This window comes from Parvibaculum indicum (assembly GCF_011762095.1).
Lineage (GTDB): Bacteria > Pseudomonadota > Alphaproteobacteria > Parvibaculales > Parvibaculaceae > Parvibaculum > Parvibaculum indicum.
Genome location: NZ_JAASQO010000007.1, coordinates 1 through 57,173 on the forward strand (window position 1 = coordinate 1; position 57,173 = coordinate 57,173).

At 65.0% G+C, this 57,173-nt stretch carries 48 protein-coding genes; 25 read left to right on the plus strand and 23 right to left on the minus strand.

All coding sequences use genetic code 11. From position 1 onward, the window contains the following. Positions 1 to 48 precede the first annotated feature (48 nt). Positions 49 to 261, plus strand: coding sequence for a hypothetical protein (locus FHS78_RS09830; protein ID WP_343041962.1), 213 nt, complete (start codon positions 49 to 51; stop codon positions 259 to 261). A gap of 59 nt (positions 262 to 320) precedes the next feature. Here the strand turns inward: FHS78_RS09830 and FHS78_RS09835 are convergent, their stop codons facing one another. Next, entirely contained in the window at positions 321 to 1,661 is a 1,341-nt protein-coding gene (locus FHS78_RS09835) for a dihydroorotase (protein WP_167093705.1), read from the minus strand. A gap of 39 nt (positions 1,662 to 1,700) precedes the next feature. After that, positions 1,701 to 2,663 (minus strand): glycosyltransferase family 9 protein, encoded by a 963-nt coding sequence (locus FHS78_RS09840; protein ID WP_167093707.1) that lies wholly within the window; start codon positions 2,661 to 2,663, stop codon positions 1,701 to 1,703. A 180-nt stretch (positions 2,664 to 2,843) separates the two neighbouring features. On the opposite strand from FHS78_RS09840, the gene ygfZ reads away from it, so the two are divergent. The 3 genes from ygfZ to FHS78_RS09855 all read left to right on the plus strand — a co-directional run bounded on the left by ygfZ (position 2,844) and on the right by FHS78_RS09855 (position 5,151). After that, the gene (ygfZ, locus tag FHS78_RS09845) at positions 2,844 to 3,749 is read left to right on the plus strand and encodes a CAF17-like 4Fe-4S cluster assembly/insertion protein YgfZ (protein WP_167093709.1); all 906 of its coding nucleotides are present in this window, start codon (positions 2,844 to 2,846) and stop codon (positions 3,747 to 3,749) included. After that, entirely contained in the window at positions 3,736 to 4,329 is a 594-nt protein-coding gene (locus tag FHS78_RS09850) for a DNA-3-methyladenine glycosylase I (protein WP_167093711.1), read from the plus strand. Before ygfZ ends, FHS78_RS09850 begins: the two co-directional genes overlap by 14 nt. A gap of 240 nt (positions 4,330 to 4,569) precedes the next feature. Further along, positions 4,570 to 5,151 (plus strand): bactofilin family protein, encoded by a 582-nt coding sequence (locus tag FHS78_RS09855; protein WP_167093713.1) that lies wholly within the window; start codon positions 4,570 to 4,572, stop codon positions 5,149 to 5,151. A 12-nt stretch (positions 5,152 to 5,163) separates the two neighbouring features. On the opposite strand, the gene FHS78_RS09860 is transcribed toward FHS78_RS09855, so the two are convergent. Next, positions 5,164 to 5,856, minus strand: coding sequence for a pyridoxamine 5'-phosphate oxidase family protein (locus FHS78_RS09860; protein ID WP_167093715.1), 693 nt, complete (start codon positions 5,854 to 5,856; stop codon positions 5,164 to 5,166). Between the two features lie 201 nt (positions 5,857 to 6,057). Between FHS78_RS09860 and FHS78_RS09865 the strand changes: the two genes are divergently transcribed. After that, positions 6,058 to 7,182 carry a beta-ketoacyl-ACP synthase III gene (locus FHS78_RS09865; RefSeq protein WP_167093717.1) on the plus strand — a complete coding sequence of 375 codons (1,125 nt, stop codon included), beginning with the start codon at positions 6,058 to 6,060 and terminating at the stop codon, positions 7,180 to 7,182. Between the two features lie 76 nt (positions 7,183 to 7,258). After that, on the plus strand, positions 7,259 to 8,290 hold the full coding sequence (locus tag FHS78_RS09870; protein WP_246220437.1) for a sodium:calcium antiporter: 1,032 nt from the start codon (positions 7,259 to 7,261) through the stop codon (positions 8,288 to 8,290). Between the two features lie 8 nt (positions 8,291 to 8,298). Here FHS78_RS09870 and FHS78_RS09875 read toward each other — a convergent pair whose 3' ends face one another. From FHS78_RS09875 to FHS78_RS09890, 4 genes are all read right to left on the minus strand, one after another. Continuing rightward, on the minus strand, positions 8,299 to 8,673 hold the full coding sequence (locus FHS78_RS09875; protein ID WP_167093721.1) for a hypothetical protein: 375 nt from the start codon (positions 8,671 to 8,673) through the stop codon (positions 8,299 to 8,301). A gap of 83 nt (positions 8,674 to 8,756) precedes the next feature. After that, positions 8,757 to 9,617 carry a universal stress protein gene (locus FHS78_RS09880; RefSeq protein ID WP_167093723.1) on the minus strand — a complete coding sequence of 287 codons (861 nt, stop codon included), beginning with the start codon at positions 9,615 to 9,617 and terminating at the stop codon, positions 8,757 to 8,759. 10 nt (positions 9,618 to 9,627) lie between these two features. Further along, a complete protein-coding gene (locus tag FHS78_RS09885; protein ID WP_167093725.1) occupies positions 9,628 to 10,497 on the minus strand; it encodes a universal stress protein in 870 nt (289 codons plus the stop codon). A 44-nt stretch (positions 10,498 to 10,541) separates the two neighbouring features. Then, positions 10,542 to 13,067, minus strand: a complete 2,526-nt coding sequence (locus FHS78_RS09890) for a Lon protease family protein (protein WP_167093727.1) — start codon at positions 13,065 to 13,067, stop codon at positions 10,542 to 10,544. Between the two features lie 271 nt (positions 13,068 to 13,338). Between FHS78_RS09890 and FHS78_RS09895 the strand changes: the two genes are divergently transcribed. From FHS78_RS09895 to FHS78_RS09930, 8 genes are all read left to right on the plus strand, one after another. Then, complete coding sequence (locus FHS78_RS09895) at positions 13,339 to 13,890, plus strand: HD domain-containing protein (protein ID WP_167094100.1); 552 nt, start codon at positions 13,339 to 13,341, stop codon at positions 13,888 to 13,890. A 137-nt stretch (positions 13,891 to 14,027) separates the two neighbouring features. After that, on the plus strand, positions 14,028 to 14,564 hold the full coding sequence (locus FHS78_RS09900; RefSeq protein WP_425500298.1) for a tyrosine phosphatase family protein: 537 nt from the start codon (positions 14,028 to 14,030) through the stop codon (positions 14,562 to 14,564). A 5-nt stretch (positions 14,565 to 14,569) separates the two neighbouring features. Beyond that, positions 14,570 to 15,661, plus strand: a complete 1,092-nt coding sequence (locus FHS78_RS09905) for an NUDIX hydrolase (protein WP_205305271.1) — start codon at positions 14,570 to 14,572, stop codon at positions 15,659 to 15,661. A 73-nt stretch (positions 15,662 to 15,734) separates the two neighbouring features. Continuing rightward, positions 15,735 to 18,404 (plus strand): DUF2339 domain-containing protein, encoded by a 2,670-nt coding sequence (locus tag FHS78_RS09910; protein WP_167093731.1) that lies wholly within the window; start codon positions 15,735 to 15,737, stop codon positions 18,402 to 18,404. 228 nt (positions 18,405 to 18,632) lie between these two features. Further along, entirely contained in the window at positions 18,633 to 19,718 is a 1,086-nt protein-coding gene (gene nadA / locus FHS78_RS09915; protein ID WP_167093733.1) for a quinolinate synthase NadA, read from the plus strand. A gap of 101 nt (positions 19,719 to 19,819) precedes the next feature. Further along, a complete protein-coding gene (locus tag FHS78_RS09920; protein WP_167093735.1) occupies positions 19,820 to 21,448 on the plus strand; it encodes an L-aspartate oxidase in 1,629 nt (542 codons plus the stop codon). Next, complete coding sequence (gene nadC, locus FHS78_RS09925) at positions 21,445 to 22,326, plus strand: carboxylating nicotinate-nucleotide diphosphorylase (RefSeq protein WP_167093737.1); 882 nt, start codon at positions 21,445 to 21,447, stop codon at positions 22,324 to 22,326. The genes FHS78_RS09920 and nadC overlap by 4 nt, the downstream gene beginning before the upstream one ends. Before the next feature lie 83 nt (positions 22,327 to 22,409). Further along, positions 22,410 to 23,222, plus strand: a complete 813-nt coding sequence (locus FHS78_RS09930) for an SDR family oxidoreductase (protein ID WP_167093738.1) — start codon at positions 22,410 to 22,412, stop codon at positions 23,220 to 23,222. 58 nt (positions 23,223 to 23,280) lie between these two features. Here the strand turns inward: FHS78_RS09930 and FHS78_RS09935 are convergent, their stop codons facing one another. The 4 genes from FHS78_RS09935 to glyS form a co-directional block, all read right to left on the minus strand. Further along, positions 23,281 to 24,045 (minus strand): cell wall hydrolase, encoded by a 765-nt coding sequence (locus tag FHS78_RS09935; protein WP_167093739.1) that lies wholly within the window; start codon positions 24,043 to 24,045, stop codon positions 23,281 to 23,283. A gap of 417 nt (positions 24,046 to 24,462) precedes the next feature. Next, the gene (meaB, locus tag FHS78_RS09940; RefSeq protein ID WP_167093740.1) at positions 24,463 to 25,422 is read right to left on the minus strand and encodes a methylmalonyl Co-A mutase-associated GTPase MeaB; all 960 of its coding nucleotides are present in this window, start codon (positions 25,420 to 25,422) and stop codon (positions 24,463 to 24,465) included. A 6-nt stretch (positions 25,423 to 25,428) separates the two neighbouring features. Beyond that, complete coding sequence (gene ppdK / locus FHS78_RS09945; protein ID WP_167093741.1) at positions 25,429 to 28,101, minus strand: pyruvate, phosphate dikinase; 2,673 nt, start codon at positions 28,099 to 28,101, stop codon at positions 25,429 to 25,431. A 157-nt stretch (positions 28,102 to 28,258) separates the two neighbouring features. After that, positions 28,259 to 30,547, minus strand: a complete 2,289-nt coding sequence (gene glyS, locus FHS78_RS09950; protein ID WP_167093742.1) for a glycine--tRNA ligase subunit beta — start codon at positions 30,545 to 30,547, stop codon at positions 28,259 to 28,261. Between the two features lie 266 nt (positions 30,548 to 30,813). On the opposite strand from glyS, the gene FHS78_RS09955 reads away from it, so the two are divergent. Beyond that, complete coding sequence (locus tag FHS78_RS09955; protein WP_167093743.1) at positions 30,814 to 31,446, plus strand: outer membrane protein; 633 nt, start codon at positions 30,814 to 30,816, stop codon at positions 31,444 to 31,446. 77 nt (positions 31,447 to 31,523) lie between these two features. Here FHS78_RS09955 and FHS78_RS09960 read toward each other — a convergent pair whose 3' ends face one another. The 5 genes from FHS78_RS09960 to FHS78_RS09980 form a co-directional block, all read right to left on the minus strand. Beyond that, positions 31,524 to 32,426: a glycine--tRNA ligase subunit alpha gene (locus FHS78_RS09960; RefSeq protein ID WP_167093744.1), complete on the minus strand. Its 903-nt coding sequence runs from the start codon at positions 32,424 to 32,426 to the stop codon at positions 31,524 to 31,526. Between the two features lie 213 nt (positions 32,427 to 32,639). Further along, complete coding sequence (locus FHS78_RS09965) at positions 32,640 to 32,831, minus strand: hypothetical protein (protein ID WP_167093745.1); 192 nt, start codon at positions 32,829 to 32,831, stop codon at positions 32,640 to 32,642. Between the two features lie 55 nt (positions 32,832 to 32,886). After that, entirely contained in the window at positions 32,887 to 33,750 is an 864-nt protein-coding gene (locus FHS78_RS09970; protein WP_246220438.1) for a S49 family peptidase, read from the minus strand. A gap of 88 nt (positions 33,751 to 33,838) precedes the next feature. Beyond that, a complete protein-coding gene (locus tag FHS78_RS09975) occupies positions 33,839 to 34,639 on the minus strand; it encodes a tRNA1(Val) (adenine(37)-N6)-methyltransferase (protein ID WP_167093747.1) in 801 nt (266 codons plus the stop codon). Then, a complete protein-coding gene (locus FHS78_RS09980; RefSeq protein WP_167093748.1) occupies positions 34,636 to 34,908 on the minus strand; it encodes a putative signal transducing protein in 273 nt (90 codons plus the stop codon). The genes FHS78_RS09975 and FHS78_RS09980 overlap by 4 nt, the downstream gene beginning before the upstream one ends. A 248-nt stretch (positions 34,909 to 35,156) precedes the next feature. Between FHS78_RS09980 and FHS78_RS09985 the strand changes: the two genes are divergently transcribed. Then, positions 35,157 to 36,176, plus strand: coding sequence for a polyprenyl synthetase family protein (locus tag FHS78_RS09985; RefSeq protein ID WP_167093749.1), 1,020 nt, complete (start codon positions 35,157 to 35,159; stop codon positions 36,174 to 36,176). Between the two features lie 240 nt (positions 36,177 to 36,416). On the opposite strand, the gene FHS78_RS09990 is transcribed toward FHS78_RS09985, so the two are convergent. The 3 genes from FHS78_RS09990 to FHS78_RS10000 all read right to left on the minus strand — a co-directional run bounded on the left by FHS78_RS09990 (position 36,417) and on the right by FHS78_RS10000 (position 40,969). Continuing rightward, entirely contained in the window at positions 36,417 to 37,295 is an 879-nt protein-coding gene (locus tag FHS78_RS09990) for a 4-(cytidine 5'-diphospho)-2-C-methyl-D-erythritol kinase (RefSeq protein ID WP_167093751.1), read from the minus strand. A gap of 17 nt (positions 37,296 to 37,312) precedes the next feature. Then, positions 37,313 to 39,148, minus strand: a complete 1,836-nt coding sequence (locus FHS78_RS09995) for a tetratricopeptide repeat protein (protein ID WP_167093753.1) — start codon at positions 39,146 to 39,148, stop codon at positions 37,313 to 37,315. Between the two features lie 141 nt (positions 39,149 to 39,289). Next, complete coding sequence (locus FHS78_RS10000; RefSeq protein WP_167093755.1) at positions 39,290 to 40,969, minus strand: electron transfer flavoprotein-ubiquinone oxidoreductase; 1,680 nt, start codon at positions 40,967 to 40,969, stop codon at positions 39,290 to 39,292. 305 nt (positions 40,970 to 41,274) lie between these two features. Between FHS78_RS10000 and FHS78_RS10005 the strand changes: the two genes are divergently transcribed. The 3 genes from FHS78_RS10005 (at position 41,275) to moaB (ending at position 44,728) form a co-directional block, all read left to right on the plus strand. Further along, positions 41,275 to 42,129 carry a uracil-DNA glycosylase gene (locus tag FHS78_RS10005; RefSeq protein WP_167093758.1) on the plus strand — a complete coding sequence of 285 codons (855 nt, stop codon included), beginning with the start codon at positions 41,275 to 41,277 and terminating at the stop codon, positions 42,127 to 42,129. Positions 42,130 to 42,171: 42 nt separating this feature from the next. After that, on the plus strand, positions 42,172 to 44,031 hold the full coding sequence (locus tag FHS78_RS10010; protein WP_167093761.1) for a lytic transglycosylase domain-containing protein: 1,860 nt from the start codon (positions 42,172 to 42,174) through the stop codon (positions 44,029 to 44,031). A 154-nt stretch (positions 44,032 to 44,185) separates the two neighbouring features. Beyond that, positions 44,186 to 44,728: a molybdenum cofactor biosynthesis protein B gene (gene moaB / locus FHS78_RS10015; RefSeq protein ID WP_167093763.1), complete on the plus strand. Its 543-nt coding sequence runs from the start codon at positions 44,186 to 44,188 to the stop codon at positions 44,726 to 44,728. A gap of 129 nt (positions 44,729 to 44,857) precedes the next feature. On the opposite strand, the gene FHS78_RS10020 is transcribed toward moaB, so the two are convergent. From FHS78_RS10020 to FHS78_RS10030, 3 genes are read right to left on the minus strand one after another with little or no spacing between them, the layout of a single operon-like run. Beyond that, a complete protein-coding gene (locus FHS78_RS10020) occupies positions 44,858 to 45,619 on the minus strand; it encodes a class I SAM-dependent methyltransferase (RefSeq protein ID WP_167093766.1) in 762 nt (253 codons plus the stop codon). Beyond that, a complete protein-coding gene (locus tag FHS78_RS10025; RefSeq protein WP_167093768.1) occupies positions 45,616 to 46,227 on the minus strand; it encodes a TIGR04282 family arsenosugar biosynthesis glycosyltransferase in 612 nt (203 codons plus the stop codon). The genes FHS78_RS10020 and FHS78_RS10025 overlap by 4 nt, the downstream gene beginning before the upstream one ends. 12 nt (positions 46,228 to 46,239) lie before the next feature. Beyond that, entirely contained in the window at positions 46,240 to 46,935 is a 696-nt protein-coding gene (locus FHS78_RS10030) for a TIGR04283 family arsenosugar biosynthesis glycosyltransferase (protein ID WP_167093769.1), read from the minus strand. A gap of 106 nt (positions 46,936 to 47,041) precedes the next feature. Here FHS78_RS10030 and FHS78_RS10035 point away from each other — a divergent pair, with 106 nt between their 5' ends. From FHS78_RS10035 to FHS78_RS10045, 3 genes are all read left to right on the plus strand, one after another. Continuing rightward, positions 47,042 to 48,241 carry a PA0069 family radical SAM protein gene (locus FHS78_RS10035; RefSeq protein WP_167094104.1) on the plus strand — a complete coding sequence of 400 codons (1,200 nt, stop codon included), beginning with the start codon at positions 47,042 to 47,044 and terminating at the stop codon, positions 48,239 to 48,241. 476 nt (positions 48,242 to 48,717) lie between these two features. After that, positions 48,718 to 49,464 carry a ribonuclease HII gene (locus FHS78_RS10040; protein ID WP_246220440.1) on the plus strand — a complete coding sequence of 249 codons (747 nt, stop codon included), beginning with the start codon at positions 48,718 to 48,720 and terminating at the stop codon, positions 49,462 to 49,464. Positions 49,465 to 49,532: 68 nt separating this feature from the next. Then, positions 49,533 to 50,636 carry a site-specific DNA-methyltransferase gene (locus FHS78_RS10045; protein ID WP_343041957.1) on the plus strand — a complete coding sequence of 368 codons (1,104 nt, stop codon included), beginning with the start codon at positions 49,533 to 49,535 and terminating at the stop codon, positions 50,634 to 50,636. 327 nt (positions 50,637 to 50,963) lie between these two features. Here FHS78_RS10045 and mutY read toward each other — a convergent pair whose 3' ends face one another. Then, on the minus strand, positions 50,964 to 52,097 hold the full coding sequence (gene mutY / locus FHS78_RS10050; protein ID WP_167093771.1) for an A/G-specific adenine glycosylase: 1,134 nt from the start codon (positions 52,095 to 52,097) through the stop codon (positions 50,964 to 50,966). A 105-nt stretch (positions 52,098 to 52,202) separates the two neighbouring features. On the opposite strand from mutY, the gene FHS78_RS10055 reads away from it, so the two are divergent. The 3 genes from FHS78_RS10055 to FHS78_RS10065 all read left to right on the plus strand — a co-directional run bounded on the left by FHS78_RS10055 (position 52,203) and on the right by FHS78_RS10065 (position 57,112). Then, entirely contained in the window at positions 52,203 to 52,730 is a 528-nt protein-coding gene (locus FHS78_RS10055) for a DUF721 domain-containing protein (protein WP_167093773.1), read from the plus strand. A gap of 100 nt (positions 52,731 to 52,830) precedes the next feature. Continuing rightward, a complete protein-coding gene (locus FHS78_RS10060; RefSeq protein WP_167093775.1) occupies positions 52,831 to 53,580 on the plus strand; it encodes a thioredoxin domain-containing protein in 750 nt (249 codons plus the stop codon). A gap of 70 nt (positions 53,581 to 53,650) precedes the next feature. Beyond that, positions 53,651 to 57,112: an AAA family ATPase gene (locus FHS78_RS10065; RefSeq protein ID WP_167093777.1), complete on the plus strand. Its 3,462-nt coding sequence runs from the start codon at positions 53,651 to 53,653 to the stop codon at positions 57,110 to 57,112. Positions 57,113 to 57,173 lie beyond the last annotated feature (61 nt).

Here is a 57,173-nt window from a genome sequence, read left to right on the forward strand (position 1 = left end):
CCATCGCATCCGCAATCCAAGCCTTCACCCCCACCGAGTGTAAAAACTATTTCGCTGCCGCAGGATATGATCAGGAATAATTTGAATCCGCTCTATGTCTGGCAGCATTACGATCTGGAGCCGAAATATCCCGAGCTTCAGCGGTTTCTCGATTTCTGGGACCGGGAACTCGAAGGCCCCATCCATTCGGTAAAGGTCGCCACGAGGCGGCTCATCTCCCCCTCGGAGATGCGCCGCGCGGATTTCTACGCGATGCATTGAGGCCGGCAAAGATCGGACGTCATTGCGAGGAGGCGTCAGCCGACGAAGCAATCCAGCCCTCACACGTGGTGCGGCAGCGCCTCCACGAACTGCACGGGCTCGCCGCGCGCCTCGCCCAGGAGTTCGTCCTCCCACATCACGCGGTGGCCGCGAATGACGGTGCCGATGGGCCAGCCCTTCACCTTCATGCCGTTATAGGGCGTCCAGCCGCATTTGGAGACGATCCAGTCGTCGGTGATTTCGCGCTCCGCGCCGAGATCGACGATGGTGAGGTCGGCGTCATAGCCCACCGCGATGCGGCCCTTGCGCGAGATGCCGAAGACGCGCTGCGGCCCGGCGCTCGTCAGGTCCACGAAGCGTTCCAGCGTCAGCCGGCCTTCATGCACATGGTTGAGCATGACCGGGATCATCGTCTGCACGCCCGGCATGCCGGAGGGCGATTTGGGATAGGTCTGTTCCTTTTCCTCGCGCGTATGCGGCGCGTGGTCGGTGCCGATCACATCGACGATCCCTGCGCGCAAGCCCTGCCACAGCCCGTCGCGATGCTCATGGCCGCGAATGGGCGGGTTCATCTGCGCGAAAGTGCCCAGCGCGTCGTAGCATTCGGGCGCGGCGAGCGTCAGATGCTGCGGCGTCACTTCCACGGTTGCCACATCCTTGTGAAGCGCCAGCAGCGGGATTTCGCCCGCCGTGGAAATGTGAAGCACATGGATGCGCTTGCCCGCCTCGCGCGCCAGCCTGAGCAGGCGCTGCGTGCAGATATAGGCCGCTTCCGCGTCGCGCCAGACGGGATGGGTGTCGACATGGCCGAGCAGCGCCAGTTCGCGGCGCTCGCGCAGGCGGAACTCGTCTTCGGAATGGAAGGCGGCGCGGCGGTTGATCGCCTTCAGCACGCGCAGCACGTCCTCGTCCTTTTCCACCAGCAACGTACCGGTGGACGAGCCCATGAAGACCTTGATGCCGCAACAGCCGGGCTGGCGCTCCAGTTCGGGCAGAATGTCCACATTCTCCGTCGTCGCGCCGCCGTAAAAGGCGAAATCGCACTGCATGCGATGGCGCGCGCGCTTCACCTTGTCGGCCAGCGCGTCCGGGTCGGTCGTGGGCGGCTTGGTATTGGGCATCTCGAACACGGTCGTCACGCCGCCCATCACGGCCGCGTGGCCGCCCGTTTCAAGGTCTTCCTTGTGCTCGTTGCCGGGTTCGCGCAGATGGACCTGGGTGTCGATCACGCCGGGCAGGATATGGAGCCCCTTCACGTCGATCGTGTCGGCGGCGTCGGCCTGCGACAGGTCGCCGATCGCGGCGATGCGCCCGTCCTTCGTGCCGATATCGGCCCGGTGCCGTCCGTCCTGATTGACGATGGTGCCGCCGCGAAAGATCAGGTCATAGGTGATGCTCACTTGCCTCTCCTCAAACTCGTCCGGTTTCAGATCCGCTTCTCAGGCCACTTCCGGGAAACGGGCCAGCATCTCGCGCGCGGCCTCTTCGACCATGTCCACGCTCACATCGGTCACGGCGCTCTCGCCGAAATAGGCGTCGCCTTCCTCGGCAATGATTTGATCGCGCGAGCGCTCGCCGCGCAAGGCGCGCGCCCTGCCGTCGCTTTCGCTGCTCCAGGGACCGTATTGCGCATCCGATGTCGGCCCGAAAAGGCCGAGCGTCGGCGTGCCCGCCGCCGCGGCGAGGTGCATCAGGCCCGAATCATTGCCGACATAAAGCGCGCAGCGCGCAAAGCAGGCGCCCGTAAGCCCCAGTTCCGCGCCGACGAGGTCGATCCGGCGCTCCTTTGGCACCGCCTCGAAAACCGGCTTGCAGATCTCCCCCTCCCCGGGCCCGCCCGAAACGAGCAGATAAGCCCCTTCCATCGGACCGCCGGGCGCGGTGAGACGTGCGACCAGCGCCGCATAGCGCTCCACCGGCCACATTTTGCGCGGCCAGGCGGCGGTGGGGCCGACGGCCAACACCTTGCGGCCTTGCGGGATCAGTCTTTCGGCTTCGGCGAGATCCGCCGCGCCGTGCCAGAGGCGGGGATTGGGCGGCGGATCGAAATCGGCGACCCGCGCATTATGGACCACGCGATGCAACGTGTGATCGGGCTTCAGGATGTAGCGCTTCTTCGTCCAGAGCAGCCAGGCGGTGGCCGAGCCGCGCAGATCCACCACCACATCCCAGCGGCGCGGCAGGATGGCGGCCAGGAGCTTGCGCCAATGGCCGGCGCGCTTTTCCTTTTTCATCGGAATGATGCGCTCGACACGGGGCGCATTCTCGAAGAGCTGAACCGCCAGCGGACCGCAGGCGACCCAGAAGGTCGCGTCCGGATAGCGTTCCATCAGCCCGCCGAGCAGGCCGGTTGACAGCACGGCGTCGCCGATCCGGTTGGAAGTAATAAAGAGAATGCGCAATCCGGCCTCTTTTCGCGTCGGCGATGCCCCTATCGAAAGGGTTGGGCCGTTATAGGTTGCGCTCCCGGCCCTGCCAAGCCTGCCCCGCCGGAGCGGCGGCGCGGCCGCCGCCTCCTTGCGGGGCGCGCCGCCGAGGCCTAAATCTTGTGGACCCTCATCACTTCACTGTGCTGGAGCCCCATGTCCGCCTCCGAAAAATCCAGCCTCAAAGCGGCGATCCTGCCCGAACGCGGCGTCCTGCGCCTTTCCGGCCCGGATATGCGCGAGTTCCTGCAGGGGCTCGTCACCAATAACGTCGAGACCGTCGAGCCCGGCAAAGCCGTCTATTCGGCGCTGCTGATGCCCCAGGGCAAATTCCTCTTCGACTTCTTCATCGCGGAGGACGCGGAAGGCCGCTTCCTTCTCGATTGCGAGGCCGAGCGCGCGCCTGCGCTTTTGAAACGGCTCACCATGTACAAGCTCCGCGCCAAGGTGGAGGTCGAGAACCTGACCGAAAGCCATTGCGTGACCGTGCTCTGGGATGGTGAGGCGGCGGCCACGGCGCCGGAGGAAGGCGCCCTCTTCCCCGATCCGCGCCTTGCCGCCCTCGGTACGCGGGCGATCCTGCCGCGCGACAAGGCGGAAGATTTCATCGTGATGGCCCGCGCCGCCCACAAATCCCCGCTCAACTGGCACCGGCACCGCATCCTGCTGGGTGTGGGCGATGCCACTTATGACTACGAGCCTGAAAAGAGCTTCCCGCTGGAACTCAATTTCGACGAGCTGCATGCGATCGACTTCAAGAAAGGCTGTTATGTCGGACAGGAAGTGACGTCGCGCACGAAAAGGCGCGGCAGCGTGCGCAAGCGGCTCCTGCCTTGCGTGGTCAAAGGCGCGATGCCCGCGCCCGGCGTCGCGGTGAAGGCGGGCACGCGCGAGGTCGGAACGGTGTTTTCCGGCGACATAGAGGCCGGGCGCGTCCTGGCGCTTCTGCGCCTCGACCTCGTCTCCGGCGCGACGCTCGACGCGGACGATGCGACGCTCGTGCCGGAAGTGCCCCTATGGGCGGGTTTTTCGCTGGAGGACGGCGCCGATGCCGACAAGTGACGCCTCGGGGCGCTGCCCCTGGCCGGGCGACGACCCGTTCTACATCGCCTATCACGACGAGGAATGGGGCGTTCCGGAATATGACGACCGGGCGCTGTTCGAGAAACTCGTTCTCGACGGCTTTCAGGCGGGGCTTTCCTGGATCACCATTCTTCGCAAGCGCGAAGCGTTCCGCGAGGCGTTCGACGGCTTCCAGCCGGAGAAAATCGCGCGTTACACGCCCAAACGCGTCGAGAAACTTCTCGGCAATGCCGGCATCATTCGGCACCGCGGAAAAATCGAGGCGACGATCTCCAATGCGCAGGCCTGGCTGGAGATTATGGAGCGTGATGGCGGTTTCTCGGAGTTTCTCTGGTCGTTCGTGGACGGCACGCCCCGGATCAATCGCTTCAAACGCATCTCGGACGTTCCGGCGCAAACGGAAATGAGCGTCGCCATGTCGAAAGCGCTGAAACGGGAAGGCTTCCGTTTCTGCGGCCCGACCATCGTCTATGCGTTCTCGCAGGCGGTCGGCATCGTGAACGATCATCTCGTCACCTGTCCGCGGCACGAAGCGTGTGCGCGGCTTGCACAGAAATAGTCCCTGTGCCGCAGCGACTTCTCCACACTTCTTTTTGACGCGATCACTCTTCCGCCACAATCTCGGCACATACGGGACAAACTACGTTTGTAACGATTGTGCCTTCACCGATTTGCGGAGGGCTCCCAAATGTTCAAACGCCCGAAGAGCGATTCAGGCGATCGCTCTCACGCCGAGCGAACGTCCCATAAAAATACGTCCACAGAAGATCCGTCTTCATCAGCGCAGAGGGCATCGTCCATGCGACCCATCAACGAGCAGAAGGCTGAGGGGGACGACCCCGCTTCCAGCCGCGTCACCCCCTCTTACGAAGCAAGGAAACCGACCGTGCGAACTCTCCAGACATCACCGAGCACCAGCAATGGCACCGGGGGCACCGGATCGAGCGCGGATGCGACGCCGCCCGCCGCCAATCTTCATGTCGGCCGCGGCCTGAAACTCGAAGGCAAGATCCAGTCCTGCGACTCGCTCGTGATCGAGGGCGATGTGCAGGCCACCATCGAAAGCGGTTCGCTGACGGTGAGCGAAACCGGCGACGTGCGCGGCGAAGCGACCGTGGACGAGGCGGAAATCACCGGCAAATTCGACGGTACGCTGCTGGTTCGCAAATGCCTGACCATCACCTCGACGGGCCGCGTCACGGGCGAGGTCCGTTATGGCGAGTTGAAGGTCGAACAGGGCGGCCAGATGAGCGGCGACATTCAGGCCGAAGGTCTGGAAGCAAAGCCCTCCGCCTCGAAGAGCGACAAGAAGGCCGACGACAAGACGGAGAAGTCCGGGAAGGACGACAAATCGTCGGACGCCTCCGCCGCCATGCTCTGAGGGGCGGCGTCGTCAGGAAACCAGCCAGACCGCGCCGTCCGGCGCGGCCAAATTGGATGTCGCGCCGTCGGGCGTGGATGCGGGGGATGTCGTCCATCGAAAGAGTGCGCGCCGATGCGTGGCGCGTCCCAGCACCAGCATGTCCAGCCTGTCATAGGTGAAAGCCAGCACGGCGAAATTGGTTTTCGCCGCGGCCCGGCGCGCCTCGTCCCCCTCCCCGGCCGCCATTGCGGTATCCGGGGACGGGCCCGAGGCGCCCGAGTCGGGAGTGCCCGGCACGGCGCGGGCCATATAATCCGCCATATTGCGCGGGCCGAGCGTGCGCCAGGCGCGCTCGGCATATTCATCGTCGGTGTGCAGCGCCGCGCGGCCCGAGAGGCGGAGCTGTATTTCGCGGCGCGGATCGTAAAAGGTGAAGGCCGCCACGGGACGGACGCCGAGTTCGCCGGCCTTGGCCGAGCGCGCATCGGTGTAAATCTCGATGCGGCGGTCTTCCGGGTCGAAACGGCGGAGAATCACGGTCCGCGCCCGCGGCGCCCCGTCCGCATCCACCGTGGAGAGCACCGGCTTTCTGAGCGGCGAGCCGGGTGTTTCCGCGCCCTCCGCCAGCAACAGGCGGGCGCCCTGCCAGAACCCGTCCAGCGTCAGCCGGGCGAGCGCGTCGTCCCCCGGCGGCTCCGCCGCGTCCCATGGTGAAATACCCATAAGGTTAATCCGCCTATTCACGCTATCGCCAATGTATCCCGCCTTGCATATGGCATAAGCGCGGCCGCTGGCATATGTTTGGCCTTCGGTTTCGGGAGGAGCCGACATGCCGGTGTCCTTGGGGGGCAATGCGAGCGGCATGGTCCGACAGACGTCCGGGACAAGGGCGCCGGGACGTGAACATGATAATCAGGTGGCCCAGTGACAAAAGTCGTCATAAGCGGGACGGGGGTCTTCACCCCGCCCAATTCGATTTCCAACGAAGAACTCGTCGACAGCTTCAACAAATTCGTGCGCAAGCACAACGAAGAGAACGCGGACGCCATCGAGCGCGGCGAGGTGGAAGCCCTCGCGGAATCCAGCGTGGAGTTCATCGTCAAGGCGTCCGGCATCGAAGCGCGCTACGTCATGAACAAATCGGGCATCGTGGACCCGGAGATCATGGCGCCGCGCCTGCCGCAGCGCTCCAATGACGAGCCGTCGATCCTGGCGGAAATGGCGGTCGATGCCGCCAACAAGGCCATGAAGCGGGCGCAGAAGAAGCCCGAAGACATCGACGCCGTCATCGTCGCCTGCTCCAATCTCGAGCGCCCCTATCCGGCCATCGCCGTGGAAGTGCAGGATCTGCTCGGCATCGAGGGCTTCGGCTTCGACATGAACGTCGCCTGCTCGTCCGCCACCTTCGGCATCCAGCAAGCCTACGACATGCTGCGCTCGGGCAGCGTCGATTGCGTGCTGGTGGTGGACCCGGAAATCTGTTCGGGCCATCTCAATTTCCGCGACCGCGACAGCCATTTCATTTTCGGCGACGTGTGCACCGCCATCGTGCTGGAGCGCGAGGAGACCTGCACCGCGCCGGGTGCATGGGAAATCGTCGGCACGCGCCTCATCACCAAATTCTCCAACAATATCCGCAACAATTTCGGCTTCCTCAATCGCGCGACGCCGGAAGGCATCGGCGCGAAGGACAAGCTCTTCGTGCAGGAAGGCCGCAAGGTCTTCAAGGAAGTGGTGCCGATGGTGGCCGAGCTCATCCTCGAACACATGAAGGATGAGGGCCTCGACCCGAAAGACCTGAAGCGCATGTGGCTGCACCAGGCCAACAAGAACATGAACGACTTCATCGGCCGCAAGGTGCTGGGCCGCGACCCGGAACCGGGCGAGCAGCCGAACATCCTTCAGGAATACGCCAATACGAGTTCGGCGGGCTCCATCATCGCCTTCAGCCAGAACAACGAAGACCTGAAGGAAGGCGATCTCGGCCTGATCTGCTCCTTCGGCGCGGGTTATTCGGCGGGCAATATCCTGGTGCGCAAGCGCGCTTGATCGCACATTTGCGATCGCCCACACTCGGGCTCCGATGTTCTGGCCGCGCCCGCGCGGCGCGACGGTGGACGATCGCTTGTTTATCGACCTGGGGCCGCTCCCGAACGCCTTGATCTTCGCCGCCGCCGCGCTTGTCGTCGGCGTGGCGGGGATCGCGCTGACGAAACGCGCCGATGTGCTGGCCGACCGCACGGGCCTTGGCGAGGCCATTGTCGGCGCCGTCCTGCTCGGCATCGCCACCTCCCTTTCGGGCACGGTCACCTCCGTCGTCTCCGCCCTTGAGGGCGCGGTGTCTCTGAGTACGTCCAATGCGCTGGGGGGCATCGCGGTGCAGACGGCCTTTCTGGCCGTCGCCGACATCTTCTATCGCCGCGCCAATCTCGAACATGCGGCGGCCGACGCCACCAATCTGGTTCAGGTCGCCCTTCTGATCCTGATGCTCTCCGTCCCGCTCGTCGCCTGGTCGACGCCGAATGTGACCGTCTGGGCGATCCACCCGGCGTCCATTCTGCTCTTTGCGATCTATCTGGGCGGACTCAGGCTCAGCGAAACGGTGCGCCACCGGCCCATGTGGAAACCGGAACAGACGCCGGAGACGCGCCACGACATGCCGGAGGCGGAAAGCGAAAACGCCCCTTCGACGACCCTGCTCGCATTCGAGCTATTTCTGTTAATCGCGGCGGTCGGCGTGGCGGGCTGGCTGATCGCGGAGACGGCGCGCGCCCTTTCCACACAGACCGGCATGTCGCAGGCGATGATGGGTACGCTTTTCACCTCGGTCGCGACATCGCTGCCGGAACTCGTCACCACCGTCGCCGCGGTCCGGCGCGGCGCCTTGCAGCTCGCCGTGGGCGGCATTGTCGGCGGCAACACCTATGACGTGCTTTTTCTGGCGTTTTCGGACACCGCCTATCGCGACGGCTCCCTCTATCATGCGATGGACGAGCGCCAGATCTTTCTCGTCGCGACGGGCCTCGTCGTCAGCGCGCTTCTGCTGCTCGGACTGCTCAGGCGGGAAAGGCGCGGCATCGGCAATATCGGTTTTGAGGGCATTCTCATCCTCACCGTCTATGCCGGTGCCGTCGCCATGCAGATCGTACAGGGGTGAGCGAAGGCTCAGCTCTTGAGCCAGGGCTCCACCGAAACGATGCGATAGGTGCGCGTCTCGCCGTCATCTTCCTTCACCGACAGATATTCGCCGGTCTGAATCTGGTGGCGGTCCAGCTTGAAGAAGGGCTCGTCGCCTTCGGGCGTGGCGGCATCGTAATCGATCACCCAGCCGCGTCCGATATGGCGCAGCAGGCCGCGCTGGTCGTCTTCGCCTTCGCTGAAATGACGCACGACGCAATCCTTGGAATGGGACTTCCAGGCCTCGGGATCGAGCTTCATGTCGCCGTCGAGCGGCACGACGAAATCATAGCCATGCGCGGCGGAGCCTTCGGGAAATTCATCGGTGCGCGCGAGCGACATGTGAACGCGATAAAGGGTCATGTCTTCCTGGATCCTGTTTCTTGGTTTACCGCAGCCGGGCCGCTAGCGGGGCCGGCTGTTTGTCGATGATCGGTTGCGTATCGTCAGTGGGCCATCAGCACGGGCAGCGTCGCATGGGCGCGAATGTGCTGCGTGGCGCCGCCCATGAAGAACTCGCGAAGACGGCTATGGCCATACCCGCCCATGACGAGCAGATCGACCTTGGCGGCTTCGGCTTCGGCCAGCAGGATTTCGCCCACGGCGCGTTCCTTCCGCTCGACCTTTTTGATTTCGACGTCGACGCCGTGAAGTTTCAGATAATCGGAAAGGAATTCGCCGCTCACCGGCTCATGGTCGCCTTCGGCCACGCAGATGACGGTGACGCTCTTTGCCTTGGCAAGGAAGGGCAGCGCGCCCGTCACCGCGTGCGCGGCTTCGACGCTGCGGTCCCATCCGACCGCCACCGAGCCGCCGACCGGCTCCCATGATTTGCGCGGCGCGATCAGCACGGGCCGTCCGCCGCTCATCATGGCCGCTTCGAGAGCGGTGCCGCCGGCGCCGCCGAATTCGTCGGTATCCCCGAAAATGATGAGATCGGCGAGGCGGCTGTGCCGCGCCACAACCTCGTCGCGGCGGCCCGTCACATCGAGAAAGCGCACCGAGGGAAGCGTGAAGTCGCCCTTCTCCACCACCGGCAGGCCGGCCTTCTCCGCGGCTTCCTTCAGCCCCGCCAGCGCCTGGGCGGCGGCCTGGTCCGCGCCCTGTTTGGCCGCGGTCAGAAGATCTTCGATGACCTGGCCCGACACGCCGTCGCCGAGATAGGGCAGCGCGTCGGCCGGGTCGGGCCGCGAGAACAGGCCGACAAGCTGCGCGCCGAAATCGCGTGTCACGGCCAGTGCCGTTGCCAGCACTTCCCCGTCGGACGACGTTCCGGAAAGCGGAACCAGAATCTTGCGCACAGACATTTCTTTCTCCTTATTCGTCCGTCTTGAGGTCGGGGACATTCGTCCGCTCGGACCCGAGAAGCAGAACCGGGCAGCCCGCCGCCATGGAGAGCCGTGCCGCGTCCTCATCATTACCCAGCCAGCCGGCATTTGCCACCAGCAGTCCCACGCCGGCGCGATGCGCCGCTTCGGCAATATCGGCCGCCGAGGCCCCACGCGCGCGAACGCGCTGAAAACTCGACCCGAGGCGCCGCGCCAGCGCTTCGGCGAAGGCGGTGCAGCTTTCGCCCAGGCTGGAGCCCTCGTCAATGGCGACGACGGGTCGGCCCGGCTTGACCGCCTGGACCGCGCTTTGAGGCGGCACCGCGCCCTTGAGCCCGGCGCGCTTTGCGACCAGCAGCACGTCGGCGCGCGCTTCCCTGGTCGCGGAAAACACCGCCCGGCCGACCTCGCGGGGCGAGACGCCCGGCGCGCGGATGACCAGCGTGTCCTCATGCCGCGCGGCGGCGGCAAGCGAGCGCAAGGGGCGTCCGCGCCGCACATCGAAACTCCACTCCACATGCGCTTCGTCGGCAATGCGCGAAAGGACGCGGCGGGCGCTTTCGGCCTGGGCGCGCATGGCGCGCAGCATACGCTCGGTATCGACGGGGCTCACCTGCCCGGAAAAGGAAACCTCGCGCGCGAAAGGAAGCCCGGCGAGATTGAGCAGGTCTTCGTCTTCCACGAAGACGCCGCTCAGCCGCGCATCGACCGAGGCCGCCAGCCGGGCGGCGAGCGAGAGCGTTTCGCGCGCCACGATCGACGTATCGAGGCCGATCACGATACGCGGCTTCTCCGCTCCGCCCTCGCCGGTCGCGGCGGGGCTTGCGCCTTTCAGCTTCTCCTCGCCATTGTCATTCATGGCTTTCGGCTCCGCTCGCCTGCGGCGTTCTCCACGGCCATAGCTCAGCGCTTCCTGTCGCCATTGCCGTCGATGCCTTCGCTGGCAAAGCGGCGCTGGTTTTCGGCAAAGGCGGCAAGGCGCTCCTCGGTGCGGGCGAAGATCGAGCCTTTCGGAAAATGGCCGTCCTCGCCGCGTTCGCCCGCGGGCGCGCCCATCAGAAGTTCTACGCCCTCTTCGATATGCTCGACAGGATAAATCGCAAACATGCCGCGCTCGACCGCGTCCACAACGTCCTGGCGCAGCATGAGATGCTTCACATTGGCGGCGGGGATGAGCACCCCCTGGTCGCCGGTAAGGCCGCGCCGCATGCAGATGTCGAAAAAGCCTTCGATCTTGTCGTTAACGCCGCCAATGGCCTGCACTTCGCCGAGCTGGTTGACCGAGCCCGTCACCGCGAAGCCTTGCGAGATGGGCGCTTCGGCCAGCGCGGAGATCAGCGCATAGAGTTCGGCGGAAGAGGCGCTGTCGCCGTCCACGCCGCCATAGGATTGCTCGAAGACGATGCTGGCGCTCATGGAAAGCGGCACGGCGGGCAGGAACTGGCCGGAAATATAGCCCGACAGGATAAGCACGCCCTTGGAATGGATCGGCCCGCCGAGATGGACCTCGCGCTCGATATCCACCACGCGCGAGGCGCCGAGCCCCATGCGCACGCGCGCGGTAATGCGGCTCGGGCGGCCGAAGGTGACGCTGCCCATGGAGAGGATCGACAGGCCGTTCACCTGGCCGATCGCCTCGCCCTCCGTCTCGATCATCACGATCTCGCGGGTGATCATTTCAAGCGAGCGCTCGCGCATCCGGTCGGCCCGGCCGATCTGCGCTTCCACCGCGGCGTCTATATGGCTTGCCGACAGCGCCGTCGCCCCTTCCTCGCGCGCCAGATAGTCGGCCTCGCGCATCAGGTCGGCAATCGGGCGCATCACCGTGCTCAGCTTTTCGGCATCCTCCACGATCCGCGATGAGCGTTCGATCATTCGTCCGACGGCGGAGCGGTCGAGCGGCAGCAGCTCCTCCGCTTTCGCGGCGGCGGCGAGATGGCGCGCATAGAGCAGGTCGTTGTCGTCGCCCCGGTCGATCTCGTCCTCGAAATCGGCAGCGACCTTGAAAAGCTCCGCGAATTCGGGATCGGCATTGGACAGCACGTAATAGAGATAGCGGTCGCCGAGCAGGATGACCTTGAGGTCGAGCGGGATCGGATCGGGCTCGAGCGTGACGGTGCTGATGAGGCTCATGAACTCGCCAGGGGATTCGATCAGCACCTTGTGACGGCGCAGCGCGCGCTTCAGCGCTTCCCAGGCCAGCGGTTCGCGCAGCAGCTTCAGCGCGTCGATCAGCAGATAGCCGCCATTAGCGCGATGCAGCGAGCCGCCCTTGACCAGCATGAAGTCGGTCACCAGCGCGCCCATTTGCGGCATGTGCTCCACACGGCCGACGAGATTGGCAAGCGTCGGATGATCCTCATAGACCACGGGCGCGCCGCCGCCGATGATCTTCTTTTCGTCGCGCTCCTCCGGCGGCGGGACGGGCGTCGCGTCGTCGTCATCGCCGTCGGTATTGCTGACCAGCACATTTACCTGATAGCGGCGGAACGGATCGCCGCCGCCGCCGAAATTCGAGCTTTGCCCCTGCGACATGGCCTGCAGCGCCGCCATGAGCTGTTGCTGCTGGGGCTGTTCGTCGCCGCCGGCAAAGATGCCGAAATTTTCGACGATGTCCTGCGCCACGTCGTCGAGCCACGAGACCGCGGCGGGCACGCCCTGGAACAGCGAGCGGATCTGCTCCATGGCGCGGGCCACGGCGCGCTCGGCCACTTCCTCATTCAGCTCGCGCACACGCGCATGATGTTCCTTCTGCCAGCCGGGAATATGTTCCAGCGTTTCGGCCAGTTCCTCCTGCAGGGCCTGGATGATCTGTTCGATACGCTTGCGCTCTTCCTCGGGCAGCTTGTTAAACTCGTCCGGCTTCACCACTTCGCCGTCATGCATCGGCGCCAGCGCAAAACCCTGCGGCGTCCGCAGCAAGGCGATGCCCTGCGCCTCGGCCTTTTCGCGCAATTCCTCGAAGGCGTGTTCCTGGCGTTCCTGCAATTCCTCGTCGATGGTCTGCCGGCGGTTCTGGTACTCCTCGCTTTCCACGATGGAGGGAACGGTCACCTTCAGATCGTCCACGAGCTGGTCCATCGCCTCGCTGAGGCGCGGTCCCTGCCCCGCGGCCAGTTCCAGCGCGACGGGCTTGTTCGGCGTGTTGAAATTATTCACATAGACCCAGTCGGAGGGGGCCTTCTGGTTCGGCACGATCCCCTTCAGGTAACGCAGCACCGTTTCATGCTTGCCCGCGCCGTCCGGGCCCAGCACGAAAAGATTGTAGCCGTAGCGGCGAATGCCGGTGCCGAATTTGAGCGCTTCCAGCACACGCTCCTGGCCGACCAGCGTATCGGGCTCGTCCAGTTCGTCCGTGGTCGTGAAATCGAATTGCGTCGTATCGCAGGCGCGGTACAGCAGTTCGGAAGGAACAGGATCGACTGACATGGGCCCTCTTGCGTGGTTGACGTCTTGTTCTTTTTCTTCTTTGCGTCCCGCTCTGCCGAACAGTCTAAAACCCGTGCCAGCCATCGCCAAACCGTCTATCTGCCCCGAAATGGCCTACCGCCATCGACAGGGACCGGGGCGATGTCTAATTTCGCCTCTCCCCGCCACCGAATGTGCGAATACTCACCATATGCCTGCTCCGAAACAATCCGGCAAAACCCCTAGTTCGGTCTCCGCGTCCGCCCCGGACGCGCCGCGCGCCTGGCAGCGCATGCTGAGCGGGCGCCGCCTCGATCTCATCGACCCTTCGCCGCTCGACATCGAGATCGAGGACATCGCCCACGGGCTCGCCCGCGTGGCGCGGTGGAACGGGCAGACGACGGGCGATCATGCCTTTTCGGTCGCAGAGCATAGCGTCGTGGTGGACGATCTCTGCCTGCGCTTCCGGCCGGGCTGGCCCAGAAAATGGCGGCTCGCCGCGCTGCTGCATGATGCGCCGGAATATGTGATCGGCGACATGATCAGCCCCTTCAAGGCCGCGCTCGGTCTCGACTACAAGGCCTTCGAGCATCGGCTGGAGGCGGCGATCCATCGGCGTTTCGGCCTGCCCGCGGAGCTGCCCAAAACGGTGGAAGAAACCATCAAGCGGGCGGACCGGGCCTGCGCCTTTTTCGAGGCGACCCAGATCGCCGGTTTCGAGGACGAGGAGGCCGCGCGCATTTTCGGGCGGCCCCGCAACGTGACCCCGATCCGGCTGAAGCCCCTGCCCGCCAGGGAGGCCCAGGCGCTCTTTCTGAAGCGCTTTCGGGCGCTTGAGGGCTGATCCCCGCGCAGACCGACGCAAAATCGCATCATCGCCTTCACGCAGATGTACCAGAATCTGCTAAGCTTATGCTTCGTAAGGAATTTGCCCCTTCTTTGAACATTCCGGTGATAACCGGAGCGGAGACCGGTCCCGTGATGATCTATGTGAGCCCGCTCAGCGCCGTCCATGACGCGATCCGCGAGCACGAACCGTCGCATCTGGTGAGCCTGCTCGACCCGGAGACCATGATCGAGACGCCCGAGGGCTTCGACCCGGCGCGGCATCTGCGCATCGGCGTCAACGACATCGCCGAGCCGATCGACGAACTGGTCCCGCCGACGCAAGCCCATGTCGCCGACCTCATCGCCTTCATTCGCGGCTGGGACGAGGCCCGGCGCGACGGCGGGCCGGCGCCGCTGCTGCTTCATTGCTGGGCAGGCATCAGCCGCTCCACCGCGGCCGCCTTCATCGCGCTATGCGTCTTGAACGAGGACCAGTCGGAAACCTTTCTCGCCCGCCAGATCCGCGACAGCGCGCCCCATGCCCATCCCAACCGGCTGATGGTGACGCTCGCCGACGACGTGCTTGGCCGCGAAGGCCGCATGGTCGCGGCGGTGGATGCGCTGGGTCCGGGAAAGGCCGCCTGGGAAGGCATGCTGTTCGGCCTCCCCGTCCGGCTCGAGGAGGGCTGATCTCCATGGCGCCCGGAAAAGACGCCGCCGGCGATCAGACCCCCTTCACCTCGCCCCCCGGCCAGGAAGCGGCGAGCCCGGCCGGCAAGGCGGTGGTGATCGGCCTCAACGCCGCCATCGTCACCGTCTCCGAAGACCAGCCGAAAATTCTCGTCGTGCCGCACGACCAGACCTCGCATGACGGAGAAGACGCGACCGACGCCACGCAATGGGATGCGCTGCCCTTCGGTCCCTTCGATCCGCTGGAACATCGCACGCTGGAAATCGGCCTGCGCTCCTGGGTGCGCGAGCAGACGCATCTTTCGCTCGGCTATGTGGAACAGCTCTACACCTTCGGCGACCGCGGCCGTCATGCGCGCGAGGTGCGCACCCCGAACGGCCATGTGGTGTCGGTCGGCTATCTCGCGCTCACCCGCACGCATGACGGCGAGCTTTACGGCGCGGCATGGCGTGACTGGTATCAGTATTTCCCGTGGGAGGACTGGCGCGAGGGCAAGCCGCCCATCGTCGACGAGCTGATCGTGCCCTATCTGCGCGACTGGGCGGCCAAGCAGTCCGACGCCTCGCCGGAAGAGATGACCCGCGGCAAGCGGCGCGACCGGCTGCGGCTTTGTTTCGGCGTCGACGGCGTCGCCTGGGACGACGAAAAAGTGCTGGAACGCTACGAGCTTCTTTACGAAGCGGGGCTCGTGCAGGAAGCCGCGCGCGACGGACGCGCCAGCGCCGTCGCACTGGGCGAGCGCCGGCCCGTGATCGGCCGCCCCATGCAGTTCGACCATCGCCGCATCCTCGCCACCGCGATGAGCCGGCTGCGCGCCAAGATCAAATACCGCCCCGTCGTGTTCGAGCTGATGGCCTCGACCTTCACGCTCTACGAATTGCAACGCACGGTGGAAGCGCTGATCGGGCTGCATGTCCACAAGCAGAATTTCCGCCGGCTGGTGGAAAAGGGCGGCATGGTGGAACGCACGGGCCGCGTCTCCACCCGCACCGGCGGACGGCCCGCCGAACAGTTCCGTTTCCGCCGCGAGGTGCTGAACGAGCGCCCTGCCCCCGGTCTCAAACTCGCCCCCTCCCGCAGCCGCGCCAACAGCTGACACGAATCGGCAGACCGGCCCGCCCCATCTGCGCTACCCTCCCTGCCGATAATTCGCGCGAGGGGAGAGTTCGATGGGTGAGGTCTTTGTCTTCATCGTGATCATTGTCGCCGGGGCGGGCTGGTACTCGCTCTCGCGGCGGGTGACGCGCCTGACGCGCGATGTGGAATGGCTGAAGGCACGGCTTGCGCCGGATACAGGCGAGACGCCCCGCCAGGCGAGCGCGCCTGCTGCGCCCGAACCGCGAGAGGAGAAAAGACCGGAAACGCCCCCGGATGTTCGGGGATGGGTCGCCCAAAGGCCGAAAACCCCGCCGCCTCAACCTGCGGATGCGCGCCCCGAAAGCCCCACCCCCGAGCGCGGAAAGCGCGACGGAGAGGGCGGCGGCCTGGAACAGGCCCTCGGAACCCGATGGACGGTCTGGATCGGCGGACTCGCCCTCGCCTTCGGCGCCATCTTCCTGGTTCAGTATTCGGTCCAACAGGGGCTTATCGGTCCCGGGGTCCGCATCTTTCTCGGTGTCCTGCTTTCCGCCGTATTGCTCGCGGCAGGCGAAATGCTGCGCCGCCGCCCGGATATCGTCGCCCGGTCGCAAGCCGACAATGTCCCGATCCCGCCCATTCTCACCGCAACCGGCTGCATTGCGGGCTATGCCACCATCTACGCCGCCTATGCGCTTTACGGCATGCTGTCTCCCGGTGTCGCGTTCCTGCTGCTGGGCGTCGTCTCCCTCGCGACCATCCTCCTTTCGGGTGTCCATGCGAGCTATCTCGCCGCCATCGGTCTGCTCGGCAGCGTGCTGACGCCCGCCCTCATCACCTCGGATGCGCCGCAGCCGGAAGTTCTCTTCCTTTACCTGACCTTCGTCATCGGCGCGGCCATCGCCACGGCGGAGCTGCGGCAATGGCGATGGCTCAACTACGCCGCCATCGCCGCCTCGCTCGTCTGGCCGCTCATATGGCTCGTCATGCTGTGGGTTCCCGGCGACGAGATCGTGATCGCACTCCATCTGCTCGCGCTCTACGGGTTCCAGCTCTTCTGGGCATGGGACGAAGCGCAAGAAACCGGCAAGGCGGATTTCCTCTCCCCGCCCAGCGTCGCCGCTGCGATCACCGGCTTCCTCGTCATGCTGTTCCTCTTCGCCGCCGATCATGAAGCGCCGGCGCTTGCCGGGTTCGCCGCCTATATCCTGCTCTCCATCGGCGCGGGCTGGCGGCGCGCGGGTTTCGCGCCCGCCGTCGCGATCTCCGCGCCCTTTGCCGTGGCGGGTCTTGGATTATGGGCCATCCCCCGGGCGGCGTGGGACCAGAATCTCTCCACCTCCATCACGCATTATTTTACCCAGCCGCTCCTCTCCGAGGCGCTGACGAGCTATCTCGTCGCAAGCGCCCTCGCTGCGCTTCTTTACGGCGGCGCGGGCTATCTGAAACAGGTCGCCGGTACGCGGCAGAAAGGCTGGGCGGCGGCCGCGACCTTCGTTCCGCTGACGCTTTTCACCATCGCCTATGCGCGCACCGAGCTGCTCGAAACCAGCATCTCATGGGCTTTCCTGGCCCTCATCCTCGCCATCCTGCATGCCGGTATCACACAGCAGCTCAATGAGCGGCAACGCGGCAGCGCGGCGGGGGATTTCGCCATCGCGCTTTATGCCGGCGCCACGCTCGGCTTCCTCGCGCTGACTTTCGCCATTGCCTTCCGCAATGAATGGCTCACCATCGCGCTTTCGCTGCTGGTGCCCGGTATCGCGTCCATCCGGCGCCATCTCAATGTGCCGGTGCTTGAAAAAATTGCGGTCTTCTTCGGCGGCGTGGTTCTGGTCCGGCTGCTCTTCAACCCCTACCTGCCGGATTACGACATCGGCACCACACCGATCTTCAACGTCCTGCTCTACACCTACGGCCTGCCCGCGGCTTTCACCGGCCTCGGCGCCTTGCTGTTCCGTCGTGAAGGGCTGGACAGGACGGCTAACTATCTGGAGCAGGTCGCGCTCGTTCTGGGCTTCGTCCTCATCCATCTGGAAATCAATCATGCCTTCAATGACGGCGATGCGTTCCGCTTCCCGGGCATGCGCTACAGCCTCGCCGAGCATGGCTATTTCCTCATCGTCTGGCTGACGGCCGCGCTCGCACTGATGAAATGGCGTCTCCATGTGGACAGACCCCATTATCGCTGGATGACAAAGGTGCTGTTCGGACTTTCCTATGTCGGCATCTTCTTCGGCGTCTTCGTCATGTCGCCGCTCCACTCGACCATCAGGTTCAATGGGCCGCTCTTCTTCGATGCGATGATGCTCGCCTATCTTGTGCCCGCCCTGCTGGCGGCGCTTTGCGTCGTCGCCGTGCAAAAGCTCACCCCCGGGCGCAAAGGCCTGGGCATGGCCCTCGCATCCGCCATTGCAGGCTTCGCCTATTACAGCCTGGAAATCCGCCGCCTCTTCCACGAAGGCAGCATCGCACTTCGCCATGTGCCGGTTACCGAGGCGGAAAGTTACAGCTACTCGCTCGCCTGGCTCGTCCTCGGCGGCATCATGCTGGCCGCTGCTTTCGTCACCCGCCGGCAAATGCTTCGCGTCGGATCGCTCTGTCTCATCATCCTCGTGGTCGGCAAGGTCTTCCTGCTCGACATGTCCGGGCTGAGCGGCATCCTGCGGGCGGCCTCTTTCCTGGGGCTCGGCGCAGCGCTGATCGGCATCGGGCTCTTCTACCAGCGGATGGTCTTCCGCAAAGCCCCCGGATCGGACTGACGCAAAGCCCGTCCATGCCTCGAAACAGGCTCTTCGGGCTCCCCTGATTTGCAGTTGACGGGACTAATGCTCATCTGTAGCATAAGCCTCAGTTGGAAACTGGATCAGTCAGCCGGCCGGAGCCGGTGTTTTTGATCCCTATAATATGCTCACTTTGAGTATTAGCCTCTCCCGCACATGCCGATGCCCGGCAGGCGCGACAGGAAGAAGAGGCGTCTGGAGGTTGAGATGGCACTTGCTGGCGAAATCCAAGCCAAAACCGGTCAGGGCGCTGCGACGCCGGGGTCGGTGGCCAAGAACTATGCGCCCGTCGAGAAGCCCGATCTGGAATACACGCCCGAGCTGGCGGAAGAGATGGCGCCGCTTTACGAGAAGGTGAAGCACGTCATCCCGCCCATCGAGTGGCCTTTCTTCGCGCCCTATATCAAGGCGATCAACGAGCTGAAGAAAGAGCGCAACGCGGTCATCCTGGCGCATAACTATCAGACGCCGGAAATCTTCCACTGCGTCAGCGACATCGCGGGCGACAGCCTGCAGCTCGCCAAGGACGCGGCGAAGGTGGATGCCGATGTGATCGTGCAATGCGGCGTGCACTTCATGGCGGAGACCTCGAAGCTCCTCAATCCGGAAAAGACGGTTCTCATTCCCGATGCAAAGGCGGGCTGCTCGCTCGCCGAAAGCATTACCGGCGCCGATGTGCGCATGCTGCGCGAGAAGTTCCCCGGTGTACCGATCGTCACCTATGTGAACACGTCGGCCGATGTGAAGGCGGAAAGCGACATCTGCTGCACCTCGTCCAACGCCGTGCAGGTTGTGGAAAGCTTCGACAGCGACACGGTGCTCTGCATTCCGGACGAGTATCTGGCGCAGAACATCGCCAAGCAGACGAAGAAAAAGATCCTCACCTGGAAGGGCCATTGCGAAGTGCATGAGCGCTTCACGGCGGAAGAACTCAAGCGCTATCGCGAGGACGATCCGAACATCGTCATCATCGCGCATCCCGAATGCCCGCCGGATGTGGTGGAAGAAGCGGACTTCTCCGGTTCCACCAGCGGCATGATCAACTGGGTGCAGGAAAACCAGCCCAAAAAGGTCGTCATGGTGACGGAATGCTCCATGAGCGACAATGTGGCGGTCGCCAATCCGAACGTCGAATTCGTGCGCCCCTGCAATCTCTGCCCGCATATGAAGCGGATCACTCTCCAGAACATTCTGGATTCGCTTCTCTATATGAAGGACGAAGTGACCGTCGATCCGGCCGTGGCCGGCAAGGCGCGGCTCGCGGTCGAGCGGATGATCAATCTCGGAAACTGACCGGCTTCCCCCGTGCCTCTGGCGCGGGGGGTTTGCCATCAGGTCACATGCGGTCGGTGCGCCCTCGCGCATCGCGACCGGGACATGCGGGGTTCTGAACCATGGCCCATGACAACATCACCGATGCGGGCGACGTACTCATCGTCGGGGCCGGTCTGGCCGGTCTCTTCACCGCGCTGAAACTCGCGCCCCGCCCCTGTACGGTGCTCGCAGGCGCGCCCATCGGCGCCGGTGCCTCCAGCGCCTGGGCACAGGGCGGCATCGCCGCCGCCGTCACCGAGGGCGATACGGCGGAAGATCATGCCGCCGACACCGTCGCGGCGGGCGCAGGCCTCGTGGACGAGGACGTCGCACTTTCCATGGCGCGGGAGGCGCGCGAACGCATCGAGGATCTGCTACGGCTCGGCGTTCCCTTCGACCGCGACCTCGAAGGCAAGCTCAAGGCGGGCCGCGAAGCCGCCCATGGCTGCAACCGCATCGTGCATGTGCGCGGCGACCAGGCGGGCAAGGCCATCATGGAAGCGCTTGTCGCCGCCGTGCGCGCAACGCCCAGCATTCGCGTCATCGAAGGCTTCTCGGCCTATGAGCTGGCCGTGGAACAGGGCCGCGTCGCGGGCGTTTTTGCGCGCCCGGCCAACACCAATGCCGCCCGCACGCCGCTTCTCATCAAGGCGCGCAGCGTGGTGCTTGCGTCGGGCGGTGCGGGCCAGCTTTTCGCCGTCACCACCAATCCGCGCGAGGCGCGCGGCGAAGGCCTTGCCATGGCGGCACGCGCAGGCGCAATGATCGCCGATCCGGAATTCGTGCAATTCCACCCCACCGCCATCGCCGCCGACCGCGACCCCGCCCCGCTGGTGACGGAAGCGCTTCGGGGCGAAGGCGCGATCCTTCTGAACGATCGCGGCGAACGCTTCATGCAGGCGCTCCACAAGGAAGCCGAACTCGCCCCGCGCGACGTGGTGGCGCGCGCCATCTTCCGCGAGCTGGCGGCGGGCCGCAAAGTCCTGCTCGACGCCTCGAAGGCCGTGGGCAACAAATTCCCGGACGCCTTCCCGACCGTCTATCAGAGCTGCGTCGCGCTCGGCATCGATCCGACGAAAGACGGCATCCCGGTCGCGCCCGCCGCGCATTACCATATGGGCGGCATCATGGTGGACATGGCGGGCCGTTCCACCCTGCCCGGCCTCTGGGCCTGCGGCGAAGTGGCGGCGACGGGCGCGCATGGCGCCAATCGCCTTGCCAGCAATTCGCTGCTCGAAGCCGTCGTCTATGCCGCGCGCATTGCCGCCGACATCGATGCGACCATGCCGGCCTCCGACACCGGCTCGGCGCATCATATCGCGCCGCCCGCGCTCGGGCGGGGCGACGCGGTCGCCGCGCCCATGATGGACGAGCTGCGCCGCCTGATGACGCGCCATGTGGGCGTGGAACGCAATGAAGAAGGCCTTGCCCTGGCACTTGCCGGTATCGAGCGGCTGGAACGCGCGGCGGGTCCGGCGAGTCTTTTCCGCAATGTCGCCACCGCCGCCAAGATCGTCACCGCCGCCGCCTATGCGCGCGAGGAAAGCCGGGGCGGCCATTGGCGGAGCGATTTCCCGGAGCCGCGCATTCCCTGCCGGCACCGCAGCTTCATCACGCTCAAGGAAGCCGAGCGCATCGCCGAGGCGGCCGTCTCCGCGGCGGGCATCCATGCGGACACCAACAAGCAAGCCGGAGACGCCGTTTCATGAGTATTCCAAAGGGCATTGAAGTCGAACCGCTGCCCCAGCTCATGATCGAACCGGCCGTGCGCGAGGCGCTGCTGGAAGATCTCGGCCGCGCGGGCGACATCACCACCCAGGCGACCGTGCCCGCCGGGGCGAAAGCGCGGGTGCTGCTCAATGCGCGCGTGCCGGGCCGCGTCTCGGGCCTCGATTGCGCGCGCATGTCCTTCCGCCTCATCGACCCGAACCTGAAAGTCGCGGTGGTGAAGCCGGACGGCGCCGACGTCATGCCGGGCGACACCATCGCCGCCATCGAGGGCCCTGCCCGTTCGATCCTCACGGGCGAGCGCGTGGCGCTCAATTTCATGGGGCACATGTCGGGCATCGCGACGGCGACGCGCGAAATCGCCAATGCCATTGCGCATACCAAGGCGCGCATCTGCTGCACGCGCAAGACGACGCCCGGCCTGCGCCTCTTCGAGAAATATGCCGTGCGCTGCGGCGGGGGCATGAACCATCGTTTCGGCCTCGACGACGCCGTCCTCATCAAGGACAACCACATCGCCGTCGCAGGCGGCGTCGCCGCGGCCATCAGGGCCGCGCAGGCCCATGCGGGGCATCTGGTGAAGATCGAATGCGAGGTCGATACGCTGGAGCAGTTGGCGCAAGCGCTCGATGCGGGCGTCGATGCCGTGCTGCTCGACAATATGGGGCCGGAGACGCTGGCTGAAGCCGTACGGCTCGTCGATGGCCGCGCCATCACCGAGGCCTCGGGCCGCGTCACCGCCGAAACGGCGCCCGCGCTCGCCGAAGCCGGCGTGGACCTCATTTCCAGCGGCTGGATCACCCATTCCGCCCCGACGCTCGACATCGGCCTCGATTTCGACGAGCTGACGGCGTCCTGACGCCCTTTCTCCTTGCCGCCCTCGCCTCCCGCTTTCTAGACTTCGGTCTATAAAAACACGTCAAAGCATCAGGGAGGATCATCATGGGCACCGCGAACGGGCGGCAATCCATCTTCATCACCGGCGCGGCCTCCGGCATGGGCCGCGAGACCGCGAAGCTCTTTCACGGCAAGGGCTGGTTTATCGGCGGGTTCGACGTCAATGCCGACGGCCTCGCCTCGCTCGAAAAGGAGCTGGGCGCGGAAAACTGCATGACGCGCACGCTCGACGTCACAGATCTCGAAGACTACCGCGGGGCCGTCGCCGATTTCGGCAAGGCGACCGGCGGAAGCATGGACATTCTCTACAACAATGCCGGGATCGGGCGCGGCGGGCTTTTCGCCGATATGGCCTATGAAGACATCATGGCCGTGGTGAATGTGAATTTCGTCGGTGTACTGAACGGCATCCATGTGGCGCTGCCGCTGCTGAAGGCGACGGAGAATTCGCTCTGCTTCACCACCTCGTCTTCCTCCGCCACTTACGGCATGCCGGGCATCGCCGTCTATTCGGCGACGAAGCATGCGGTGAAAGGGCTCACCGAAGCGCTCTCCATCGAGTTCCGTCTCATCGGCGTGCGCGCGGCGGATGTGCTGCCCGGCCTCATCGACACGCCCATCCTGCCGGAAGGCGCGGTAGAGGGCGCGCCGAAGGAAGGCATGTTCCGCGCCATTCCGCCGGTCGAGGTCGCGAAATCGGTCTGGGAGGCCTACAACTCCGACAAGCTGCACTGGTATGTGCCGCCGGAGCTTGTGGAACTCGACCAGGCGGCGGGCGTCGCACCCGAACAGGTGCGCGAGCAGATCGCATCGACCGGCCCGCTGGCCGCCCTCTTCGAGGAAATGCAGAACCAGTAACGAAAATGGCGGCGCCCTTTGAAAAGGCGCCGCCATTTTTCATCGCTTCGTGGCCGGATCAGCTATCGCTGGATGCCAGCGTGGTCTTCTTCACCGGCGTGTCGCTTTTCAGGCGGTAGAAGATATGCCGCCCGACCTTGGTGACCTCCACCATGCTGCTCGCCCAGCGGGGGCGCACATAATCGGCGTGATAGAAGAGCGCCTTGCCCACCACATTGTCGCGCACACGGCCCAGCAGGGCCTGCTCGGCCACACTGCGCGCCTGGCGCCAGGCCCTGCGGTCATGCGGCTTTTCCGACATGCCGTCGCAGGTGAAGGAGAACTGGCAGCCCGTGGTCAGCGTGGAGCCCTGATAGACCACATCGCAGACATTGTTGGGATAGAGGCTGGACTTCACCCGGTTGAGGATCACTTCGGCCACGGCGAGCTGGCCTTTCAGCGTCTCGCCGCGGGCCTCGTAATAGATGCCGATGGACAGGCACTGGCGCTGACGGTCCAGCGCGGCCGCGTCGACATCGGCGACGGGGCGCTTGAATTCCATCAGGCCCGGCTTGTCCTTCTCCGCCGCCGCCAGCTTGTAGGTGGGCTGCACGAGTTCGGTCGGCTTCATGCTGGGCTCGGGCGGCAGCCAGGGCAGCTTGCGGCCCGGCGTCGTCGCCATCGCAACCATGGGAACGCTCGCAGGGGTCACGACGGGCGCAGGCGTACCGGCGGCGTGGAACACGGCCCCGCCGACGACACCCAGGCACATCAGCGAAACCGCCGCATATGCCGTCCCCTTGAATATGTGGCCCAGTTCGAGCCACTCCATGACCTTGCGCATCGTTCTCTTTACCGACTGCGTTGTTGTACTTTCAGGGTCCTCTTTTCCGCCCGCGCCTTTCGTTCCCACTCGCTTACCGTTGGAACGCAAAGTCGCTGGAGGTTCCGTCGCTCAGATATCTCGAGTTTCGGACAGACCTGCAGACACAGCACTCACTCGTGCCAGAGCCCGACCGCATTCATACACAGGGCGGCATTCCGGGCGTAAACCTTCTCAAGTCGCGGGCGTGGGTAACACACGCTTGACACGCCGGGCAATGGAATAAGTTGCCACACCCTTAACGGCAGCGGTTAACTTGCTGATTTTTCACAAGTTTTCGAGCTTAAATTCTGCGTAACGGAGCACGCGGAAAGGCATTCCCAGCCCGCATAACGTAAAGGAAAGTGGTATCGAACGACTCAAATTCAAGAGCTGAAATTAATGAATTCCATCACGCCATTTGCGCTGCAACCGCGCCGAAAGGTCGGCATGCAGCGCAAAGGGGGAGCGCTGCGCATCGGCGGAAATCTCTTCTGCCACAAGCGAAAGTCCCTCCCGGCCGAACCGTCCGCCCAGGGACGATCCGACCCAGGACAATCCCTGATCCCGGCGCTTGCCGGAAAGCGCACCGTCCGTGAACAGATGATCTCCATGCGCCTCGATCTCGTCCACGAGACCGGCCACCCCCTCGCCCTTCGCGGCGGAGACGGTGAGCACCTTCACCTGCCACCCGGTGGAGGGCGCTTCGGAGAGGCCGAGCGCGCCGCGCACGTCGGCGACGGCCCGGCTCGCGGCTGGGCCCATATCGGCCTTGGTGACGAGCGCGATATCCGGCACTTCCATGATGCCCGCCTTCATGAACTGGAGGCTGTCGCCGGAGCCCGGCTGGATGCAGAAGACGACCGTGTCGGCGACGTCGGCAATGTCGGTTTCCGACTGGCCGATCCCGACCGTCTCCACCAGCACCACGTCGAAGACGGCCCGCATCAGAACGAGCGCGGGAAAGGTGAGGTCGGCCAGCCCGCCCAGCCTGTCCCGGGCGGCCATGGAGCGGATGAAGACCCCCTGATCGGCCGGGTCCGTCACCATGCGCGTCCGGTCGCCCAGAAGCGCCCCGTGTGTGCGTCGGCTTGAGGGGTCAACGGCGATAATACCGACGGTTTTCCCACGTTTTCGCCATTCGGAGACCAGCGCATTGGTCAGTGTGGACTTGCCCACGCCGGGTGGCCCGGTGAGCCCGGCGACCGTCGCTCTGGGGGCGTCCCAGGCGGCATCCAGCAGCGCCACCGTGCGCGGATCGTCGGGCGCGGCCTCCACCGCGGCCAGCGCCCGGGCGAGCGCCGCCTTGCCACCTTTCAGCAGCTCCTCAAACGAGGGAATGTCGAGGTGCCTTGCCACCGGCCCTCACGTCTCCTTTGCGAGCGCGGCCTGCGCGGCGGCCAGCCGCGCGATCGGCACGCGATAGGGCGAGCAGGACACATAGTCGAGCCCCACATCCTCGCAGAAATAGATCGAGGACGGGTCGCCGCCATGCTCGCCGCAAATGCCGAGCTTGATGCCGTCGCGCGTCGCGCGGCCCCGCTCGGCGGCGATCTTCACCAGCTCGCCCACGCCGTCCCGGTCGAGCGAGACGAAGGGGTCCTGCGCGATGAGGTTCTTTTGCAGATAGTCGTTGATGAAGGTCGCGGCGTCGTCGCGGCTAATGCCGAAAGTGGTCTGCGTCAGATCGTTGGTGCCGAAGGAGAAAAACTCCGCCGTCTCGGCGATCTCGCCGGCCATCAGCGCGGCGCGCGGCAGTTCGATCATGGTGCCGACGTGATATTCGATCTCGGCGCCATGCTCCTTGCTCACCTCTTCGGCCACGGCCACGATGCGCGCCTTCAGGAAGTCGAGTTCGGCCTTCATGGCGACGAGCGGCACCATGATTTCCGGGATCACATGCTCGCCGGTCGCCTTGCCCGCCTCCAGCGCGCCCTCGAAGATCGCGCGCGCCTGCATCTCGTAGATTTCCGGGAAAGTGATGCCCAGCCGGCAGCCGCGATGGCCGAGCATGGGGTTGGCTTCCGCAAGCTCCATCAGGCGGCGGCGCAGATCGGCCGCGGGCATGCCGGTATCTTCGGCCACTTCCGCGATTTCCTCGTCCGTCTTGGGCAGGAATTCATGCAGCGGCGGGTCCAGCAGGCGGATCGTCACCGGCAGGCCGTGCATGATTTCGAAGAGCTGGCGGAAATCGTCGCGCTGCACGGGCAGGATTTTCGACAGCGGTTCGCGCCGTCCCGCCTCGTCCTTGGCGAGGATCATCTGGCGCACATGGGTGATGCGGTTCGCCTCGAAGAACATATGCTCCGTGCGGCAAAGGCCGATCCCCTCCGCGCCGAATTTGCGCGCCGTCTTCGCATCGGTCGGCGTTTCGGCATTGGTGCGCACCTTCATGCGGCGATGCGTGTCGGCCCATTCCATCAGCGTGGCGAAATCGCCGGAGAGTTCCGGCTGCAAGGTCGGCACGCGACCTTTCATCACCTCGCCGGTGCCGCCGTCGATGGTGATGATCTCGCCCTTCTTTACCGTCTCGCCCGCGACCGTCAGGGTTTCGGCCTGATAGTCGATCCGGAGCGCGCCCGCGCCGGAAACGCAAGGCCGACCCATGCCGCGCGCGACCACCGCCGCGTGGCTCGTCATGCCGCCGCGCGAGGTCAGGATGCCGACGGCGGAATGCATGCCGTTAATGTCTTCCGGGCTCGTTTCCACGCGCACCAGGATCACGTCATGCCCGTCCTGTTTCAGCTTCGCCGCCTCGTCGGAGTTGAAGACGACTTCGCCGCTGGCTGCGCCCGGCGAGGCAGGCAGGCCCTTGGTCAGGATTTCGCGATCCGCTTCCGGGTCCAGCGTCGGGTGCAGAAGCTGGTCCAGCGCGCCGGGTTCCACGCGGGTGATCGCCATGCGCTCGTCGATCAGCCCCTCGCCCACCATCTCCACGGCGATCTTCAGCGCGGCCTTCGCCGTGCGCTTGCCGCTTCGCGTCTGGAGCATCCAGAGCTTGCCTTCCTGCACGGTGAATTCGACGTCCTGCATCTCGCGGTAATGCGCTTCGAGCTTGCCGAAGACATCCACCAGCTCCGCATAGGCGTCGGGCATTTCCTCTTCCATGGAGGGCTTCTTGTCGCCGCCCGCGATGCGCGCCGCCTTGGACAGCGATTGCGGCGTGCGGATGCCCGCCACCACGTCTTCGCCCTGCGCATTCACCAGGAACTCACCATAGACGGCCTTTTCGCCCGTCGCCGGGTTGCGCGTGAAGGCCACGCCCGTCGCGGAGCTGTCGCCCATATTGCCGAACACCATGGCCTGCACATTGACGGCCGTGCCCCAGCTTTCGGGAATGTTGTGCAAGCGGCGATAAGTGTCCGCGCGGCGGTTGCGCCAGGAGCCGAACACGGCGTCGATGGCACCCCAGAGCTGTTCGGTCACGTCCTGCGGGAAGGGCTTGCCGAGTTCCTCGTCCACCCGCGCCTTGTAGCGCGCGATCACGTCTTTCCAGTCATCCGCGGTCAGTTCGGTGTCGAGGTCGTATTCCTGCTCTTCCTTGTAATATTCCAGGATCTCCTCGAAATTATAGTGCTCCACGCCCAGCACCACGTCGCAATACATCTGGATGAAGCGGCGATAGCTGTCATAGGCGAAGCGCTCGTCGCCGGAGCGCTTGGCGAGCCCTTCCACGGTCTCGTCATTGAGGCCGAGATTGAGCACCGTATCCATCATGCCGGGCATGGAGGCGCGCGCGCCGGAGCGCACGGAGACGAGCAGCGGGTTTTCCTTCTCGCCGAAATTCATCCCGACGCTTTTGCCGATGGCGTCCAGCGCGGCTTCCACCTGCGCGGTCAGCCCGTCCGGATACTGACGGTCGTTCTCGTAAAAGGCGGTGCAAACTTCGGTGGTGATGGTAAAGCCCGGCGGGACCGGCAGCCCGATATTGGACATCTCGGCCAGGTTCGCGCCCTTGCCGCCGAGAAGGTTCTTCATCTCCGCCGTTCCCTCGGCCTTGCCGTCGCCGAAGGAATAGACCCACTTGTTCTCTGCCATCGTTACTGCCTTTGGTTGAGGCTTACCAACGTCGTTCATGCAGCGCACCCCCACCCGGCCCTGGCGGGCCGACCTCCCCCTCAAGGGGGAGGTGGGAATGGTGAATCCATTTCATCGTCCCCTCCCCCGCTCCGCGGGGGAGGGTCAGGGAGGGGGCTTACCCCTCGACCTTCGAGAAGTCCGCGACCTCATGCAAGGCCGCGCGGATGAGGCTCAGAAGGCGCAGGCGGTTCGCGCGCACTTCCGCTTTGTCGGCATTGACGGTGACCTTGTCGAAAAACGCATCGACCGGCGCACGGAGCTTGGCGAGCGCGGACATGGCCGCGGCGAAATCCTCACGCCCGATCGCATGGCTCGCTTCGGAACGGGCTTCCTCGATCCGGTCGAACAGCGCGCGCTCCTCGTCCAGCTCGAAAAGCCCCGCATCCGGCTCGCCGCCATAAGAGGCTTCGTCCTTCTTTTCCTCGATGCGGAGAATGTTCACCGCGCGCTTGTAGCCCGCAAGCAGGTTTGCGCCGTCATCGGTGCCGAGAAAGTCGGACAACGCCTCGACACGCTTCACGATCAGCACGAGATCGTCCTGCCCTTCCAGTGCAAAAACGGCATCGACCAGATCGTGCCGCACCCCGCGATCACGCAGATAGACTTTCAAGCGGTCGGCGAAGAAGGAGAGGAGGCTATTGCTGTTGAGCAGCACATTGTCTACCGCTCTTGATATTCTCGCCCGCTGAATTTCATCTTTTGCTGTCGACAACGCGTCAGAGATTTTTCTGAGGCCGGAGAGATTTTCTGTAGAAATATCAGACGAAATACGAGCAAGAGGCGCGTCTGCTAAGTTATCGCTAACAAGCACCATAGAAGTTACGAACGCTTCGTTTAGGCGCATTCGCATTGCGCCTTCAAGAATAATACGGATCACACCCAGCGCAGCACGGCGCAGCGCGAACGGATCCTTGGAACCTGTGGGCTTTTCGTCAATCGCCCAGAAACCGACCAGCGTATCGATCTTGTCGGCGAGGGCGACGACCTTGCCCAGCGCGCTGGCGGGCACGTCGTCGGTCGGGCCGACCGGCGAATAATGTTCGGCAATCGCATCGGCGATGTCGTCGCCGAGGCCGTCGTTCCGCGCATAGTAAGCGCCCATCAGGCCCTGCAGTTCGGGGAACTCGAAAACCATCTGGCTGACGAGATCGGCCTTGGCGAGACGCCCGGCCTGTTCGGCCTTCGCCGGATCGACGCCCGGCAGGTCTTCGGCCAGCGCGCGGGCGAGCTTCGCGATGCGTTCGGCCTTGTCGCCGACGCTGCCCAGCCCCTCATAGAACTTCACATCCGCCAGCTTCGGCAGGCGCGCTTCCAGCGTTTCCTTCCGGTCCTGATCCCAGAGGAAGCGCGCATCGGCGAAGCGGGCGCGCAGCACACGCTCATTACCGTTCACAATGGCCGCGCCGCCATCTTCCGCCTCGAGATTCGCAATCACGATGAAGCGCGGGGCAAGACGCCCATCCTTCGAGACGGCGCTCTGCGCCTCCTCAGGATGAGGGTTGTTTTTACCCGCGGCCTCACCCTGAGGAGCCTGCGCAGCAGGCGTCTCGAAGGGGGCGACACACGCGAAATATTTCTGGTTCGCGCGCATGGTGCTGGTCAGCACTTCCTGCGGCACGGACATGAATTCGTCGTCGATCCTGCCCATCAGCGGCACGGGATATTCGATGAGCCCGGCCACTTCCGTCAGCAGCGCCTCGTCCTCGAAAAGCTGGAGCCCGGCATCCTCGGCGAGTTTCTTCGCCGCCGCATGGATCGCCTTTGCGCGGTCTTCCGTTGCGAGGATCACCTTCGCCGCTTCGAGCTTTTGCCGGTAATCGGCAAATCCCGTGACGTTGAACCCGTCCGGCGCCATGAAGCGATGGCCATAGGTCATGCTGTCCGCCGACAGCCCCTCGAACTCGAAGGGCACGACCTTGCCGCCGAAAATGCAGAGAATCGAATGAAGCGGGCGCACCCAGCGCAAGGAGCCCGTCCCCCAGCGCATCGATTTCGGCCAGGGGAAGTTGCGGATCGCCTGCGGCACGATCTCGGCCAACACATCGGCCATTTCCCTGCCCGGCTTCTCGATGGCCGCGACATAGAACCGGCCCTTCTTGTCTTCCCGGATTTCCGCTTCCTCGATGGAGGAAAGCCCCGCCGCGCGCATGAAGCCCTCAATGGCTTTCTCCGGCGCGCCGACCTTCGGGCCCTTCCGCTCCTCGCGGACATCCGGCGTCTTTTCCGGCAGACCCTCGATGACGAGCGCCAGCCGGCGCGGCGTGGCATAGGCTTCCGCCGCACCCACGGCAACGCCTTCCGCCTTCAACGCATCGCTCACCAGCCGCTTCAGGTCGTCGGCGGCGCGGAGCTGCATCCGGGCGGGAATTTCTTCGGAAAAGAGTTCGAGCAGGAATTCGGACATTTGCGGGCAGTCAGGCTTGGGAAACCACGCAGCCGTCTAGCACGTCGGGGCCGAAAAGGGAAAGAATTCCAACGCGCTGCCTTGCCTCTGCCCATCGGCCCGAAAACCTCCAAAGCGGGGACGCCTCGCAGGAAATCCCATCAAAAAGGGGATTTTGCACATCACAAGCGCGTTTTCCGCATCGCGTGCGCCCTGTAGGGGACTCTCTCGGGGTATTTCACCCAAAAGGCACAGTTTGCAGAGGGGAAACTATGAGGCGTTTTTTCTTGAGTTTTGCGGTCGCGATGGCCGCGCTGGCGTCGGGGTCTCTTTCCGCTCGGGCCGATGCCGTCGGTCCGGCTCTTGCCCCCATCGACTGGACCGGCCCCTATATCGGCGTCACGGCAGGCTATGGCTGGGGCCAATCGAGGCATACAGACACGTCCGGCTCCACCACCAGCGATTTCGACCTTCATGGCAGTGTCGCGGGTCTGGAAGCCGGTTACAATTGGCAGCTCGGCGACTTCATCCTCGGCGTGGAAGCAGACGGCTCGCTTTCCACGATCGACGGAACCTCGACCAACGTATGCACCTTCGGCTGCACGACCGAATTGCGCTGGCTCGGCACGTTGCGCGCCAAGGCCGGCTACCCTATCGGCAAATTCCTGCCCTATGTCACGGGTGGCGCAGCGCTCGGGAAAGTAAAGGCCGATGTGGCCTCGCTCTTCTCGAACGAGGATACGAAGTTCGGCTGGACGGCAGGCGGCGGCCTTGCCTATGCCTTCACCACCGGCTTCTCCGCCAAGGCCGAATATCTCTATACCGATCTGGGCGATATTTCGGTGATGACAGGCCTTCTCATCACGGCCAAGGCCAATGACTTCCAGATCGTCCGCATCGGTCTCGACTTCGCGTTCTGAAGATCGAGCGACAGCAAAAACGAAACGGCCGGGAGCAAATGCTTCCGGCCGTTTTCATTCAAGACTGATGGACCGCCCTATTCCGCGGCCTCTACGCCCGCTTGAGGCGTCTTCAGCCATTCCTCGGCGCAGCGCTTGGCGAGCGCGCGCACGCGGCCGATATAGGCCTGCCGCTCGGTGACGGAGATCACCCCGCGCGCATCGAGCAGGTTGAAATTATGGCTCGCCTTGATGACCTGGTCATAGGCGGGCAGCGGCAGCGGCTCAGCGCGGTCCAGCAGCGCATTGCACTCCTTTTCCGCATCCTCGAAATGGCGGAACAGCATTTCCGTGTTCGCCGCCTCGAAGTTGTGCGCGGAGAATTCCACCTCGTTCTGGTGGAAGACGTCGCCATAGGTCACGCGGTCCGCGCCCTCGGCGCCGTTATAGTCCAGCTCATAGCCGTTATCGACGCCCTGGATATACATGGCGAGGCGTTCGAGCCCGTAGGTCAGCTCGCCGGAAACGGGCGCGCAGTCGATGCCGCCCACCTGCTGGAAATAGGTGAACTGCGAGACTTCCATGCCGTCGCACCAGACTTCCCAGCCAAGCCCCCAGGCGCCCAGCGTCGGGCTTTCCCAGTCGTCCTCCACGAAGCGGATATCGTGGTTCTTCGCGTCGATCCCGAGTTCGTAGAGGCTTTCGAGATAAAGCTCCTGCAGATTGTCCGGGCTCGGCTTCAGGATCACCTGAAACTGGTAGTAGTGCTGGAAGCGGTTCGGGTTCTCGCCATAGCGCCCGTCGGTCGGGCGACGCGAGGGCTGCACATAGGCCGCCTTCCAGGGCTTCGGTCCCAGCGAGCGCAGCGTGGTCGCGGGGTGAAACGTGCCCGCGCCCATCAACATGTCATAGGGCTGCAGGATCACGCAGCCCTGCCGCGCCCAGTATTGCTGGAGCGTGAGGATCAGGGACTGGAAGGAGTGGTCGGGCTTGCCGGTCATGGTCGCCTTGCGAGTCGCGGGCGAGGGCGCCCTTTCTTCTTGGAAAGCGCGCGCAAGTTAGCTCCGGGGCGGGACAGGGTCAAGAAACCGGCGGGGTCGCGCCGGGCGGGCGGGCCGAAAAGCAAAGAGCCCGGCCTTCCAGCCGGACTCCCGATCTCTTTTCCGGCCCCGCCTTTCGGCCCGACCGGTATCGGATCGCCTTACGGAACGCGCTCAGCGGCCGTCGTCGGGAACGTAATAGCCGTCGCGGGTCTGGCGAAGCCGGCCCATGTCGCGCGGCTCCATCCGGCCGCGGGCGCGCGCGGCGGCCATGGCCGAGCGCTGGCGCTCCGCCGCCTTCACCACGGCCCGATACGCCGAGTAGCAGGCGGCAAGGAAGATCGCTGTGAAGACGAGCTTTGTCATCTGGATGCCCTTTCAACACTGGGGCCGGTCAGCCCAACCCGCTCGATTGGAATCATTAAAGGCCAAATCGGCTCCAAATGGAACGCCTCTCAATGGCCGAAATGATCCCATCCGCGAATGAATCCGCAAAATTCGGGCCAAAATCAGGCAGCGTTCCGCTTTTCTGCGACGATTTGACGGTGTTGCCGAGCGGCCAGAACGAGCGCCGCGGCGCAACGAGGCGCAGTTTCACCTCCTCGCCGAAGCGTTCCCTCATGATACGCCGGAGATCGCCGATTCCGTCGATCAGGCCGCGTTGCAGCGCGCCTTTCGCGGCCCAGAAGGCGCCGGAGAAGAGTTCGTCGTCCCCGCCGGTCAGCTTTTCGCCCCGGCGGCCCTTCACCAGATCCTTGAAATAGTCATGCACCTCGCCCTGCAGGTCGAGCAGGCGTTTCACATCCTCTTCCTTTTCCGGCTGGAAGGGGTCGAGCATCCCCTTGTTCGTGCCCGCCGTATGGACGCGGCGCTCCACGCCCAGCTTTTCGATGAGGCCGGTAAAGCCGAAGCCCGCCGATATGACGCCGACCGAGCCGATCACCGAGCTTTCGTCGGCGAAGATCTCGTCGCCCGCGCAGGCGATCATGTAGCCGCCGGAGGCCGCCGCGTCCTCGGCGAAGACGATGACGGGCAGTTTCTTCTCCTCCGCCAGCGCCCGGATGCGCTTGAAGATCAGCGAGGACTGGACGGGCGAGCCGCCGGGCGAATTGACGACGAGCGCCACCGCCTTCGCGCCTCTCATGGAGAAGGCCTGCTCCAGCGGACCGGCCAGCGCGGCCAGCGTCACACCGTTCCGCAAGGGCTGGCTGCCGCCGATGACGCCGGAAATACGCACCACCGGCACCACGGGCGGCGGCGACCAGCCCGGGGCGATGCGACTCATGAGGGGTTTGGGGAGAATGCGTCCTGCGAGGTTTTTCATACGGTTCCAGATAGGTGTGTGAAGGCCGATAGGCAAGGCGGGCGGCGCGTCACGCCCGGTCGAAATGGAGCGCCTCCCCGCCCCGCAGGATTGCTTCCGCGGCTTCGGAGAAGCGCCCGTCCTTGCGGTGTAGCACGAGCCCCTGCCGCAGCAGGAGCGGCCCGCGCGAGCCCCTGACGCCGCGCACGATCACCCGGCTCGCCGCCTTGCCGAGGGCCGGCCAGAGCGGAAAGATCTCGATGCCGCCGACATGGCCCTGAAGCGCGGCGAGCAGCGTCGCCAGCGCGTCGGCCCGGTGGATGAAGGTCACCGTCGCCTTGGGCCGCGCCATGACGCAGGCAAAGCGCACCCAGTCCTCAAGGTCCGAGCCCAGCGTCATATGCGCCTTCGCCTTGCTCTCGTTCGGCGAGACGGGGCTTGCCGCCGGGTCGTGGAAAGGCGGATTGGCGAAGACATGATGATAGGAATTGGGTTCCAGGCCCAGCGCGGCGAGGTCGCGCGCGGGCATGCCGATATCGCCCTCGATTATGGAGACGCGCTCCGCAAAACCGTTGCGGCGCATATTCTCTTGCGCCAGCGCCACCATGCCGGGCTGCAGTTCCAGCCCGTCCACTTCCAGCCCCGGCACGCGCGCGGCCAGACAGGCGCTGGCAACGCCCACGCCGGCGCCCGCTTCCAGCGCGCGCTCGCCGCTTCGGGCCTGGACGGAGGCGGCCAGCAGCACCGCGTCGATCCCCGCCCTGTAGCCCCTGGCGGGCTGCCGGAGCGTGATGCGGCCGTCCAGAAAGCCGTCTTCCGTCGTCTCTTCGATCGTGTCGGAGGTCGTTTCGCGTGCCGCCACACCGCTCATTCGTCGTCTCCCTGCTTTTCCGGCCCCTTGTCGCCCCGTTCCCGTTCTCCCGGCCCGGCTTCGCTTTCTCGCTGCACCTCGTCGAGAATGCGCGCCGCCGCGGGGTGGTCCTCTTCGGCCACCATCATACGCCGCGGCAGGATACCCAGCGAGCCCTCGACGATGGAGGTATAGGCATCGAGCACCAGCGGCTCTACACCTGCCTCACGCAGGCGGTGTTCCAGATAGGACACCAGCACGGGATCGTTGCTTCTCAGAAGTTCCTTCATGGGGCTCCCCGATCCAGGGCGGCATTCGGCCGCATTCGGGACGACTCTAACGGGAGCGCCCCTCCCGACCCCAGAAAAAACGCGACCCGTTCGCAATTTGAGACAATCCCGAAACGCTCTGTTGCAAGGCGCGGCCCCTCCCGCACTTGCCGCAACGGGGCCGCCAACCTATTCTCCCGGAAAACCCCCTTCAAAGGGCCTGACGCGCGGTTCGCGCGGCCGGTCCGGCAATCTTAAGGAAGTCAGTTTTGGGTGTCGTCGTCCCCCTCGGAGAAGACCGCGAACGCAGCAAGAATGCGATCGCCGACCTGCAGCGGCTCGTCGCGGCCGATATGGAGCAGGTCAATGAGTTGATCCGTGAGCGGATGGACTCCGACGTGCAGATGATCCCCGATCTTGCCTCCCATCTGATCGAATCCGGCGGCAAGCGCCTGCGCCCCATGCTGACCGTCGCCTGCGCGCGCATGTGCGGCTATGAGGGCACGTCGCATCAGAAGCTCGCCGCCACGGTGGAGTTCATGCATACCGCCACCCTCCTTCACGACGATGTGGTGGACGAGAGCGATCTCAGGCGCGGCAAGGTGACCGCGCGCATGATCTGGGGCAATCAGGCCAGCGTGCTGGTGGGCGACTATCTGCTGGGCCGCGCCTTCAAGCTGATGGTGGAGACGGGCTCGCTGCGCGCGCTCGACATCCTGTCGGACGCCGCCGCCGTCATCGCGGAAGGCGAAGTGATGCAGCTCATCGCGGCCAAGGACACCGGCACCACGGAAGACGCCTATATGCGCGTCATCGAGGCCAAGACCGCCGCGCTCTTCGCCTCGGCGTGCGAGATCGGCGCCGTGATTTCCGAACATGGCGAGCGCGCGGAGGCCGCGCTTCATTCCTATGGGCGCAATCTCGGCATCGCCTTCCAGCTTGTGGACGATGCGCTCGACTATGGCGGCGCGGCGGCCGCGCTCGGCAAGAATGTCGGCGACGATTTCCGCGAAGGCAAGATCACCCTTCCCGTCGTGCTCGCCTATCGGCGCGGCGACGACGAGGAACGCGCCTTCTGGCAGCGCACGCTGGGCGAAGGCGACCAGTCGGAAGAAGACCTGCAACACGCCATGTCGCTCATCGAAAAGCACGATGCGCTCGGCGACACGATTTCCCGGGCCCGGCATTACGGCGCCATCGCCATCGACGCGCTGGCGATCTTCCCGGAAAGCGACTACCGGCAGGCGCTGAGCGATCTCGTCGAGTTCTGCATCAGCCGCGACCACTGAGCGCTCTTCCCGTCATTGCGAGAAGCGAAGCGACGAAGCAATCCATCTTTCGAGACGGCCCTTCGGGCCTCCTCGGGATGAGACCTGCCTGACTTGCACCTCATGCTGAGGAGCGGCGAAGCCGCGTCTCGAAGCAGCTTCGCTTGCCGCTCCGGATCCCGGCACAGGGCCGGGATGACAGCTATTGTTTGAAAGCGAAACTCACAACGAAATCGGCATCGCGGAAACGAAATGTCCGCGCTACCCCGTCACCACGGGCGCGGCGACGCACCACCAGTCGGGACAATCCGCCGACAGCGTGGAAAGCGCGTCCTGCGCCGCGTTCCGGTCGCTGAAGATCGCAAAGCATGTCGCGCCCGAGCCGGACATGCGGGACAGCAGCGCGCCCGGCAAGCCGTCGAGCTTGCGCAGCACCAGGCCGATTGCCGGTGCGACGTCCATGGCGGGCGCTTCGAGATCGTTGGGATGGCGTGCCAGCCATTGAAGAAGCGCGTCCAGCATTGCGAAGGACGGCGGCGGCGTGGCCTCCCTGTCCTCTTTCACAGGTGCGGCGTCGAGCCGGGCAAACACCTCGCCCGTCGCCACCGACATGCCCGGATTGACCAGCAGCAGCACGAAATCCGGCAGTGCGGGCAGGCGCGCGACGCGCTCGCCGATCCCGGTCATGAAAGCCGGCGCGGCATCGAGGCAGACCGGCACATCCGCGCCCAGTCCGAGGCCGATGCGCGCCAGCGCCTCCCCGTCGAGCCCCGTCTCCCACAAATCGTTCAACAGATGGAGCGCGGCGGCCGCGTCCGCCGAGCCGCCGCCTATGCCGGAGGCGACGGGCAGCCATTTGTCGAGCACGATGCTTGCGCCCTTGCCGCATCCCGTCTCGGCCCGCAGGGCGCGGGCGGCGCGCAGCACGAGATTGTCGGCCTCGTCCGTCAGGCCGTCGGCGAAGGGGCCTTCGATGTCGAGCGTGAGATCGGGCGCGGGTTCCGCCGTCAGCCCGTCGCCGGTATCGGGGAAGACGACGAGGCTTTCCAGTTCGTGATAGCCGTCGGGGCGGCGGCCGGCGATGCGGAGCGACAGGTTCACCTTGGCCCGCGCCTTGTTGGCCCGCCTTGCCGGGGCCATGCGCGCGCCCTCGCCCATCAGGCGCCGGTGCTCTGGCCCGGCGCCCCCGTATCGAGCAACGCGCCGACATCATTGCGCTTTTCGGCCTGTTCGAGACCGTATTCCAGCTTGTCCTTCAGGAGCGGAATGCGCTTCTTGTCCGGGTCGAGTTCGAGCGCGTGGCCCCATTGGAACCCGGCTTCGATCCTGCGGCCCACCTTCCACAGCGCATCGCCCAGATGCTCGTTGATGGTGGGGTCGCCCGGTTCCAGTTCCACGGCGCGTTCCAGATATTTCACCGCTTCCCCATAGTCGCCCAGCCGGTAATGCGCCCAGCCGAGACTGTCCACGATGTAGCCGTCGTCGGGGCGCTGCTCCACCGCCTTTTCGATCATGTCGAAGGCTTCGCTCAGATGTTCGCCCTGCTCCACCCAGGAATAGCCCAGATAGTTCAGCACCAGCGCATTGCCGTCGGAAAGTTTGAGCGCCAGCTTCAGATCCTTCTCCGCCTGGTCCCAGTTGCCCAGCCGCTCGTTGCAGATGCCGCGCGCATAATAGAGCGTCCAGTCCGAGCGGGAGGGCGTCTCCACCAGGGCGATCGCCTTTTCATATTCGGCTTCGGCGCTGGCGTAGTCTTCCTTGCTGCGATAGATGTCGCCCAGCGCCACCAGCGGGTCGACCTGCCGGGGATGTTCCTCGACGAGGTCGCGCAGAAGCGCTGTCGCTTCTTCCTCGCGCCCGAGCCGGTTGAGGTCGATCCCGGTCTGGATCTGCGCGGAAAGATAGAGCGCGGAGTCCTCGGGAACCTCCGAATACTGATCGATGGCGATCTGCCAGCGTTCCTGATCTTCGTAGAGCCCGCCCAGCACGGTGCGCGCCACGTCGAAATCCGGCTTCATGAAAAGCGCCAGATGGATATAGAGCTGCGCGAGCTGGCGCGTCGCGCCCTGGTCCAGCGCGCTGCCGAGGCCGTAAAGCACTTCGGCCACACCGGCGGCGGGCGTCGCCGCCACGCGCGGCAGGGCCTCGTCCGCGGCCAGACGGCGCAGCGCGTCTTTCACCAGCGGATTGTCCGGGGCGAGTTTTGCGAACTGCCCGAAAAGCGTTGCCGCGTCGTCCGCATGGCCGTTGCGCTGCAGGAAGGAGGCATAGGCCTGAACAACGCGGATCGAGCCGCCGCCCGTCGCGGTCATCGCCGCCGCGAAGGCGTCGTTCGCGCCTTTCGCGTCGTCGAGATAATCGAGGATCAACGCCTTGTGAAAGCTGCGGAAAAGGTCGTAGGCCGTGCGCCCCTCGAAGGCGGCGAGCTTTTCAAGCGCCGCCGCCCTGTCGCCCTTGCCGGCTTCGGCCCATGCGCCGGTCAGCGTCCCGACCAGGGCGCTGAAGGGGCCGTTGTCGGACTGCGCCTGCGCCACCACCGGATCGTCGTAATGGCCGCGCTTCACCGCGTCCAGCGCCAGCACGAGCCCCGCCAGCCGGTCGTCCGGCGTCTGGGCGACGAGTTTGCGCGCCAGCCTGACCGCGCGGGTCTCGTCGGAGGCGACCAGCGATGCGGTAAAGGCGCGTTGCAGCACGACGGGGTCGGTCGGCGCGGCTTTCAGCGCCTGGTCGAAATAGGCCGCCGCCGTGTCGCTGTCGCTCTGCGCGGCGGCGTGACGCCCGGCGAGATAGGCGCCATAGGCGCTTTCGGTGCGGATGACGTCGTCGTCGCCCAGCCCCAGCGACGGGGCGAGCCCGGCGCAGCCGGACAGGGCGAGCGCCAGACCGCCGAAAAGAGCGAGCCGCGCGACAGCATGTCCCGGACGGGAAAGAAGACGGGCGCGACCTCTCGCGGAATGGCGGTTTCCCCCGCGGGCTTCACGCTTCAACATCATTGACGGATTGCCTCTGGTCCTTGTCTGCCGAACGCCCGCGCAAGGCCCCCGCCCCGCCCGCGCGCCCCGGCGTTCCGACAGCGTAAGACCATGCGAACCGCTTTGCCAGCCCGGCGGACCGGCAAAGCGGCGCATGCCTGCTTACATATTCGGGTAGTTCGGCCCACCGCCGCCTTCGGGAACCGTCCAGTTGATGTTCTGGGAAGGATCCTTGATGTCGCAGGTTTTGCAGTGGACGCAGTTCTGCGCGTTGATCTGGAAGCGCGGATTGGAGCCGTCATCCTCCCTGACCACTTCATAGACGCCGGCCGGGCAGTAGCGCTGCGCGGGCTCGTCATACATGGGCAGGTTGTAGTTGATCGGGATCTCCGGATCCTTGAGACGCAGATGGACCGGCTGGTCCTCCTCGTGATTGGTCGCCGACAGGAAGACCGAGGACAGCTTGTCGAAGGAAATCTTGCCGTCGGGCTTGGGGTAGTCGATCGGCTTGCAGTCCGCCGCCTTTTTCAGCGTGGCGCTGTCCGGCTTGCCGTGCTTCAGCGTGAAGGGCAGGCCGATGCCCAGATTGTTCATCCACATGTCGAGGCCGCCGAAGGCAAGGCCGATCATGGTGCCGAACTTCGACCAGAAGGGCTTCACATTGCGGACGCGCTTCAGGTCCTTGTAGACCGCGCTCTTCTCATAGGCGTCCGTATAGGCCGTCAGCTCGTCGCCGCTGCGCCCGTCCTTCACCGCGTCGAAGGCCGCTTCGGCGCCCATCATGCCGGTCAGCATGGCGTTGTGGCTGCCCTTGATGCGCGGCACGTTGACGAAACCGGCCGAGCAGCCGATCAGCGCGCCGCCCGGGAAGGTGAGCTTCGGCACCGACTGGAAACCGCCCTCGGTGATGGCGCGCGCGCCATAGGAGATGCGCTTGCCGCCCTCGAAAGTGTCGCGCACGGCTTCATGCTGCTTGAAGCGCTGGAACTCGTCGAAGGGCGAGAGATACGGGTTCTTGTAGTTCAGGTGAACCACGAAGCCGACCGACACCAGATTGTCGCCGAAATGATAGAGGAACGACCCGCCGCCGGTATTGTTGTCGAGCGGCCAGCCCATGCTGTGCTGCACCAGCCCCTTCTTGTGCTTCTTGGGGTCGATTTCCCAGAGTTCCTTCAGGCCGATGCCGAATTTCTGCGGCTCGCGGCCTTCGTCGAGGCGGAATTTGCGGATCAGCTCCTTGGAAAGCGAGCCGCGCACGCCTTCGCCGAAAAGCGTGTATTTCGCGCGCAGTTCCATGCCGCGCATGAAGCTGTCCTTGTGCTCGCCATCCCTGGCGACGCCCATATCGCCGGTCGCGACGCCGGTGACGGAGCCGTTCTCGTCGTAAAGGATCTCGGCGCCCGCGAAACCGGGATAGATTTCCACGCCCAGCTCTTCGGCCTTGGCGGCCAGCCAGCGGCACAGATTGCCCAGGCTGACGATGTAGTTGCCGTGATTGTTCATCAGCGGCGGCATCAGGAAATTCGGCACGCGCAGGCCGCCGGCCGGGCCGAGAAAGAGGAAATGATCCGCCGTCACCTCGGTGTCGACGGGCGCATCCTGCTCGCGCCAGTCGGGAATGAGCGCGTCGAGGCCGACCGGGTCGATCACCGCGCCCGAAAGGATATGCGCGCCGATTTCCGAGCCCTTTTCGATCACGCAGACCGAAAGGTCGAAATCCTCTTCCGCCGCCTTCTGGCGCAGGCGGATCGCCGCGGAAAGGCCCGCCGGGCCGCCGCCAACGATCACGACGTCGTATTCCATATATTCGCGCTCGGGAAGCGCGTCCGCCTGGTCGCTCATCTAACCCTCTTTTCTCCTGCCGCGTTCCGTCCTCGGTTCCCTTTCGGGCCTGCCGGTCCGGGCCCGGGGAACGCCGGAATCCCTCTGAATTTCGCAACACTTATGGTGCCTACGGCTGTTGCGGTCAACACGGAGGGCCGTTCAGAGCCGTTTCCCCGTTCATGCCGGATGCACATGGCCGGGTTCGCTGATAATCTCGTCTCGTCAATCATGCAGAAGACAGTAGGCAGTGATTTGCGACCGTCAAATGCGGCGGGCGCGATCGGTCCCTTTCGGGGCGGGATATTCGGGAGTTCTTTTCCATAATGGATGGCGAGTCGCGGGAATTTTCGGCGGAAGACGCGGCGGCGCTGCTGGCGCTCTATGTCGAATCCGGCTGGACGGACACACTGGCCGAAAAACCGGTGAACCGCTACGAGCTGCCGGAGGCGCCGGCCCGCGCCGCCGGGGCCGCGCCCGCCGCGCCGGACGGCCCGCGCAAGGCGCCTGCGCCGCGTCCGGCGCCTGTCGAGGCCTCCCGCCCCGCCGCCCCCGCCTCGATCCCGCTGGAAGAGGCGGAAGCGGCCGAAACCGCGCGGGAAATCGCCGCGCGCTGCCAGACGCTCGACGAACTCAAACAGGCGCTCGCCGATTTCGAGGGCTGCGCGCTCAAATTCACCGCCAAGAACCTCGTTTTCGCCGACGGCAATCCGGAAGCGGACCTCATGTTCGTGGGCGAGGCGCCGGGGCGCGACGAGGATATTCAGGGCCTGCCTTTCGTGGGCCGGGCGGGCCAGCTTCTCGACCGGATGCTCGCCGCCATCGGCCGCGACCGGCAGAGCGTCTACATCACCAATGTGCTGAACTGGCGCCCGCCGGGAAACCGCGCGCCCACACCCGCCGAACAGGCCATCTGCCAGCCCTTCATCGAGCGCCATATCGCGCTGGCAAACCCTGAAGTGCTGGTGTTCCTGGGCGGCGTATCGGCCAAGCAGCTCCTCAACACCACCACCGGCATCATGCGTCTCCGGGGCAAATGGAACGTCTATCGCGCGGGCGAGCGCGAAATCCCGGCCCTGCCGACGCTGCATCCGGCCTATCTTCTGCGCCAGCCCGCCCAGAAGCGTCTGGCCTGGCAGGATCTTCTCTCGCTGATGCAGCGGCTCAACGCCCCCCGTTAACCTACGAGTAATTAATTTGCCTTGGCGCTTGAGAGGCGGCAGATGAGCGATATGATACTCGCTCATGCGCTGGGGGGTGCATCAATGACGGCTTCGGTTTCCGGGGGGCGGACGCTTCGTCCTGCCCGTACATTTTGCAAATTCGCGCTCGCGGGCTTTCTGGCCGGCGCCGCGCTGGCGCCGCTTCCCGCGGCGGCGGCGCAAGGCACCTCGGCAGAAGCAAATGCGGTAGCGCCCGCGCGCATCTGGAGCCCGGAAATCCTGAGCGGCAAGGACCGCGAACTCTACCGGCAGCTTTTTGCCGAGACCCGGCGCGGCAACTGGAAGAAAGCCGACGCCATCGCCGCCAGGCTTTCCGACAAGCGGCTGATGGGCTTCGTCCTCTACGAAAAATATATGGGCCCGCATTACCGCACGCCCTATTCGGAACTCGCGGCCTGGATGAAGAAATACCGCGACCTGCCGGGCGCGAAGGACATCTACAAACTTGCCGTGAAGCGCCGCCCTCATGGCGCGTGGCCCGCGCGGCCCGCGCGGCGCAAATGGCGCGCACCGGCCCATACCGATTATGCGGTCTATGAAAAGGACGACCGGCCCCTGTCGGCGGCCTATAAGCGGATCGCGCCCCAGGTCCGCCGCCATGTCTCGTCCGACAGCGCGGAAGAAACGCTCCATTTCCTGAAGCGCTATCACGTCAAATCGAAGCTCACCGCCGTCGAATACGACAAGGTGCGTGTGCGGGTCGCGGCCTCCGCCTTCCTGGAAGGCGATGACGAGCTGGCCTATCGCATCGCGGACGAAATTTCCTCGCGTCATGCGCGCTACGTGCCGCTGGCGGACTGGTATGCTGGTCTGTCGGCCTGGCGACGCGGGCAATACGCCGATGCCGCGCGCCACTTCAAGCGCCTGTCGGAAACCGACAGCGCGGGCGACTGGTCCAAGGCGGCGGGCGGCTTCTGGGCGGCGCGCGCCTATCTGGCCGATCGCGACCCCGAGCGCGTGGCGCCGATGCTCGAACGCGCCGCCGCGACGGGCGCGACCTTTTACGGCCTTCTCGCCACGCGCCAGCTCGGCCGCCGGATCGACATCGACTGGGTGGACCCCCAGCTCGACCAGTCATCCTTCCGCGCGCTCATCGCCAACAAGGCGGTCGCCCGCGCCGTGGCGCTCGTCCAGATCGGCCGCAAGGATCTCGCCGAACGCGAACTGATCCGCGCCCATGGCGAACTCGATCCCTCGCTCGACCAGCCGCTGATCGCGCTGGCGCAGAGTTTCGCGCTGCCCGCCGTGGCGCTGCAGGTGGCGAGCGCGGCGCGTGTGCCGCATCGCATGGTCGATGGCCGTGTACGGATGAATGCGGGCCTCTTTCCCATTCCCGAATACAGGCCCAAGGCCGGCTACAAGATGGACCGCGCGCTCATCTTCGCCTTCATGCGGCAGGAGAGCAAGTTCAAGCCCGACGCCAAATCCTATGCCGGCGCGCGCGGCCTGATGCAGATCATGCCCGCCACGGCGAGCTACATCACCAAGGACCGCAGTCTGGCGGGCCGCAACCGGGACAAGCTCCTCGATCCGAGTTTCAATGTCGGGCTCGGGCAGGACTATCTTTCCGAGCTGATGAGCTACAGCCAGCCGCAGGGCAATCTCTTCATGCTTACCACCGCCTATAATGGCGGCCCGGGCAATCTGATGCGCTGGCTCCAGAATATCGACTTCAAGGACGATCCCTTCCTCTTCATCGAGTCGATCCCGGCGCCGGAAACGCGCGGCTATATCGAGCGGGTCATTTCCAATTTCTGGCTCTACCGCTCCCGCCTCGGCCAGCCCGTCCGCTCGCTCGACGAGAGTGCATCGGGCACCTGGCCGGTGTATAAGGGCGTGGACGGGTCGCCGTCCTCCTGACACCGCGCCCGACTTCCGGCATTCCGCTTCCCCGACCGGGAGGGTCGTTCCGCTCCTTCGGCTTCGGACGGATACCGGCTCGTCTTTTCAGACAGATCGCGGCGGCCTCCCGCCGTCCTCCTCGGCAGCAACTCCTCAGCGAAAGGGTCCCCCCATGCCCGGTATCGACGAAACGCGCGACTTCATTCCGCTCAACATCGCGGTGATGACGGTATCCGACACGCGCAAGCCCGAGACCGACAAATCGGGCGACGTGCTGGCGGACCGCATCGCGGCGGCCGGGCACCATCTCGCCGAGCGCACCATCGTCAGCGACGACGTCCAGCGCATCCGCTCGCAGCTCCTGCGCTGGATCGCGGCCAAGGAAATCGACGTCGTCATCTCCACCGGCGGCACGGGGCTCACGGGGCGCGACGTGACGCCGGAAGCCTTCTTCTCCGTCTACGACAAGGAGATCGAAGGCTTCGCCGCCATCTTCCACCGCGTCTCCTTCGAGAAGATCGGCACCTCCACCATCCAGTCCCGTGCCACGGCGGGCGTCTCCCACGGCACCTATCTTTTCGCGCTGCCCGGCTCGCCCGGCGCCTGCAAGGATGGCTGGGACGAGATCCTGAAATACCAGCTCGACTACCGCTACCGCCCCTGCAATTTCGTGGAAATCATGCCCCGCCTTCAGGAGCATGTCGGGCGGGCGTAAAGAAAAACGGCGTCATCCCGGGGTGACACTGAAAAAACCGTCATTGCGAGCGCAAGCGAAGCAATCCAGTGCGTCGCGGCAAAGCGTGGATTGCGTCGTCGGCTGACGCCTCCTCGCAATGACGTGCTCCTACTCCGCCCGCGTCATCACATAGAACACGTATGAAAACTCGCCGAGGAAGCGCTCGGCGATGTCGATCTCGCGATACATCTCGTTGAAGACGGCCTTTGCCTCTTCCACGCCTTCATACGCGCCCCAGCTTTTGCGGATTTCGTCCTTCATCGGCGCGTAGTAGTCCGCGAACCAGTCCTCTTTCGGCAGCACGGTGGTCGCGACGACGCGATAGCCCGCGCGCTTTGCCGCTTCCTTGTTGGTCGCGACCGTTCCCATGCCCGGATACATTTCGCGCCAATAGTCCCAGGCTTCGGGCGAGGGCGTATCGGTCAGCCAGGTGAGTTCGGAAACGACGCAGGCGCCCGTCGGCTTCAGGTGCCGCCGCCACGCCTTCAAGCCTGCCTCGAAGCCCATCAGATAGATCGCGCCTTCCGACCAGATGAGGTCGAACGCGCCGTCGCCGAAGGGCAGTTCTTCCATGTCGGCGCGCTTCACGGTGAGCCGCTCCTCCGGCACCTCTTCGGCCACCGCGCGCTCATGCAGCTTGTCCAGAAAGGGCTCGAAAAGATCGACCGCCGTGACACGGCCTTGCGTGAGCGCCAGCAGGTCGAAGGCTTCCGGCCCCTGCCCGCAGCCCACATCGAGGATTTCCGGCGCGGGCGGCAGCTCCGGCACCAGCGCGAAGGCTTCCGCCGTCGCGCGCGCACTGCCCGGCCCGTTCCTCGGCAGCTTCAACTGGATATCGAGAAACAGTTTGAAGGGATCGATATCGCTCATGTGTTCGTCTGTCTTTCGCTCTCTTTCCAGCGGCGGTAATCCGCGCCGGTGTCGATGTCGTTCAGCGTGTCGATCAGGGCGAGCGTCAGCCCCGCCTTGTCGATATTCGCGCGCGTATCGGCCAGCGTGTTTTCGCTCGACCAGCGTACGCCCTGAAAAATCTCCGCCACGCGCGGAAAGCGCTTCATGCCGACAAGCCAGTAGCCGCCATCCTCCGCCGGTCCGAGCACGGTATCGGCGCGGCCCAGTGCCTCAAAGGCGCGGGCGATATGATCGCGCGTAATGCCGGGAATGTCGCCGCCGATAATCACCGCCGGGCCCGGCGGCAGGTCGCGGAAAAGCCGCCCCATCCGGTCGCCGAGATCGCCGCCGCCTTGCGCGATGCGCGGCACGCCGTCCGGCCAGACGCCCGTCTCATGCACGGCGCGGTCGGGCGTCAGGGCGAGCACGGTCTGCCAGCGCGGATCCGGCGCGACGCGGCGCAGCAGATCGCCGCATGTCCGGCGGAAAAAGGCGAGCGCGGCCACATCGCCGATCTCGCGGGCAAGGCGGGTCTTTACCCGGCCCAGACGCGGCGCCTTGGCCATGACGACAAGCTGCCTGTCCATGAGCCGTTCCGTCTACTGATAGATACGGGCGATCAGCCGGGGCGGCACGCGCAGATAATAGAGCGTGAGGCAGGCGAAGTTGCGCAGGATGCGCGCGGCGAAACCGTCCTTTATATAGCGGTCCGGGCTGGTGACGGCGCGCGAGCGCAGCATCACCAGGCGCCGCCTGCCGATCCGGCGCACGAAATCCACATCCTCCATCAGCGGCATGTCGCGATAGCCGCCGAGCTTTTCATACAGCCGCCGGTTGATGAGGAGACCCTGATCGCCATAGGGCAGGCGCAGGATCGCGCAGCGCAGCGCGACGATGCTTTCCAGAAAGCGCGCCCAGCCCGAAAAATCGTCCAGCGTGAAACGGAACGCGGCGGCGATCTCGGAGCTGCGGAAACGCCCCGCCTCCACCTGTTCCAGAAATTTCGACACTTCTTCGTCCCAGCCGGTTTCCAGCACCGTGTCGGCATGGAGGAAGAGCAGCCAGTCGCCCTTCGCCTCCCGCGCGCCGGCGGCAAGCTGGGGGCCCCGCCCCCGCTCGCCCGTCACCAGATGGGCGCCCGCCGCCTCCACCACGTCCAGCGTGCCGTCGGTGGAGCCGCCGTCGGAAACGACGACTTCCTTCACACGGCCGCGCACCACCGCGCCCACCAGCGGGAACATGGCGCGGGGCAATTCGTCTTCGGCATTCAGGGTCGGGATGATCACGCTCAACATGCGAGCCAATTAGCCATGGAGCGTAGTCACACTGCAAGGAAACTGTCCCCTTCCGGATAAATGTTCTTGTTCTGCTCTCTCGTTCTGCTAGGATTTCCTCATGACGATGAGTCGCCACATAGCGCGTCCCGGCCGCACCGCCCGTCCCCACGCCAATTCCCCGATTGGCTCCAAGGCGGTGGCGCGGCCGTCCCGGCTCCCCAACGCCCCGTCCCCCGTACCCCAAGGCGTGAGCGAGCCCAACCTGCCCCCCGACGGCCGCCGTGGCCGGGGCGCGCTTACCAACCGCCCGGGCCGGTTCGAGCCGCGCGGCTATGAGCTGGAAGACGATGGTTGGGACGGGCTTTCCTCGGTCCCCGCGCTGAAGACGGAAGTCACCGTCGAACATGCCAAGACCATCATCTCGCGCAACCGGTCGCCGGATATTTCCTTCGACCGCTCGATCAATCCCTATCGGGGCTGCGAGCATGGCTGCGTCTACTGCTTCGCCCGGCCGACCCATGCCTATATGGGGCTGTCGGCCGGGCTCGATTTCGAGAGCCGCCTTTTCGCCAAGCCCAATGCGGCGGAGCTTCTGGCGCGCGAGCTGTCCAGGCCCGGCTATGAGGTGCGCCCCATCGCCATCGGCACCAATACCGATCCCTATCAGCCGATCGAGCAGCGCTACCGCGTCACGCGCTCCATCCTCGAAGTGCTTTCGGCCTATCACCACCCCGTCACCATCGTGACGAAATCCGCGCGGGTGACGCGCGATCTCGACATCCTCGCCGACATGGCGACGCGCAATCTCGTCAAGGTCGCGATCTCCGTGACGACGCTGGACGCGACCCTCGCCCGCAAGATGGAGCCGCGCGCCTCCACGCCCTCCAAACGCATGGAAGCGCTTTCCATGCTGTCGGAAGCGGGCGTGCCGACGGGCGTCATGGTCGCCCCCGTCATCCCCGCGCTGAACGACAGCGAGATCGAGCGCATATTGCAGGGCGCGGCCCATGCCGGCGTCGCGCAGGCCGGTTTCGTCCTCTTGCGCCTGCCGCTCGAAATCGCCGACCTCTTCAAGGAATGGCTCAACGAAAACGTGCCGGACAGCGCCGAGCGCGTCATGTCCCTCATCCGCCAGATGCGCGGCGGCAAGGAATACGATGCCGAATGGGGAAGCCGCATGAGAGGCACCGGCCCCTACGCCTGGCAGATCGGCCGCCGCTTCGAAATCGCCGCCCGCAAATTGGGGCTCAACAGGATCGGGACCGATCTCGACTGCGACCGGTTCACGGTGCCGGGACGAGGCAAGCAGCTCGAATTGCTGTGAGGCCCTTCAGCCGTCATGCCGGGCTCGCCCCGGCATCCATACCGACTCCGAATAACGGAACACCTTCCACATGGACCCCGGATCAAGTCCGGGGTGACGGTCTCTGGATTTGGCAAAGCCCCGCAACGAGTGCCGGGACGACACCGAGTTTTTGACGCTTTCCGAAAACACAACAAAGACTGTCATCCTGGCACATGCCGGGGCCCAGGGGCCGCGGACACCGGACGTACCGCCCATGGATCCCGGGACAAGCCCGGGACGACGCCGAGTTTTTGACACTTTCCGAAAACACAACAAAGGCTGTCATCCCGGCGAAAGCCGGGACCCACTCGCTTTTCCCCAGCCCGCCTAAGTCGTTTAGGGCACTTCGGAACATGCAAGGCACAATCCAATCGCACCTCATCCATATGCCGCGCCGCCAATGGGTCCCGGCTTTCGCCGGGATGACACGGAGAGGGAATCTACGGATAGAGTGATTGAGGTTTTACATTCCACATCACAAACTCCGCTCCATGCCCCGCCCCGCCAAACCGAAAACCACTTTCACCCCCGACTTCGCCTTCGAGGAAGAAGCCGGCGCGCCGCAGGTGATTGTCTGCGGCGTGGACGAGGCCGGTCGCGGCCCGCTGGCGGGGCCTGTCGTCGCCGCCGCCGTCATTCTCGATCCCGCGCATCTGCCGCCCGGCCTCGACGATTCCAAAAAGCTCACCGCGAAGAAGCGCGAGGCGCTTTACGGCCTCATCCGCGCCCAGGCGCAGGTCGGGGTCGGCATGGCGAGCGTCGAGGAAATCGACCGCATCAACATTCTCGCCGCCTCCATGCTGGCGATGTCCCGCGCGGTGGCGGCGCTGCCCTCAGCCCCCGCCCATGCCCTTATCGACGGCAACCGCTCGCCGGAGCTTGCCTGCCCCGCCACGCCCGTCGTCAAAGGCGACAGCCGGTCGCTCTCCATCGCGGCGGCCTCCATTGTCGCCAAGGTCACGCGCGACCGGATGATGATCGAGATGGCCGCCGAATTTCCGGCTTACGGATTCGAGCGGCATATGGGCTACGGCACGAAGCAGCACCTCGATGCGCTCGAAAATGCCGGTCCCTGCCCGCATCACCGCAAAAGTTTCGCGCCCGTCGCCGCGCTCCTAACTCAAGATATTGAGTCCGCCGAGTCCCGAGAGACTCGATTTAGTGTCTCCGAATCCGTTAACCCCTTGATTCCACAAAAATAATTGACGCCGATTCGCGACCTCGCCATGATCGCCGGCTCCAACGGGGCGACATGTAGAGGGGCGTTAGCGTGGCACGGACAGGCAACGGCACGGCGGCAACCGCCGAGAAGATCATTCAAGGCAACTGCATCGAGGCGATGAACGCCCTGCCGGCGAACTCCGTCGATCTCATTTTCGCGGACCCGCCCTACAACCTTCAGCTCGGCGGCGACCTCACCCGCCCCGACCAGTCCAAGGTCGATGCCGTCACCGACGAATGGGACAAGTTCGAGAGCTTCGAGAGCTATGACCGCTTCACGCGGGAATGGCTCGCCGCGGCGCGCCGCGTACTGAAACCCACCGGCGCCATCTGGGTCATCGGCTCCTATCACAACATCTTCCGCGTCGGCGCGAGCCTTCAGGATCTCGGCTACTGGATCATGAACGACGTCGTGTGGCGCAAGTCGAACCCGATGCCGAATTTCCGCGGCACGCGCTTCACCAATGCGCATGAGACGCTGATCTGGGCCGTGCGCGATGCCGACCAGAAGAAATATACCTTCAACTACGACGCGATGAAGGCGCTCAACGAAGACCTTCAGATGCGCTCCGACTGGCTGATCCCGATCTGCAATGGCGGCGAGCGGCTGAAGGACAAGGACGGCAACAAGGCGCATGCGACGCAGAAGCCGGAAGCGCTTCTCCACCGCGTGTTGCTCGCCACCACCAATCCCGGCGATGTCGTGCTCGACCCCTTCTTCGGCTCCGGCACCACGGGCGCGGTCGCCAAGAAGCTCGGCCGCAAGTTCATCGGCATCGAGCGCGAAGCGAAATACATCAAGGTCGCGCGCGAGCGCATCCGCCAGGTGCAGCCGTCGAGCCCGGAAGACCTCAAGGTCACGCAGTCGAAAAAGGCCGCGCCGCGCATTCCCTTCGGCACCATCGTCGAGCGCGGATTGCTGGAGCCCGGCACCAAGCTCTACGATCCGCAGCGCCGCCACGCCGCGCGCGTGCGCGCCGACGGTTCGCTCGTCTGCGCCGACGCCACCGGCTCCATCCACAAGATCGGCGCCCATGTGCAGGGCCTCGAAGCCTGCAATGGCTGGACCTATTGGCACTTCAAGACCGACGGCAAGCTGAAGCCCATCGACATGCTGCGCCAGAAGCTGCGTGCCGAGATGGGCGAGGGGTAATCCTCATTTGTCATTGCCGGGCCCGACCCGGCAATCCAGCGCAACAATGCGCGGCACGCGCCGCTCTGGATGCCCGGATCAAGTCCGGGCATGACAAAAAAGAATGTCATCCCGGCGAAAGCCGGGACCCAATCCACGTTTCAGCGCGTTGTGACGCGAGTGGATCCCGGGAACAAGTCCCGGGATGAAAATGTATTTTGTGGTTACAGCAGAAAATCAAAAAGCTCTGCGTCGTCCCGGCACTCGTTGCCGGACCCATTAGCGCAGCGGTGTATCGTCGAGGCGAGTGGGTCCCGGCTTTCGCCGGGATGACAGCCATTGTTGTAGCTACTTCCCCTTGAACAAAGGCCCCGCATCCGGCGCGGCATGCGCGGCGGCCTTTTTCATCACGGTCGGCAGGGCCTGCGCGTCCAGCTCCTCCTCCGGCACCCAGAGCCCCTCGGCCTTTTTCGCCTCGCGCGCGCCCACTTCGGCCACGAAGATCGCAAGCTGAAGGTGGAAATGCGTAAAGGTGTGTTCGACGAGCCCCGGCACACGCGCCCATTTCGCCGTCACCGGCGCGGCTTCCAACAAAACGTCCTCGTCGATCTCGGCTTGCGTCCACTCCGTCGTCGGCACTTCCAGCATGCCGCCCAGCAGCCCCTTGTCGGGCCGGCGGCGCAAGAGCACCTCGCCCTTCCCGTTCCTTAGATAGAAGCAGGCGCCGCGCCGCGTGGGCCGCGCCTTTTTCGGTGCGCGGCGCGGCAGCGTTTCGGCGATGCCCTTCTCGAAGGCCAGACACCCTTGCGACACCGGACAGCGATTGCAGGACGGGCTTTTGGGACTGCATATCGTCGCGCCCAGATCCATCATCGCCTGCGCGAAATCGCCGGGGCGTTCGTCGGGCGTCAGTGTCTCGGCGGCGGGACGGATTTCCTTCTTGGCGTCGGGCAGCGGCGTTTCGATGGCGAAGAGCCGCGCCACCACGCGCTCCACATTGCCGTCCACCACGGTCGCCTTGCGGTCGAAGGCGATGGCGGCGATCGCCGCGGCCGTATAGGGCCCGATGCCCGGCAGCGCCTTCAGCCCTTCCTCGGTGTCGGGAAAGCGCCCGTCATGCTCGTCCGCCACCCTGATGGCGCAGGCATGGAGGTTCCGCGCGCGGGAGTAGTAGCCGAGCCCTGCCCAGGCCTCCATCACCTTGTCGCGCGGCGCGGCGGCGAGGCTTTCCACATCCGGCCAGCGGCTCACGAAATCGCGGAAATAGGGGCCGACGGTCGCCACCGTCGTCTGCTGGAGCATGATCTCGGACAGCCAGACGCGATAGGGGTCCGCCCGTGCGCCCCTGTCGCGGGCCCCCTTTTGTTTTTTGGGCGGCCGCACCCGCCAGGGCAGGTCGCGCGCATGCACGTCGTACCAGGCGAGCAGCCTTTCGCCGACGCTCTCCCGTTTCCCGCCCTTTTTTGCCGCTTTTGCTGCCATGCCTTCATATGTCGTTTCGAGGGCGTTCCCGTCAAACGATCCGGCGGGCAGGCCTTACGAAAGGGAGATGTGCGTAAGAAGCGATTCCGAGTCAGAATGCGCGCCATGAACGAGTTGCTGGGAGATAAGGTCGCCTCCAGGCGCTATGCCCCCGCGCCCATCGGCGGGCGGGTGATGGCGGCCGCGCGCGACGCCTTCAAGAAGCGTGGCTTTGCGCAGGTGCAGATCCTCTCCCATTGGCCGGAAATCGTGGGCGAGACGCTGGCGGAATATTGCGCGCCGGAAAAGCTCGCCTTTCCGCGCTTCTCGAAGGATGAAAAGCAGAAAGGGCCCTCCACCGGCGCGGTGCTGACCTTGCGCGTGGAAGGCCCCGCCGCGGTCGAGATCAAGCATCTGGAACCCCAGATCGTCTCCCGCATCAACGCATATTATGGGTATGACGCGGTCGCCCGGCTGAAACTCGTGCAGGGCCCGCTGCCGCATAAACCCGTCCGCAAGCGCCGGAAAATCAGGGCGCTGACGCCGGACGAACGAAAGAAGCTCGCTCAAGAGCTTGAATCGATAGAGGAAACGCCTCTCAGGGGAGCGCTGGCCCGGCTGGGCGAGCGGGTGATCGGAGCCCATAAGCGCTGAACGCGAGTCCCGATTCTCGTCTGATGGCAACAGAAAGGATTCGTTGAGGGGGCCCCTCAAGGCCGCCATAATACGCAACATCTAGTGGGGACTAGCAGTCGTGAATCAAAATCGAGTTATCATCATCCTTGCCGCCGTCGTGGTGGTTTTGGGCCTTGGCTATCTCGCCTACACCCAGTTCGGGGCTTCCGCGGAGGCCGAGCTGGCGTCGGCGGACGTCATGACGGCGGACAGCGCGCTGGAAAAGGAGCTTCTGGTTCCCGGCCCGCTCGGCGACATGACCATGGGCGAGAAGGACGCGCCGGTGGTCGTCATCGAATATTCCTCGATGACCTGCCCCCATTGCGCCGACTTCAACAACCAGACCTTCCCCGACCTGAAAAAGACCTATATCGACACCGGCAAGGTCTATTTCATTTCGCGGCCCTTCCCCTTCGACAGCGCGGCGACGGCGGCCTTCATGCTGGCCTTCTGCGCGGGCCCGGAGCGGTATTTCGGCTTTGTGGACGTGCTGTTCGAGCAGCAGCGCCAGTGGATCCTCGCAGACGATCCGATGGCCGCGCTGGAAAAGATCGCCCGGCAGGGCGGCTTCTCCAAGGAGCAGTTCCAGCAATGCATGCAGAACGGCGAGGTCTTCGACCATATTTCCAAGGTCGCCAAGCGCGGGGCGGAAGAGTTCAACATCCGCTCGACGCCCACCTTCTTCATCAACGGCCAGATGGTTCAGGGCTTCATGAGCTGGAAGGAGTTCCAGCCGCTGGTCGAAAAGGCGCTCGAGGGCAAGGACATCACCAAATCCGAGCCCGAAGGCGAGACGACGCCCCAGGACGAAGCGCCCGGGGAAGAATGATCGGCGGGGAGAGCGCGAAAGCGCGCCTCTCCCCTTTTTTCAACGCTAGAGAGACGAACGAGCAACGCACGTGAAGTTCAACCGGCTACGCCTTTCCGGCTTCAAATCATTCGTCGACCCGACCGACCTCATCATCGAGGCCGGGCTTACCGGCGTAGTCGGCCCCAATGGCTGCGGCAAATCCAACCTGCTGGAAGCGCTGCGCTGGGTGATGGGCGAAAACTCGTTCAAGAACATGCGCGGCTCGGGCATGGAGGATGTGATCTTCGCAGGCACCTCCGCCCGCCCGGCGCGCAACCATGCCGAGGTCGTGCTCTATATCGACAATGTCGATCGCACCGCGCCCGCCGCCTATAACGACTGCGAAGTGGTGGAAATCTCGCGCAAGATCGAGCGCGATGCCGGCTCCACCTATCGCATCAACGGGCGCGAAGTGCGCGCGCGCGACGTGCAGCTCTTCTTCGCCGACGCTTCCACCGGCGCGCATTCGCCCGCGCTCGTCCGGCAAGGCCAGATTTCGCAGCTCATTTCGTCCAAGCCGATCAATCGCCGCCGCATCCTCGAAGAGGCTGCGGGCATTACCGGCCTTTATACCCGCCGTCACGAGGCGGAGCTGCGCCTGAAGGCGGCCGAAACCAACCTCACCCGTCTCGACGATGTGGTGGCGCAGCAGGAATCGCAGCTTGCGAGCCTGAAGCGTCAGGCCCGTCAGGCGGTGCGCTATCGTAATCTCTCCGGTCAGGTGCGCGAGACGGAAGCCATGCTGCTTCACCTGCGCTGGAGCCATGCACGCGAAACGCTGGCCGCCGAAGAGCAGCGCCTTGCCGAAACCGATGTGCGCGTTGCCGACCTCACCCGCGAGGCCGCCGCCGCCGCGCGTCTGGAAGGCGAGGCCTCGCAGGGCCTGCCCCAGCTTCGCGAAAAGGAAGCGGAAGCCGCCGCGCGGCTTCACCGCCTCAATGTCGAGCGTGAAAATCTCGATGCGGAAGAAACCCGCGCCAAGGAACAGGCGACCCGCCTTTCCGCCCGGATCGAACAGACCGACCAGGATCTCGGCCGCGAGCGGGGGCTGATCGAAGACACCAATGCCGCCATCGAGAAACTCGATGCCGAAACCGCCGAACTGAAAGCGTCCGAGGAAGGACAGGATCGGGCCAAGGCGGAAGCCGAGACCCGCGTGAGCGAAGCGCAGGAAAAGCTCAATACGCATGAAAGCGAACTCGACCAGCTCAATCAGGAAATTGCGAAACTCTCCGCGGAGCGCAACAGCCTGGTGAAATCGATCGAGAACTCGCGCCAGCGCATCGAGAAGCTGGAACGCCAGCTTGCCGACATTGCCCGCGAGCGCGACACGCTGTCGGACGCGGAAGAAAAGAAAGCCGCCATCGCCGCCCAGACCGCCGAGCTTGAAGAAGCCGCGGAAAAGGTGACGGCCTCCGAACGTCAGGCGCAGGAAGCCGAAGACGCCCGCAAGAATGCGCAGACCGCCGAAGCGCAGTCGCGCGAGCCGATGCAGGCCGCCGAGCGCGTGGTCGGCGATCTGGCCGCCGAAGCGAAGACGCTGACCGAACTCTTGGCCGTCGGCGAAAGCGATCTCTTCCCGCCGCTGATCGACGCGGTGACGGTGGAGCATGGCTACGAAACCGCGCTCGGCGCCGCGCTGGGCGACGATCTCGCCGTGCCGGCCAACGATGCCGCCCCGGTCCATTGGGGCACGCTGCCGCCTTTCGACACGCCGCCGGCGCTGCCGGAAGGCGTGACGCCGCTTTCCTATTTCGTGCAGGCGCCGCCCGCCCTTGCCCGCCGCCTGTCGCAAATCGGCATCGTGGTGTCGGAGGAAGACGGCAAGCGCCTTCATGCCTCGCTGAAACCCGGCCAGCGTCTCGTCACGCAGGAAGGCGCGCTCTGGCGCTGGGACGGCTACACCGCCGCCGCCGATGCGCCCACCGCCTCCGCCAAGCGGCTCGAACAGCGCAACCGGCTTGCCGATCTCGAAGAGGAGCTGGTCGAGGCCCGCCGCAAGGCGGCCGATGCGCGCACCGCCTTCGAGGAAGCGCGTCTCGCCGCCGAGCAGGCCGCGCAGAACGAACAGGAATGCCGCCGCGCCATGCGCGAGGCATCTCAGGCGCATAACCAGCTTCGCGACCGGCTGACCGCGGCCGAACGTGCCGCCTCGCAGCAGATTTCGCGCCTCGAAGCGCTGGCCGAAGCGCATGAGCGCATCACCGGCGATCTGGAAGAAGCGCGCAAATCGCTCGAGGAATCGCAGAGCGCGCTCGACGCCCTGCGCCCGGACGAGGAACTGCGCAGCCGCGCTGGCGAACTGCGCGACACCGTCGCCTCGCTGCGGCTGGAACTTTCCGAAGCGCGCGCCCAGGCCGAGGGTCTTCGCCGCGAGGCGGAAGCCCGCACCCGGCGCCTCGGGGCGATCGAGCAGGAAAGCGCGGCGTGGAAACTTCGCGCCGACAATGCGACCAAGCAGATCGAAACGCTGGAAAACCGGCAGGCGGAAGCCCGCGAAGAGCTTCAGGCGCTGGAAGGCGTGCCGGCCCAGATCGAGGAAAAGCGCCGCTCGCTGCTGGAATATATTGCCGAGGCCGAAAAGGCGCGCGGCGAGGCCGCCGACCTCCTCGCCACGGCGGAGACCCAGCTTGCCGAGACCGCCAAGCACGCCAAGATGACGCAGAGCCAGCTCGGCGAAACGCGCGAGGAGCGCGCCCGGATCGACGGTCTCGTCACCGGCGCGCGCGAGCGGCTGGCCGAATCGGAAGCGCGTATCCGCGAAGTGCTGGAATGCGCCCCGGAAGAAGCCCTCGCCCAGGCCAATCTGGCCGAAGGCGCGGAACTGCCGGACGCCGACCAGATCGAGGCAAGGCTCGAAAAATACAAGCGCGAGCGCGAGAGCCTTGGCGGCGTGAATTTGCGCGCCGAGGAAGAGGCCCGCGAACTCTCCGAAGAGCTCGAGGCGATGAATTCCGAGCGCGAGGATCTCGTCAGCGCCATCGCCAAGCTGCGCCAGGGCATCGGCAGCCTCAACCGCGAAGGCCGCCAGCGCATGCTGGAAGCCTTCGAGAAGGTGAACGAGAATTTCGGCCGCCTGTTCACCCACCTCTTCGGCGGCGGCGAAGCGCATCTGAAGCTCACCGAATCGGACGATCCGCTGGAAGCGGGGCTGGAAATCATGGCCCGTCCGCCCGGCAAGCGGCTTCAGGTCATGTCGCTGCTCTCCGGCGGCGAGCAGGCGCTGACCGCCATGTCGCTCATCTTCGCGGTGTTCCTCACCAATCCCTCGCCGATCTGCGTGCTGGACGAGGTGGACGCGCCGCTGGACGACGCCAATGTGGAGCGTTTCTGCGAGCTGATGGAAGAGATGACGCGCACCACCGATACGCGCTTCCTCATCATCACCCATCATGCGCTCACCATGGCCCGGATGAACCGCCTTTACGGCGTGACCATGCAGGAACGCGGCGTTTCGACACTGGTCTCGGTCGATCTCGACACCGCCGAGCAGATGCGCGAAGCCTCCTGATCCGACCTTCGTTCATCGGTATCTGAACGATCTCAAAGCCCTCATCCTGAGGAGGACGCGC

Excerpts from the sequence above, each read along its gene's own strand:
- ygfZ (WP_167093709.1), top strand. The coding sequence starts at position 2,844 with ATGTCCGCCTCCGAAAAATCCAGCCTCAAAGCGGCGATCCTGCCCGAA.
- FHS78_RS09850 (WP_167093711.1), top strand. The coding sequence starts at position 3,736 with ATGCCGACAAGTGACGCCTCGGGGCGCTGCCCCTGGCCGGGCGACGAC.
- FHS78_RS09855 (WP_167093713.1), top strand. The coding sequence starts at position 4,570 with ATGCGACCCATCAACGAGCAGAAGGCTGAGGGGGACGACCCCGCTTCC.
- FHS78_RS09860 (WP_167093715.1), bottom strand. The coding sequence starts at position 5,856 with ATGGGTATTTCACCATGGGACGCGGCGGAGCCGCCGGGGGACGACGCG.
- FHS78_RS09875 (WP_167093721.1), bottom strand. The coding sequence starts at position 8,673 with ATGACCCTTTATCGCGTTCACATGTCGCTCGCGCGCACCGATGAATTT.
- FHS78_RS09880 (WP_167093723.1), bottom strand. The coding sequence starts at position 9,617 with ATGTCTGTGCGCAAGATTCTGGTTCCGCTTTCCGGAACGTCGTCCGAC.
- FHS78_RS09885 (WP_167093725.1), bottom strand. The coding sequence starts at position 10,497 with ATGAATGACAATGGCGAGGAGAAGCTGAAAGGCGCAAGCCCCGCCGCG.
- FHS78_RS09890 (WP_167093727.1), bottom strand. The coding sequence starts at position 13,067 with ATGTCAGTCGATCCTGTTCCTTCCGAACTGCTGTACCGCGCCTGCGAT.
- FHS78_RS09895 (WP_167094100.1), top strand. The coding sequence starts at position 13,339 with ATGCTGAGCGGGCGCCGCCTCGATCTCATCGACCCTTCGCCGCTCGAC.
- FHS78_RS09900 (WP_425500298.1), top strand. The coding sequence starts at position 14,028 with ATGATCTATGTGAGCCCGCTCAGCGCCGTCCATGACGCGATCCGCGAG.
- FHS78_RS09905 (WP_205305271.1), top strand. The coding sequence starts at position 14,570 with ATGGCGCCCGGAAAAGACGCCGCCGGCGATCAGACCCCCTTCACCTCG.
- FHS78_RS09910 (WP_167093731.1), top strand. The coding sequence starts at position 15,735 with ATGGGTGAGGTCTTTGTCTTCATCGTGATCATTGTCGCCGGGGCGGGC.
- nadA (WP_167093733.1), top strand. The coding sequence starts at position 18,633 with ATGGCACTTGCTGGCGAAATCCAAGCCAAAACCGGTCAGGGCGCTGCG.
- FHS78_RS09920 (WP_167093735.1), top strand. The coding sequence starts at position 19,820 with ATGGCCCATGACAACATCACCGATGCGGGCGACGTACTCATCGTCGGG.
- nadC (WP_167093737.1), top strand. The coding sequence starts at position 21,445 with ATGAGTATTCCAAAGGGCATTGAAGTCGAACCGCTGCCCCAGCTCATG.
- FHS78_RS09930 (WP_167093738.1), top strand. The coding sequence starts at position 22,410 with ATGGGCACCGCGAACGGGCGGCAATCCATCTTCATCACCGGCGCGGCC.
- FHS78_RS09935 (WP_167093739.1), bottom strand. The coding sequence starts at position 24,045 with ATGCGCAAGGTCATGGAGTGGCTCGAACTGGGCCACATATTCAAGGGG.
- ppdK (WP_167093741.1), bottom strand. The coding sequence starts at position 28,101 with ATGGCAGAGAACAAGTGGGTCTATTCCTTCGGCGACGGCAAGGCCGAG.
- glyS (WP_167093742.1), bottom strand. The coding sequence starts at position 30,547 with ATGTCCGAATTCCTGCTCGAACTCTTTTCCGAAGAAATTCCCGCCCGG.
- FHS78_RS09960 (WP_167093744.1), bottom strand. The coding sequence starts at position 32,426 with ATGACCGGCAAGCCCGACCACTCCTTCCAGTCCCTGATCCTCACGCTC.
- FHS78_RS09965 (WP_167093745.1), bottom strand. The coding sequence starts at position 32,831 with ATGACAAAGCTCGTCTTCACAGCGATCTTCCTTGCCGCCTGCTACTCG.
- FHS78_RS09970 (WP_246220438.1), bottom strand. The coding sequence starts at position 33,750 with ATGAGTCGCATCGCCCCGGGCTGGTCGCCGCCGCCCGTGGTGCCGGTG.
- FHS78_RS09975 (WP_167093747.1), bottom strand. The coding sequence starts at position 34,639 with ATGAGCGGTGTGGCGGCACGCGAAACGACCTCCGACACGATCGAAGAG.
- FHS78_RS09980 (WP_167093748.1), bottom strand. The coding sequence starts at position 34,908 with ATGAAGGAACTTCTGAGAAGCAACGATCCCGTGCTGGTGTCCTATCTG.
- FHS78_RS09990 (WP_167093751.1), bottom strand. The coding sequence starts at position 37,295 with ATGGCCCCGGCAAGGCGGGCCAACAAGGCGCGGGCCAAGGTGAACCTG.
- FHS78_RS09995 (WP_167093753.1), bottom strand. The coding sequence starts at position 39,148 with ATGATGTTGAAGCGTGAAGCCCGCGGGGGAAACCGCCATTCCGCGAGA.
- FHS78_RS10000 (WP_167093755.1), bottom strand. The coding sequence starts at position 40,969 with ATGAGCGACCAGGCGGACGCGCTTCCCGAGCGCGAATATATGGAATAC.
- FHS78_RS10005 (WP_167093758.1), top strand. The coding sequence starts at position 41,275 with ATGGATGGCGAGTCGCGGGAATTTTCGGCGGAAGACGCGGCGGCGCTG.
- FHS78_RS10010 (WP_167093761.1), top strand. The coding sequence starts at position 42,172 with ATGAGCGATATGATACTCGCTCATGCGCTGGGGGGTGCATCAATGACG.
- moaB (WP_167093763.1), top strand. The coding sequence starts at position 44,186 with ATGCCCGGTATCGACGAAACGCGCGACTTCATTCCGCTCAACATCGCG.
- FHS78_RS10020 (WP_167093766.1), bottom strand. The coding sequence starts at position 45,619 with ATGAGCGATATCGATCCCTTCAAACTGTTTCTCGATATCCAGTTGAAG.
- FHS78_RS10025 (WP_167093768.1), bottom strand. The coding sequence starts at position 46,227 with ATGGACAGGCAGCTTGTCGTCATGGCCAAGGCGCCGCGTCTGGGCCGG.
- FHS78_RS10030 (WP_167093769.1), bottom strand. The coding sequence starts at position 46,935 with ATGTTGAGCGTGATCATCCCGACCCTGAATGCCGAAGACGAATTGCCC.
- FHS78_RS10035 (WP_167094104.1), top strand. The coding sequence starts at position 47,042 with ATGAGTCGCCACATAGCGCGTCCCGGCCGCACCGCCCGTCCCCACGCC.
- mutY (WP_167093771.1), bottom strand. The coding sequence starts at position 52,097 with ATGGCAGCAAAAGCGGCAAAAAAGGGCGGGAAACGGGAGAGCGTCGGC.
- FHS78_RS10055 (WP_167093773.1), top strand. The coding sequence starts at position 52,203 with ATGAACGAGTTGCTGGGAGATAAGGTCGCCTCCAGGCGCTATGCCCCC.